This is a genomic window from Pseudomonas sp. 3B-A001-10F, assembly GCF_056313565.1.
In genome coordinates this window covers 57,672-114,269 of sequence record NZ_JBQYFW010000013.1, presented here as the reverse complement: position 1 = coordinate 114,269, position 56,598 = coordinate 57,672, and the positions used below count along the sequence as shown (strand labels likewise).

General features: G+C 58.7%; 55 protein-coding genes and 1 pseudogene (2 of these 56 running past the window's edge). 32 read left to right on the top strand and 24 right to left on the bottom strand.

Going from position 1 to position 56,598, the window contains the following annotated elements:
- Both AC0ZWN_RS14605 and AC0ZWN_RS14600 read right to left on the bottom strand, forming a co-directional pair.
- Positions 1–340 carry the 5' portion of an NAD-dependent epimerase/dehydratase family protein gene (locus AC0ZWN_RS14605; RefSeq protein WP_095048263.1) on the bottom strand. 653 nt of this gene lie to the left of the window's left edge, so only the first 340 of its 993 coding nucleotides appear in the window; the start codon lies at positions 338–340; the stop codon falls past the left edge of the window.
- A 54-nt stretch (positions 341–394) separates the two neighbouring features.
- Positions 395–1,288, bottom strand: a complete 894-nt coding sequence (locus AC0ZWN_RS14600; protein ID WP_095048264.1) for a LysR family transcriptional regulator ArgP — start codon at positions 1,286–1,288, stop codon at positions 395–397.
- Positions 1,289–1,384: 96 nt separating this feature from the next.
- Between AC0ZWN_RS14600 and AC0ZWN_RS14595 the strand changes: the two genes are divergently transcribed.
- The 10 genes from AC0ZWN_RS14595 (at position 1,385) to AC0ZWN_RS14550 (ending at position 15,558) form a co-directional block, all read left to right on the top strand.
- Positions 1,385–1,786: an ACT domain-containing protein gene (locus AC0ZWN_RS14595; protein WP_476335515.1), complete on the top strand. Its 402-nt coding sequence runs from the start codon at positions 1,385–1,387 to the stop codon at positions 1,784–1,786.
- A gap of 5 nt (positions 1,787–1,791) precedes the next feature.
- Complete coding sequence (locus AC0ZWN_RS14590) at positions 1,792–2,394, top strand: LysE/ArgO family amino acid transporter (protein WP_476335514.1); 603 nt, start codon at positions 1,792–1,794, stop codon at positions 2,392–2,394.
- Positions 2,395–2,570: 176 nt separating this feature from the next.
- Positions 2,571–3,167, top strand: a complete 597-nt coding sequence (locus AC0ZWN_RS14585) for a superoxide dismutase (RefSeq protein ID WP_007918933.1) — start codon at positions 2,571–2,573, stop codon at positions 3,165–3,167.
- Between the two features lie 433 nt (positions 3,168–3,600).
- Entirely contained in the window at positions 3,601–5,652 is a 2,052-nt protein-coding gene (locus AC0ZWN_RS14580; protein ID WP_093430550.1) for a putative bifunctional diguanylate cyclase/phosphodiesterase, read from the top strand.
- Positions 5,653–5,879: 227 nt separating this feature from the next.
- Positions 5,880–7,226, top strand: coding sequence for an imelysin family protein (locus AC0ZWN_RS14575; RefSeq protein ID WP_476335512.1), 1,347 nt, complete (start codon positions 5,880–5,882; stop codon positions 7,224–7,226).
- 319 nt (positions 7,227–7,545) lie between these two features.
- A complete protein-coding gene (locus AC0ZWN_RS14570) occupies positions 7,546–8,973 on the top strand; it encodes a di-heme oxidoreductase family protein (RefSeq protein WP_476335510.1) in 1,428 nt (475 codons plus the stop codon).
- Between the two features lie 27 nt (positions 8,974–9,000).
- Positions 9,001–10,065, top strand: coding sequence for an imelysin family protein (locus tag AC0ZWN_RS14565; RefSeq protein ID WP_099757042.1), 1,065 nt, complete (start codon positions 9,001–9,003; stop codon positions 10,063–10,065).
- Positions 10,066–10,079: 14 nt separating this feature from the next.
- Positions 10,080–11,180: a DUF1513 domain-containing protein gene (locus tag AC0ZWN_RS14560; protein ID WP_460130017.1), complete on the top strand. Its 1,101-nt coding sequence runs from the start codon at positions 10,080–10,082 to the stop codon at positions 11,178–11,180.
- A 180-nt stretch (positions 11,181–11,360) separates the two neighbouring features.
- Entirely contained in the window at positions 11,361–12,509 is a 1,149-nt protein-coding gene (locus tag AC0ZWN_RS14555) for an efflux RND transporter periplasmic adaptor subunit (protein ID WP_095048272.1), read from the top strand.
- Between the two features lie 13 nt (positions 12,510–12,522).
- Positions 12,523–15,558 (top strand): multidrug efflux RND transporter permease subunit, encoded by a 3,036-nt coding sequence (locus tag AC0ZWN_RS14550; RefSeq protein ID WP_476335508.1) that lies wholly within the window; start codon positions 12,523–12,525, stop codon positions 15,556–15,558.
- 175 nt (positions 15,559–15,733) lie between these two features.
- On the opposite strand, the gene AC0ZWN_RS14545 is transcribed toward AC0ZWN_RS14550, so the two are convergent.
- The 5 genes from AC0ZWN_RS14545 to colR all read right to left on the bottom strand — a co-directional run bounded on the left by AC0ZWN_RS14545 (position 15,734) and on the right by colR (position 19,460).
- Positions 15,734–15,961 carry a hypothetical protein gene (locus AC0ZWN_RS14545; protein WP_093430557.1) on the bottom strand — a complete coding sequence of 76 codons (228 nt, stop codon included), beginning with the start codon at positions 15,959–15,961 and terminating at the stop codon, positions 15,734–15,736.
- 2 nt (positions 15,962–15,963) lie between these two features.
- Entirely contained in the window at positions 15,964–16,680 is a 717-nt protein-coding gene (locus tag AC0ZWN_RS14540; protein WP_093430558.1) for a lipopolysaccharide kinase InaA family protein, read from the bottom strand.
- 4 nt (positions 16,681–16,684) lie between these two features.
- On the bottom strand, positions 16,685–17,353 hold the full coding sequence (locus AC0ZWN_RS14535) for a class I SAM-dependent methyltransferase (RefSeq protein ID WP_095048275.1): 669 nt from the start codon (positions 17,351–17,353) through the stop codon (positions 16,685–16,687).
- Positions 17,354–17,514: 161 nt separating this feature from the next.
- Positions 17,515–18,789 (bottom strand): sensor histidine kinase, encoded by a 1,275-nt coding sequence (locus AC0ZWN_RS14530; protein ID WP_095048276.1) that lies wholly within the window; start codon positions 18,787–18,789, stop codon positions 17,515–17,517.
- On the bottom strand, positions 18,789–19,460 hold the full coding sequence (colR, locus tag AC0ZWN_RS14525) for a two-component system response regulator ColR (RefSeq protein ID WP_095048277.1): 672 nt from the start codon (positions 19,458–19,460) through the stop codon (positions 18,789–18,791). Before colR ends, AC0ZWN_RS14530 begins: the two co-directional genes overlap by 1 nt.
- A gap of 220 nt (positions 19,461–19,680) precedes the next feature.
- On the opposite strand from colR, the gene AC0ZWN_RS14520 reads away from it, so the two are divergent.
- A complete protein-coding gene (locus AC0ZWN_RS14520) occupies positions 19,681–20,424 on the top strand; it encodes a phosphatase PAP2 family protein (RefSeq protein WP_257356012.1) in 744 nt (247 codons plus the stop codon).
- A 28-nt stretch (positions 20,425–20,452) separates the two neighbouring features.
- Here the strand turns inward: AC0ZWN_RS14520 and AC0ZWN_RS14515 are convergent.
- The 5 genes and pseudogenes from AC0ZWN_RS14515 to AC0ZWN_RS14495 form a co-directional block, all read right to left on the bottom strand.
- Positions 20,453–20,560 (bottom strand): annotated as a pseudogene (locus tag AC0ZWN_RS14515) (metal ABC transporter ATP-binding protein); the annotation flags it as partial.
- Between the two features lie 56 nt (positions 20,561–20,616).
- On the bottom strand, positions 20,617–22,263 hold the full coding sequence (groL, locus tag AC0ZWN_RS14510; RefSeq protein ID WP_093430563.1) for a chaperonin GroEL: 1,647 nt from the start codon (positions 22,261–22,263) through the stop codon (positions 20,617–20,619).
- Positions 22,264–22,313: 50 nt separating this feature from the next.
- Positions 22,314–22,607, bottom strand: a complete 294-nt coding sequence (locus tag AC0ZWN_RS14505; RefSeq protein WP_007916610.1) for a co-chaperone GroES — start codon at positions 22,605–22,607, stop codon at positions 22,314–22,316.
- A 260-nt stretch (positions 22,608–22,867) separates the two neighbouring features.
- Complete coding sequence (locus tag AC0ZWN_RS14500) at positions 22,868–23,344, bottom strand: FxsA family protein (protein ID WP_460096755.1); 477 nt, start codon at positions 23,342–23,344, stop codon at positions 22,868–22,870.
- 65 nt (positions 23,345–23,409) lie between these two features.
- The gene (locus tag AC0ZWN_RS14495; RefSeq protein ID WP_476335506.1) at positions 23,410–24,141 is read right to left on the bottom strand and encodes a HugZ family pyridoxamine 5'-phosphate oxidase; all 732 of its coding nucleotides are present in this window, start codon (positions 24,139–24,141) and stop codon (positions 23,410–23,412) included.
- Between the two features lie 163 nt (positions 24,142–24,304).
- Between AC0ZWN_RS14495 and AC0ZWN_RS14490 the strand changes: the two genes are divergently transcribed.
- Positions 24,305–25,063 carry an SDR family oxidoreductase gene (locus AC0ZWN_RS14490; protein ID WP_053123391.1) on the top strand — a complete coding sequence of 253 codons (759 nt, stop codon included), beginning with the start codon at positions 24,305–24,307 and terminating at the stop codon, positions 25,061–25,063.
- 131 nt (positions 25,064–25,194) lie between these two features.
- Here the strand turns inward: AC0ZWN_RS14490 and apbC are convergent, their stop codons facing one another.
- Positions 25,195–26,289: an iron-sulfur cluster carrier protein ApbC gene (gene apbC / locus AC0ZWN_RS14485; RefSeq protein WP_095123282.1), complete on the bottom strand. Its 1,095-nt coding sequence runs from the start codon at positions 26,287–26,289 to the stop codon at positions 25,195–25,197.
- Positions 26,290–26,514: 225 nt separating this feature from the next.
- Between apbC and metG the strand changes: the two genes are divergently transcribed.
- The 8 genes from metG (at position 26,515) to AC0ZWN_RS14445 (ending at position 33,540) form a co-directional block, all read left to right on the top strand.
- Complete coding sequence (gene metG / locus AC0ZWN_RS14480; RefSeq protein ID WP_476335503.1) at positions 26,515–28,566, top strand: methionine--tRNA ligase; 2,052 nt, start codon at positions 26,515–26,517, stop codon at positions 28,564–28,566.
- 131 nt (positions 28,567–28,697) lie between these two features.
- On the top strand, positions 28,698–29,267 hold the full coding sequence (locus AC0ZWN_RS14475; protein WP_476335501.1) for an electron transport complex protein RnfA: 570 nt from the start codon (positions 28,698–28,700) through the stop codon (positions 29,265–29,267).
- Complete coding sequence (rsxB, locus tag AC0ZWN_RS14470; protein ID WP_476335500.1) at positions 29,264–30,472, top strand: electron transport complex subunit RsxB; 1,209 nt, start codon at positions 29,264–29,266, stop codon at positions 30,470–30,472. Before AC0ZWN_RS14475 ends, rsxB begins: the two co-directional genes overlap by 4 nt.
- A complete protein-coding gene (locus tag AC0ZWN_RS14465; RefSeq protein ID WP_476335499.1) occupies positions 30,459–31,442 on the top strand; it encodes an RnfABCDGE type electron transport complex subunit D in 984 nt (327 codons plus the stop codon). Before rsxB ends, AC0ZWN_RS14465 begins: the two co-directional genes overlap by 14 nt.
- Positions 31,439–32,044, top strand: a complete 606-nt coding sequence (locus tag AC0ZWN_RS14460) for an RnfABCDGE type electron transport complex subunit G (RefSeq protein WP_476335498.1) — start codon at positions 31,439–31,441, stop codon at positions 32,042–32,044. Before AC0ZWN_RS14465 ends, AC0ZWN_RS14460 begins: the two co-directional genes overlap by 4 nt.
- The gene (locus tag AC0ZWN_RS14455; protein ID WP_476335497.1) at positions 32,041–32,622 is read left to right on the top strand and encodes an Rnf-Nqr domain containing protein; all 582 of its coding nucleotides are present in this window, start codon (positions 32,041–32,043) and stop codon (positions 32,620–32,622) included. Before AC0ZWN_RS14460 ends, AC0ZWN_RS14455 begins: the two co-directional genes overlap by 4 nt.
- Positions 32,619–33,257 (top strand): endonuclease III, encoded by a 639-nt coding sequence (gene nth, locus AC0ZWN_RS14450; RefSeq protein WP_008079405.1) that lies wholly within the window; start codon positions 32,619–32,621, stop codon positions 33,255–33,257. The genes AC0ZWN_RS14455 and nth overlap by 4 nt, the downstream gene beginning before the upstream one ends.
- A 106-nt stretch (positions 33,258–33,363) precedes the next feature.
- On the top strand, positions 33,364–33,540 hold the full coding sequence (locus AC0ZWN_RS14445) for a PA3496 family putative envelope integrity protein (RefSeq protein ID WP_093430574.1): 177 nt from the start codon (positions 33,364–33,366) through the stop codon (positions 33,538–33,540).
- An 89-nt stretch (positions 33,541–33,629) separates the two neighbouring features.
- Here the strand turns inward: AC0ZWN_RS14445 and AC0ZWN_RS14440 are convergent, their stop codons facing one another.
- On the bottom strand, positions 33,630–34,256 hold the full coding sequence (locus AC0ZWN_RS14440; protein ID WP_064119001.1) for a response regulator transcription factor: 627 nt from the start codon (positions 34,254–34,256) through the stop codon (positions 33,630–33,632).
- 511 nt (positions 34,257–34,767) lie between these two features.
- On the opposite strand from AC0ZWN_RS14440, the gene AC0ZWN_RS14435 reads away from it, so the two are divergent.
- Complete coding sequence (locus tag AC0ZWN_RS14435) at positions 34,768–35,484, top strand: hypothetical protein (protein ID WP_476335495.1); 717 nt, start codon at positions 34,768–34,770, stop codon at positions 35,482–35,484.
- A gap of 133 nt (positions 35,485–35,617) precedes the next feature.
- Here the strand turns inward: AC0ZWN_RS14435 and AC0ZWN_RS14430 are convergent, their stop codons facing one another.
- Positions 35,618–36,835 (bottom strand): argininosuccinate synthase, encoded by a 1,218-nt coding sequence (locus AC0ZWN_RS14430; RefSeq protein WP_007916658.1) that lies wholly within the window; start codon positions 36,833–36,835, stop codon positions 35,618–35,620.
- Between the two features lie 129 nt (positions 36,836–36,964).
- Positions 36,965–37,873 (bottom strand): flagellar protein MotY, encoded by a 909-nt coding sequence (locus tag AC0ZWN_RS14425; protein ID WP_186622884.1) that lies wholly within the window; start codon positions 37,871–37,873, stop codon positions 36,965–36,967.
- Between the two features lie 160 nt (positions 37,874–38,033).
- Here AC0ZWN_RS14425 and pyrC point away from each other — a divergent pair, with 160 nt between their 5' ends.
- Together pyrC and rnt are read left to right on the top strand one after the other, a co-directional pair.
- On the top strand, positions 38,034–39,080 hold the full coding sequence (gene pyrC / locus AC0ZWN_RS14420; RefSeq protein WP_476335494.1) for a dihydroorotase: 1,047 nt from the start codon (positions 38,034–38,036) through the stop codon (positions 39,078–39,080).
- Positions 39,077–39,754 carry a ribonuclease T gene (rnt, locus tag AC0ZWN_RS14415; protein WP_007916667.1) on the top strand — a complete coding sequence of 226 codons (678 nt, stop codon included), beginning with the start codon at positions 39,077–39,079 and terminating at the stop codon, positions 39,752–39,754. Before pyrC ends, rnt begins: the two co-directional genes overlap by 4 nt.
- A 63-nt stretch (positions 39,755–39,817) precedes the next feature.
- Here the strand turns inward: rnt and AC0ZWN_RS14410 are convergent, their stop codons facing one another.
- The 3 genes from AC0ZWN_RS14410 to AC0ZWN_RS14400 form a co-directional block, all read right to left on the bottom strand.
- The gene (locus AC0ZWN_RS14410) at positions 39,818–40,231 is read right to left on the bottom strand and encodes a hypothetical protein (RefSeq protein WP_476335493.1); all 414 of its coding nucleotides are present in this window, start codon (positions 40,229–40,231) and stop codon (positions 39,818–39,820) included.
- Position 40,232: 1 nt separating this feature from the next.
- The gene (locus AC0ZWN_RS14405) at positions 40,233–40,703 is read right to left on the bottom strand and encodes a Panacea domain-containing protein (RefSeq protein ID WP_093430579.1); all 471 of its coding nucleotides are present in this window, start codon (positions 40,701–40,703) and stop codon (positions 40,233–40,235) included.
- Between the two features lie 217 nt (positions 40,704–40,920).
- Positions 40,921–41,523 (bottom strand): peroxiredoxin, encoded by a 603-nt coding sequence (locus tag AC0ZWN_RS14400; RefSeq protein WP_003227723.1) that lies wholly within the window; start codon positions 41,521–41,523, stop codon positions 40,921–40,923.
- 314 nt (positions 41,524–41,837) lie between these two features.
- Between AC0ZWN_RS14400 and AC0ZWN_RS14395 the strand changes: the two genes are divergently transcribed.
- Positions 41,838–42,056, top strand: a complete 219-nt coding sequence (locus AC0ZWN_RS14395) for a bacterioferritin-associated ferredoxin (RefSeq protein WP_093430580.1) — start codon at positions 41,838–41,840, stop codon at positions 42,054–42,056.
- A gap of 201 nt (positions 42,057–42,257) precedes the next feature.
- On the top strand, positions 42,258–42,731 hold the full coding sequence (gene bfr, locus AC0ZWN_RS14390) for a bacterioferritin (protein ID WP_007916671.1): 474 nt from the start codon (positions 42,258–42,260) through the stop codon (positions 42,729–42,731).
- A gap of 187 nt (positions 42,732–42,918) precedes the next feature.
- Here bfr and grxD read toward each other — a convergent pair whose 3' ends face one another.
- From grxD to AC0ZWN_RS14375, 3 genes are all read right to left on the bottom strand, one after another.
- Positions 42,919–43,260 (bottom strand): Grx4 family monothiol glutaredoxin, encoded by a 342-nt coding sequence (grxD, locus tag AC0ZWN_RS14385; RefSeq protein WP_016773402.1) that lies wholly within the window; start codon positions 43,258–43,260, stop codon positions 42,919–42,921.
- 97 nt (positions 43,261–43,357) lie between these two features.
- Positions 43,358–45,463 (bottom strand): molybdopterin oxidoreductase family protein, encoded by a 2,106-nt coding sequence (locus AC0ZWN_RS14380; RefSeq protein WP_476335492.1) that lies wholly within the window; start codon positions 45,461–45,463, stop codon positions 43,358–43,360.
- 134 nt (positions 45,464–45,597) lie between these two features.
- On the bottom strand, positions 45,598–45,888 hold the full coding sequence (locus AC0ZWN_RS14375; protein WP_016986650.1) for a hypothetical protein: 291 nt from the start codon (positions 45,886–45,888) through the stop codon (positions 45,598–45,600).
- A 403-nt stretch (positions 45,889–46,291) separates the two neighbouring features.
- On the opposite strand from AC0ZWN_RS14375, the gene argF reads away from it, so the two are divergent.
- Together argF and AC0ZWN_RS14365 are read left to right on the top strand one after the other, a co-directional pair.
- The gene (gene argF, locus AC0ZWN_RS14370) at positions 46,292–47,212 is read left to right on the top strand and encodes an ornithine carbamoyltransferase (protein WP_093430582.1); all 921 of its coding nucleotides are present in this window, start codon (positions 46,292–46,294) and stop codon (positions 47,210–47,212) included.
- Positions 47,209–48,318 carry an ABC transporter ATP-binding protein gene (locus tag AC0ZWN_RS14365; RefSeq protein WP_476335490.1) on the top strand — a complete coding sequence of 370 codons (1,110 nt, stop codon included), beginning with the start codon at positions 47,209–47,211 and terminating at the stop codon, positions 48,316–48,318. Before argF ends, AC0ZWN_RS14365 begins: the two co-directional genes overlap by 4 nt.
- Before the next feature lie 78 nt (positions 48,319–48,396).
- Here the strand turns inward: AC0ZWN_RS14365 and AC0ZWN_RS14360 are convergent, their stop codons facing one another.
- Positions 48,397–49,179 (bottom strand): PhzF family phenazine biosynthesis protein, encoded by a 783-nt coding sequence (locus AC0ZWN_RS14360; protein ID WP_476335489.1) that lies wholly within the window; start codon positions 49,177–49,179, stop codon positions 48,397–48,399.
- Positions 49,180–49,274: 95 nt separating this feature from the next.
- Entirely contained in the window at positions 49,275–49,745 is a 471-nt protein-coding gene (ybaK, locus tag AC0ZWN_RS14355; protein ID WP_476335488.1) for a Cys-tRNA(Pro) deacylase, read from the bottom strand.
- A 362-nt stretch (positions 49,746–50,107) separates the two neighbouring features.
- Between ybaK and AC0ZWN_RS14350 the strand changes: the two genes are divergently transcribed.
- The 5 genes from AC0ZWN_RS14350 to AC0ZWN_RS14330 all read left to right on the top strand — a co-directional run.
- The gene (locus AC0ZWN_RS14350) at positions 50,108–50,959 is read left to right on the top strand and encodes an MIP/aquaporin family protein (protein WP_064118990.1); all 852 of its coding nucleotides are present in this window, start codon (positions 50,108–50,110) and stop codon (positions 50,957–50,959) included.
- Positions 50,960–51,036: 77 nt separating this feature from the next.
- Positions 51,037–52,539 carry a glycerol kinase GlpK gene (gene glpK, locus AC0ZWN_RS14345; RefSeq protein ID WP_093430586.1) on the top strand — a complete coding sequence of 501 codons (1,503 nt, stop codon included), beginning with the start codon at positions 51,037–51,039 and terminating at the stop codon, positions 52,537–52,539.
- Between the two features lie 95 nt (positions 52,540–52,634).
- Entirely contained in the window at positions 52,635–53,390 is a 756-nt protein-coding gene (locus AC0ZWN_RS14340; RefSeq protein ID WP_007916700.1) for a DeoR/GlpR family transcriptional regulator, read from the top strand.
- Positions 53,391–53,674: 284 nt separating this feature from the next.
- On the top strand, positions 53,675–55,213 hold the full coding sequence (glpD, locus tag AC0ZWN_RS14335; RefSeq protein WP_093430587.1) for a glycerol-3-phosphate dehydrogenase: 1,539 nt from the start codon (positions 53,675–53,677) through the stop codon (positions 55,211–55,213).
- Positions 55,214–55,749: 536 nt separating this feature from the next.
- On the top strand, positions 55,750–56,598 hold the 5' portion of the coding sequence (locus AC0ZWN_RS14330; protein WP_476335487.1) for a glutamate/aspartate ABC transporter substrate-binding protein. It continues 78 nt past the right edge of the window; only the first 849 of its 927 coding nucleotides appear in the window; its start codon is at positions 55,750–55,752; its stop codon lies beyond the right edge, outside the window.

Genomic DNA, 56,598 nt, shown 5'->3' with positions numbered 1-56,598 from the left:
ATGGCGACGACAGATGCACCAAACGGCGGACGCGCTGTTTCAGACAGGCTTCGACAACGTTTTCGGTGACCTGCACGTTGCCCTGATGAAAGTCCTGATAGCGGCCCCACAGCCCGACGGCGCCCGCGCAATGCACCACGGCTTCAACATCGGAACACAGCTCGCGGACCAGATCGGGATCGGTCAGGTCGCCGGGGACAAACTCGGCGCCACGGCGCACCAGATGTTCGACGCTCTCGGCCCGGCGACCGTTAACCCGCACGTCCAGGCCCTGCTCCAGGGCGAAACGCGCAAAGCGTCCGCCAATGAAGCCGCTTGCGCCGGTGACCAGAATTTTCATGTAAAGCTCCGATGTCTTTCGTTTTGCCTGATTCGAGTGTCTTGACGCTGGCCCTCAGTCCAACGGCACTAGCCATTGCGCCGAAGAACGCAGCAATTGCTCGGTCAGCAAGCCCAGCAACTGACCGCCATTACGCCAATGATGCCAGTACAACGGCACGTCGATCGGTTTATCTGGCAGCAGTTCACGCAATAACCCGCGTTGCAATTGATCGCGCACTTGCAGTTCCGGCACCAGGCCCCAGCCCAGTCCGGCTTCGATCAGGCGGATAAAACCTTCCGAGGAAGGACATAAATGGTGTTCGAATCCGCCATCGACGCCCAACGAGGCGAGGTAGCGATGCTGGAGAAAGTCGTCCGGGCCGAACACCAGCGCCGGGGTGCGTGGCAGTTGCTCGGCGCGCACGCCGTCGGGGAAATGCCGTTCGATGAACGCCGGGCTGGCCAGCGCGCGATAACGCATCGCCCCGAGCAACACACTGCGTGCGCCGGCCACCGGCCGTTCACTGGCGCAGAGGCACGCGGCCACCTCACCGGCGCGCATGCGTTTGAGGCCGACGGTCTGGTCTTCGACAATCAGATCGAGCAGCAAATGTTGTTCGGCGCAAAAATCGCCCACCGCTTCGGCCCACCACGTGGCGAGGCTGTCGGCATTAAGTGCGATGCGCAAACGTTCCGGCAACCCCTCCTCGTCCAGCGCGGGCACAAGGGTTTGCAGGTCACGCTCAAGCAGACGCACCTGCTGCACATGGTTGAGCAGACGCCGGCCTATCTCGGTCGGCGACGGCGGCGTGCCGCGAATCAACACCGGTTGGCCGACCCGCGCTTCGAGCAGTTTGATCCGCTGCGAAATCGCCGATTGCGACAAACCCAGCACCTGCGCGGCCCGTTCGAAGCCGGCCTGCTCGACCACGGCGGCCAGAGCAGAAAGCAATTTGTAGTCGAACATCAGTTTTCCTAATGAGCGATCAGCACTATTGATTTTTCTTATACAGGTTTCGCCCGGAGAATAGCCAGCAAGCACTCTTTATCAAGGATCACTGCAATGGCTGGCGAAACCTCACTCACAACCTTGTTGCGCAGCATGAGCCCGCAACTGAACGCCGGCGAATACGTATTCTGCACCCTGCCCGATGGCGTGTTACCGAGGGATCTGGAGATCGTCGGCAGCTTCCGCGAACAGGAAGGCCTGACCGTGATTCTCGAACGCTCCCAAGCTGAACAGGCCGGTTTCAGTTTCGACTACGTCGCCGCGTGGATCACCCTCGACGTGCACTCGGCGCTGGAAGCCGTGGGCCTCACCGCCGCATTCGCCACGGCACTGGGCAAGGCCGGGATCAGTTGCAACGTGATTGCCGGCTATTACCACGACCATTTGTTCGTCGGCCAGGCCGACGCCGAACGCGCCATGCAAGTGCTGCGCGATCTCGCAGCCAACGCGGAGTAATTGTTATGTGGCAAAGCTATGTGAACGGCTTGCTGGTGGCGTTCGGGCTGATCATGGCGATCGGCACGCAGAACGCTTTTGTATTGGCGCAGAGCCTGCGTCGTGAACATCACCTGCCCGTGGCGGCGTTGTGCGTGATCTGCGATGCACTGCTCGTGGCGGCCGGGGTATTCGGCCTGGCGACGATTCTGGCGCAAAACCCGACGCTGCTCGCCATTGCCCGTTGGGGCGGCGCGACGTTTCTGATCTGGTACGGCAGCCAGGCGCTACGCCGGGCCTGTTCGAAACAGAGCCTGGGTCAGGGCGAGAACCAGACCGTGCGCTCCCTGCGGGCGGTGATGCTCAGCGCTTTGGCGGTGACGCTGCTCAATCCGCACGTTTACCTGGATACGGTGTTGTTGATCGGCTCTCTTGGTGCGCAACAATCGGTGCCGGGGGCTTACGTGGTCGGTGCTGCGAGTGCTTCGCTGTTATGGTTTTTCACGTTGGCACTGGGTGCTGCGTGGTTGGCGCCATATCTGGCCCGGCCGAGTACCTGGCGGATTCTTGATCTGGTGGTGGCGTTGATGATGTTCACGGTCGCCGGGCAGTTGATATTGGCGAGCTGATTTATTCCAAACCGCTCTGGAACCTCTATCCCACACAGTTGTTGCGTGGTTATGGCGCAACCCCGGTGCTATGATCGAAACCCTGCGCCGCAAAGAGTAAAAACTCGCCGGTGCATTTCTGGCCGCCCGTGATCGGCCTTGCGCTCACCGCAACAGACCTGATTAGGAGAATCATCATGGCTTTCGAATTGCCGCCGCTGCCTTACGCACACGATGCCCTGCAGCCGCACATTTCCAAGGAAACCCTGGAATACCACCACGACAAGCACCACAACACCTATGTCGTGAACCTGAACAACCTGGTGCCAGGCACCGAGTTCGAAGGCAAGACCCTGGAAGAAATCGTCAAGACTTCCTCGGGCGGTATCTTCAACAACGCCGCTCAGGTCTGGAACCACACTTTCTACTGGAACTGCCTGGCGCCAAACGCCGGCGGTCAACCAACCGGCGCGCTGGCTGAAGCCATCAATGCTGCTTTCGGTTCGTTCGACAAGTTCAAGGAAGAGTTCAGCAAAACCTCGATCGGCACCTTCGGTTCCGGCTGGGGCTGGCTGGTGAAAAAGGCTGACGGTTCCCTGGCTCTGGCCAGCACCATCGGCGCCGGCAACCCGCTGACCAGCGGCGACACCCCGCTGCTGACTTGCGACGTCTGGGAACACGCTTACTACATCGACTACCGCAACGTTCGTCCGAAGTACGTCGAAGCGTTCTGGAACCTGGTCAACTGGAAGTTCGTTGCTGAGCAGTTCGAAGGCAAAACCTTCACCGCTTAAGCTGCGCGCCAGTCAAAAAACCCGGCTTTTGCCGGGTTTTTTTATGCCTGCATAGACCCCGTACGATGATCGTTCCCACGCTCCGCGTGGGCATGCAGCCCGTGACGCTCCGCGTCCCTGGACGCAGAGCGTCCCTGGAGGCATTCCCACGCGGAGCGTGGGAACGATCAAACAGAAAATGCAGCCTCAGGCCGCTTGCTGCCGTGCCACTGCGGGCTAACATCAAAAAGAGGAAAAAATGCTGCGAACCGCTCAAGTTGAGGGGCGAAACTACCGACATAGTACAAATTAGGGCTAATACTCCAGACAGCAGCATTTCGGCCAAGGCTATGGGCGAATCGCCCCCGGTCTGATTGTCCCTTTGACTGCCAACTCGGGATTGCCAATACTCATGGCAACTTGACGCTACCCGCACGGAACAAGGAATAACCCTTTGAAGCTGGAACTCAAGAACAGCTTGTCGGTGAAGTTGCTCCGGGTCGTGCTCCTGTCGGCATTGATCGTCGGCGTAGTCTTGAGCTGCGCACAGATCGTTTTCGATGCTTACAAAACCCGCCAGGCCGTTGCCGGCGACGCCGAACGCATCCTCGACATGTTCCGCGATCCCTCGACCCAGGCGGTTTACAGCCTCGACCGGGAAATGGGCATGCAGGTGATCGAAGGCCTGTTCCAGGACGATGCCGTGCGTCAGGCCTCTATCGGCCATCCCAACGAAGCCATGCTCGCGCAGAAGTCCCGCGAATTGCAGCAGTCCAACAGCCGCTGGCTGACCGACCTGATTCTCGGCCAGGAACGCACCTTCACCACGCAACTGGTAGGGCGTGGTCCGTACAGCGAGTACTACGGCGACCTGAGCATCACCCTCGACACCGCCACCTATGGCGAGGGCTTTATCGTCAGTTCGGTGATCATCTTTATTTCCGGGGTGTTGCGCGCACTGGCGATGGGCCTGGTGTTGTATCTGGTCTATCACTGGCTGCTGACCAAGCCGTTGTCGCGAATCATCGAACACCTCACCGAGATCAACCCCGATCGCCCCAGCGAACACAAGATTCCGCAGCTCAAGGGCCACGAAAAAAACGAGCTGGGCATCTGGATCAACACCGCCAATCAGTTGCTCGAGTCGATCGAACGCAACACTCATCTGCGTCATGAAGCGGAAAACAGTCTGCTGCGCATGGCCCAGTACGACTTCCTCACCGGCCTGCCGAATCGCCAGCAACTCCAGCAGCAACTGGACAAGATTCTGGTCGACGCCGGCAAGCTGCAACGCCGGGTCGCGGTGTTGTGCGTGGGGCTGGATGATTTCAAAGGCATCAACGAGCAATTCAGCTACCAGACCGGCGATCAATTGTTGCTGGCCCTGGCCGATCGTCTGCGCGCCCACAGCGGCCGCCTCGGCGCCCTCGCCCGCCTCGGCGGCGACCAGTTCGCACTGGTACAAGCGGATATCGAGCAACCTTACGAAGCGGCCGAACTGGCGCAGAGCATCCTTGATGATCTGGAGGCGCCGTTCGCCCTCGACCATCAGGAAATCCGCCTGCGCGCGACCATTGGCATCACCCTGTTCCCGGAGGACGGCGACAGCACCGAGAAGCTGTTGCAGAAGGCCGAGCAGACCATGACCCTGGCCAAGACCCGCTCGCGCAACCGCTATCAGTTCTACATCGCCAGTGTAGATAGCGAGATGCGCCGTCGTCGTGAATTGGAAAAAGACCTGCGCGATGCGCTGTTGCGTGATCAGTTCTATCTCGTCTATCAGCCGCAGATCAGCTATCGCGATCACCGCGTGGTCGGCGTCGAAGCGCTGATTCGCTGGCAGCATCCGGAACACGGTCTGGTGCCGCCGGACTTGTTCATCCCGCTGGCCGAGCAGAACGGCACGATCATCGCCATCGGCGAATGGGTGCTCGATCAGGCCTGCAAGCAATTGCGCGAATGGCACGATATGGGTTTCGCCGACCTGCGCATGGCAGTGAATCTATCGACCGTGCAACTGCACCACGCCGAATTGCCGCGCGTGGTCAACAACCTGCTGCAGATGTACCGCCTGCCACCGCGCAGTCTGGAACTGGAGGTCACCGAAACCGGCCTGATGGAAGACATCAGCACCGCCGCCCAGCACTTGCTCAGCCTGCGCCGCTCTGGCGCATTGATCGCCATCGATGACTTCGGCACCGGCTATTCATCCCTGAGCTATCTGAAAAGCCTGCCGCTGGACAAGATCAAGATCGACAAGAGCTTCGTTCAGGACCTGCTCGATGACGACGACGATGCGACCATCGTTCGCGCGATCATTCAACTGGGCAAGAGCCTGGGCATGCAGGTGATTGCCGAGGGCGTGGAAACCGCCGAACAGGAAAGCTACATCATTTCCGAAGGCTGCCACGAAGGTCAGGGTTACCACTACAGCAAACCGCTGCCGGCCCGGGAACTGGGCGCCTATCTCAAACAGGCGCAACGCAGTAACGCGGCCATTCTCTAGAAGATCGAAAGATCGCAGCCTGCGGCAGCTCCTACAGACGAACGCATTTCAAATGCAGGAGCTGCCGAAGGCTCGGGCCGCGATTGGACGATCTTTTGCTATCGATGCGCGAATAAGAAATATTTCCAAGTACGCCCTTTACACATAATGCGAAAGATTTGCATTATGTCGCAGTTTTGCGCACCCCCAGCGCGAGTCCACTCAACTATCGAAGCAGGATGTTCGCCATGATTCGTATGCCTCTGGCTACCGCCAGTCTGCTGGCCATCGCTATTTCCCTCGCCGGTTGCGGCGAAGGCAAAGACAAGGCAGCCGCTCCGGCCGCACCGACCCCAGCCGCCAGCACCACCGCACCTGCGGCGGCGCCTGCCACTGCCGGTAAAGTCGACGAAGCCGCCGCCAAGGCTGTGGTCGCGCACTACGCCGACATGGTCTTCGCCGTTTACAGCGATGCCGAATCCACCGCGAAAACCCTGCAGACCGCCGTCGACGCCTTCCTCGCCAAGCCGAACGCCGACACCCTGAAAGCCGCCAAGGCTGCCTGGGTCGCCGCGCGCGTTCCGTACCTGCAGAGCGAAGTGTTCCGCTTCGGCAACACCATCATCGACGATTGGGAAGGTCAGGTTAACGCCTGGCCTCTGGACGAGGGTCTGATCGACTACGTCGACAAATCCTACGAGCACGCTCTGGGTAACCCGGGCGCCACCGCCAACATCATCGCCAACACCGAAGTTCAGGTCGGCGAAGACAAGGTCGACGTCAAAGACATCACCGCGGAAAAACTCGCCAGCCTCAACGAGCTGGGCGGTTCCGAAGCCAACGTCGCCACCGGCTACCACGCGATCGAATTCCTGCTGTGGGGCCAGGACCTCAACGGCACTGGCCCTGGCGCTGGCAACCGTCCGGCCTCCGACTACCTGGAAGGCGCCGGCGCCACTGGCGGTCACAACGATCGTCGTCGTGCTTACCTGAAGTCGGTGACCCAACTGCTGGTCAGCGACCTGGAAGAAATGGTCGGCAACTGGAAGCCGAACGTGGCTGACAACTACCGCGCCACCCTGGAAGCCGAGCCTGGCGAAACCGGTCTGCGCAAAATGCTCTTCGGCATGGGCAGCCTGTCCCTGGGTGAACTGGCGGGCGAGCGTATGAAGGTTTCCCTGGAAGCCAACTCCCCTGAAGACGAGCAGGATTGCTTCAGCGACAACACCCACAACTCGCACTTCTACGATGCCAAAGGCATTCGTAACGTCTACCTGGGCGAGTACACCCGTGTTGACGGCACCAAAATGACCGGCGCCAGCCTGTCGTCGCTGGTGGCCAAGGCCGACCCGGCTGCCGACACCGCACTGAAAGCCGATCTGGCCGCTACCGAAGCGAAGATCCAGGTCATGGTCGATCACGCCAACAAGGGTGAGCACTACGACCAGCTGATCGCTGCCGGCAACACTGCGGGCAACCAGATCGTTCGCGACGCCATCGCCTCGCTGGTCAAGCAGACCGGTTCGATCGAAGCCGCTGCCGGCAAACTGGGCATCAGCGACCTGAACCCGGACAACGCTGATCACGAGTTCTGATCAACCGCGTCTGCGTCAAAAAAGGCGACCTTCGGGTCGCCTTTTTCATGCATGCCAAACACAACCCCCCTGCTTCAAGGTGTACCCAATATCAAGTGCACCACCAATCCCTGTGGGAGCGAGCTTGCTCGCGAAGGCGGCATCTGGCGCAACACCTGCAGAGCGACGAACTCCGCTTTCGCGAGCAAGCTCGCTCCCACAAGGTTTGCATTGGCCTTTAGGTTTGCTTCATATCAAGCAAACGATAATTCCTCTTATTCAAACTCCTTCGCCCTGTTAGACTTTGCGCCTTTATTTTCGCCCGTCCGCAGGATGTCTGATGCCCTCGCTGCCTCTTCGCTTGTCCGCACTGTTGCTGGCCCTGGGCCTGAGTGCCTGCGATGACGCCCCGCGTTTTACCAAAGCTGAGCCGGGTGAAGCACGTTCGGGCGGTGCAGCGACCGTGCGCAAGACCGATCAGAATGCGTTCTCGTTGCCTTCGGCGAATCTGCCACCGTCACGGCGAGTGGACTTCAGTGTCGGCAACAGCTTTTTCCGCAGCCCTTGGGTGATTGCACCGTCGACCACCACTGCGCGCGATGGTCTCGGCCCGCTGTTCAACACCAACGCCTGCCAGAACTGCCACATCAAGGACGGTCGCGGCCATCCGCCAACGCCGGATGCCGCCAACGCGGTGTCGATGCTGGTGCGCCTGTCGATCCCTGATGCGCCGCAATTCGCCAAGCTCATTGAGCAGGTCGGCGTAGTGCCGGAGCCGGTCTACGGCGGCCAGTTCCAGGACATGGCCGTGCCCGGCGTCGCCCCGGAAGGCAAAGTGCGCGTCGATTACACGCCAGTGCCCGTGCGTTTCAAGGACGGCACCGAAGTCGAATTGCGCAAGCCAGTGTTGCAGATCACCCAACTGGGCTACGGCCCGATGCACCCGGACACGCGTTTCTCGGCCCGCGTCGCGCCGCCGATGATTGGTCTGGGCCTGCTCGAAGCGATCCCCGAAGAAGCGATTCTGGCCAACGCCGCCGCGCAAGCCAAAGACAACAAAGGCATCAATGGCCGTCCCAATCAGGTCTGGGATGATGCGTTGCAGAAGACCGTCATGGGCAGATTCGGCTGGAAAGCCGGGCAACCGAACCTCAATCAACAGAACGTCCACGCGTTTTCCGGTGACATGGGCCTCACCACCAGCCTGCGCCCCTTCGATGACTGCACCGAGGCGCAAACTGCCTGCAAACAGGCACCGAATGGCAATGGCCCGGACGGCGAGCCGGAAGTCAGCGACAACATCCTGCGTCTGGTGCTGTTCTACAGCCGTAACCTCGCCGTACCCGCGCGGCGTAGCGTCAACGATGCACAAGTGCTGGCCGGCAAGAACCTGTTTTTCCAGGCCGGTTGCGATTCGTGCCACACGCCGAAATACACCACCGTCGCCAACGCGGCCGAACCTGAACTGGCCAATCAGGTGATTCGTCCGTACAGCGATCTGTTGCTGCATGACATGGGCGACGGCCTGGCCGACAACCGTACGGAATTCCAGGCCTCCGGCCGCGACTGGCGCACGCCGCCGTTGTGGGGGATCGGCCTGACGCAAGCCGTCAGCGGCCACACACAGTTTTTGCATGACGGTCGCGCGCGCAATCTGCTCGAAGCGGTGCTCTGGCATGGCGGCGAAGCGCAAGCCGCGCAGCAACAGGTTTTGTCTTTCAATGCCGAGCAGCGCGCCGCGCTGCTGGCGTTTTTGAACTCACTTTAAACACTGAAAAAGAATCGGGAGCCCGACATGTTCCGTCCCAAGCTACTGTTCACCAGCCTTGCCGCGCTCGCCCTCGGCGCCTGCTCGCCACAGGATCCGCAAGCGGTCACGTCGGCGGCCATCGCCAAATCGGTGATCCTGCCGACCTACACCCGTTGGGTCGAGGCCGACAAGCAACTGGCGGTCAGCGCCCTCGCCTACTGCCAGGGCAAGGAAACCCTGGAAACCGCCCGCGCCGATTTCCTGCACGCGCAGAAAGCCTGGGCCGAGCTGCAACCGCTGCTGATCGGCCCGTTGGCCGAGGGCAACCGTTCGTGGCAGGTACAGTTCTGGCCGGACAAGAAGAACCTCGTCGGCCGTCAGGTCGAGCAATTGGTCGTCGCGCAGCCGCAGATCGACGCCGCCGCCCTGGCCAAATCGAGCGTAGTCGTTCAAGGTCTGTCGGCGTACGAGTACATCCTGTTCGACGCCAAGCCTGACGTGGCCAACGCCGAGCAGAAAGCCAAGTACTGCCCGCTGCTGATCGCCATTGGCGAACGACAGAAGCAACTGGCCGAAGAGATTCTGCAGGGCTGGAACAACACTGACGGCATGCTCGCGCAGATGACCAAGTTCCCCAACCAGCGCTACGCCGACTCCCACGAAGCGATCGCCGATCTGCTGCGCGTGCAGGTCACTGCACTGGACACTCTGAAGAAAAAACTCGGCACGCCAATGGGCCGTCAGAGCAAAGGCGTGCCTCAACCGTTCCAGGCCGATGCCTGGCGCAGCCAGTCCTCGCTGACCGCACTGGAAGCCAGCCTCGCCGCTGCCAAAACCGTCTGGGAAGGTGTCGACAACAAAGGCCTGCGCAGCCTGCTGCCAAGCGATCAGAAGCCATTGGCCGACAAGATCGACGCAGCCTACGCCGCTTCGCTGAAACTGTTCGACAGCACTCAGCGTTCGCTCGGCGAAATGCTCGAAGACGACGCCGGTCGTCAGCAACTGAACGACATCTACGACAGCCTCAACGTCGTCCATCGCCTGCACGAAGGCGAACTGGCCAAGGCGCTGGGCATCCAACTGGGCTTCAACGCCAACGACGGTGACTGATGAGGGCAAGTGCCATGCTGCGACGTCAGGTTCTGACTTTAGGTAGTGCACTGCTCGGAGCAGTGACGCTGGGCGGCTGGACGCTGTTCAAACGCAAGGATCAGAGCCCGCTGTTGCTGTCGGCGCGCGACGACACCGACGGCAAGCACTACGCCGTCGGCTATCGGCTGGATGGCACGCGGGTGTTCGCCACCGAAGTCGGCCAACGCTGCCACGACATCATCAACCATCCGACGCAGCCGATTGCGCTGTTCGTCGCGCGGCGTCCGGGCACCGAAAGCTACCTGGTCGACCTACGCGACGGTAAGTTGCTGCAGACCGTGACCTCGCAGCCGAACCGGCACTTCTACGGCCACGCCGTGGTGCACAAGGACGGCGAATACCTGTACGCCACCGAGAACGACACCACCGATCCTGGCCGTGGCCTGCTCGGCGTCTACAAGTTCGAAGGCGCGCGACTGGTGCACACCGGCGAGATTTCTACCCACGGTCTCGGCCCGCATCAGGTGTCGTGGATGCCCGATGGCGAGACGCTGGTGGTGGCCAATGGCGGGATTCGTACCGAGGCGGAAAGCCGCGTCGACATGAACCTCAACGCCATGGAGCCAAGTCTGGTGCTGATGCAGCGCGATGGCACCCTGCTGAGCAAGGAAACCCTCGCCCAGCAGATGAACAGCGTGCGCCATCTGGGCATCGCCAGCGACGGTACCATCGTCGCCGGTCAGCAGTTCATGGGCGCCTCGCATGAGCGTTCGGAGTTGCTGGCGATCAAGCGTCCGGGGCAGCCGTTCGTGGCGTTCCCGGTGCCGGAGCATCAGTTGCAGTCGATGGGGCATTACACCGCCAGTGTTGCGGTGCACAGCGACTTGCGCCTGGTTGCGCTGACGGCGCCGCGTGGCAACCGCTTCTTTATCTGGGATCTGGACAGTGGCGAGGTGCGCCTCGATGCGCCCTTACCCGATTGCGCGGGTGTGGGTGCGGTGAAGGACGGTTTTGTCGTGACCTCCGGGCAAGGACGTTGCCGTTACTACGATTGCCGTCAGGATGAGCTGCTGGCCAAGCCACTGGAATTACCGGCGGGGCTCTGGGACAACCATCTGCATTTGATGGCGTAAAACTGCCTTAAAAGATCGCAGCCTGCGGCAGCTCCTGCATTGGAATGCACTCCTCTGCAGGAACTGCCGCAGGCTGCGGTCTTTTTGCGCCCCCCTGTAAGAACTGCCAGTTGGAATCCCCCCTGTACTCGGAGTAATGTGCCCGCCTGTCTCACCTGATTTATCCAAGGAACTGGAAATATGCTGCGTCGCCGCATGCTGATCATGTTGGGTGTTGTTTTGTTGATCGTCCTGGTGCTGGGCGGATACAAAGCCTTTTCGATCTACACAATGATCCAGGGCTTTTCCAAGCCGAAACCGCCGATCAGCGTTGCCGTGGCCAATGCCACCGAACAGCCGTGGCAGATGCGTCTGCCGACCGTCGGCACGCTCAAGGCTCTGCAAGGTGTCGAGCTGAGCCTGGAAGTCGCCGGCACCGTCACCGAACTCAAGTTCGAGTCCGGACAGAAGGTCAAGGCCGGGCAACCCTTGCTGCAACTCGACAGTGGCGTCGAAACCGCCCTGCTGGAAACCGCCAAGGCTGATCTCGGTCTGGCGCAACTGGACTTCGGCCGTGGCGCGCAACTGGTCGACAGCCGCGCAATCTCCAAAGGCGAGTACGACCGGCTCTCCGCTGTACTGCAAAAAAACAAAGCCACGGTCAATCAGCTCAACGCTTCGCTGGCGAAAAAACGCATCCTCGCACCGTTCAGCGGCACCATCGGCATCCGTCAGGTCGACGTCGGCGACTACCTCGCCAGCGGCACCAAAATCGCCACGCTGCAGGACTTGAGCAGCCTCTACGCCGACTTCTACCTGCCCGAACAATCGGTGCCGAAACTGGCCATCGGTCAGCCGGTGCAGATTGCAGTCGCCGCCTATCCCAAGCAAAACTTCGCCGGCAAGATCAGCGCGATCAACCCGATCGTCGAAAGCACTACGCGCAACATTCTGGTTCGCGCCACGCTGGCCAACCCCGACGGCAAATTGCTGCCGGGCATGTTCGCCAGCCTCGAGGTGTTGTTGCCGGATCCGCAGAAACACATCGTCGTGCCGGAGAGCGCGATCACCTACACCCTCTACGGCAACTCGATCTACGTGGTCGGGCAAAAGAAAGCCGAAGACGGCAGTCTCGAAAAGGACGACAAGGGCCAACCGGTGCTGATCGCCGAACGCCGCTTCATCGAAACCGGTGAACGCCGCGATGGCCTGGTGATGATCAACAAGGGCGTGCAGAGCGGCGAACAAGTGGTAACGGCTGGCCAGATCAAACTGGACAACGGCGCCCACATTGCCATCAGCGACGACAAGACCCTCGGCGAGCAGAACAGTCCGCCGCGCGCCGACTGATCAAGGAAATCCCATGGCTTTTACTGATCCGTTCATCCGCCGCCCGGTGCTCGCCACCGTGGTCAGCCTGTTGATTGTGCTGCTGGGCTTTCAGGCCTGGAGCAAGTTGCCGCTGCGCCAATACCCGCAAATGGAAAACGCCCTGATCACGGTGACCACCGCTTACCCCGGGGCCAACGCCGAAACCATTCAGGGCTACATCACCCAACCTATGCAGCAGAGCCTCGCCAGCGCCGAGGGCATCGACTACATGACTTCGGTCAGCCGGCAGAACTTCTCGGTGATCTCGATCTACGCGCGCATCGGCTCCAACACCGACCGTTTGTTCACCGAACTGCTGGCCAAAGCCAACGAGGTGAAAAACAAGCTGCCACAGGACGCCGAAGACCCGGTGCTGAGCAAGGAGTCCGCCGACGCCTCGGCGCTGATGTACATCAGCTTCTTCAGCAAGGATTTGAGCAACCCGCAAATCACCGACTACCTGTCACGGGTGATCCAGCCAAAACTGGCGACCTTGCCGGGCATGGCCGAGGCGGAGATTCTCGGCAATCAGGTGTTCGCCATGCGCCTGTGGCTCGACCCGGTGAAACTCGCCGGTTTCGGCCTCAGCGCCAGCGATGTGACCAACGCCGTGCGCCAGTACAACTTCCTCTCCGCTGCTGGCGAAGTGAAAGGCGAGTACGTGGTCACCAGCATCAACGCCAACACCGAACTGAAATCCGCTGAAGCCTTCGCGGCGATTCCGCTCAAGGTCAGTGGCGACAGCCGCGTGTTGCTGAGTGATGTCGCGCGGGTGGAAATGGGCGCGGAAAACTACGATTCGATCAGCTCGTTTGGCGGCACGCCGTCGGTGTACATCGGCATCAAGGCCACCCCGGGCGCCAACCCGCTGGATGTGATCAAGGAAGTGCGCAAGCTGATGCCCGAGCTGGAAGCGCAACTGCCGCCGAACCTGAAAAGCGAGATCGCCTACGACGCCACACTGTTTATCCAGGCCTCAATCGATGAAGTGGTAAAAACCCTGTTCGAGGCGGTGCTGATCGTCATCGTCGTGGTGTTCCTGTTCCTCGGCGCATTGCGCTCGGTGCTAATCCCGGTGGTGACCATTCCGCTGTCGATGATCGGCGTGATGTTCTTCATGCAGATGATGGGCTACTCGATGAACCTGCTGACGCTGCTGGCGATGGTGCTGGCCATCGGTTTGGTGGTGGACGATGCGATTGTCGTGGTGGAAAACATTCACCGGCATATCGAGGAAGGCAAGACGCCGTTTGATGCGGCGCTGGAAGGCGCACGGGAAATCGCCATGCCGGTGGTGTCGATGACCATCACCCTGGCGGCGGTGTATGCGCCGATCGGTTTCCTCACCGGGCTGACCGGAGCGTTGTTCAAGGAGTTTGCGCTGACCCTGGCCGGCGCCGTGGTGATCTCCGGGATTGTCGCCCTGACCCTGTCGCCGATGATGTGCGCGTTTTTGCTGCGCCACGAGGAAAATCCCAGCGGCCTCGCGCATCGCCTCGACCGCATTTTTGACGGCCTCAAGCGCCGCTATCAGAGCATGCTGCACGGCACGCTGAACACGCGGCCGGTGGTGCTGGTGTTCGCAGTGATCGTGTTGTGCCTGATCCCGGTGTTCCTCAAGTTCACCAAATCGGAACTGGCCCCGGACGAAGATCAGGGCATCATTTTCATGATGGCCACTGCGCCGCAGCCAACCAACCTCGATTACCTGAGCACCTACACCGACGAATTCATCAAGATCTTCAAAGAGTTCCCGGAGTACTACTCCTCGTTCCAGATCAACGGCTACAACGGTGTACAGGCGGGGATCGGCGGCTTCCTGCTCAAGCCGTGGAATGAGCGCAGTCGCACGCAGATGCAGATCCTCCCCGAGGTACAAGGCAAACTGGAAGGCATTCCGGGCTTGCAGATCTTTGGTTTCAACCTGCCCTCCCTGCCCGGCACCGGTGAAGGCCTGCCGTTCGAGTTCGTGGTCAACACCGCCAACGACTATGAACTGCTGCTGCAAGTGGCTGACCGGATCAAGAAGCGCGCGATGGAATCGGGCAAGTTCGCTTTCGTCGACCTCGATCTGGCGTTCGACAAACCCGAGGTGGTGGTCGATATCGACCGCGCCAAAGCAGCGCAGATGGGCGTGTCGATGCAGGATCTCGGCGGCACGCTGGCGACGCTGTTGGGCGAGGCGGAAATCAACCGTTTCACCATTGATGGGCGCAGCTATAAGGTCATTGCCCAGGTCGAGCGCCCCTATCGCGATAACCCGGACTGGCTGAACAACTACTACGTTAAAAACACTCAGGGCGAGTTATTGCCGCTGTCGACGCTGATCAAGGTCAGCGACCGCGCACGACCGCGCCAGCTCAATCAGTTCCAGCAACTTAACGCCGCGAAGATCTCCGGCTTCCCGTTGGTGAGCATGGGTGAAGCTATCGACACCGTGTTGCAGATTGCCCGCGAGGAAGCACCGGCCGGGTTTGCTTTCGACTACGGCGGCGCCTCACGCCAGTTCGTGCAGGAAGGCAGTGCCCTGTGGGTAACCTTCGCGCTGGCCCTGGCGATTATCTTTCTGGTGCTGGCGGCGCAGTTCGAAAGCTTCCGCGATCCGCTGGTGATTCTGGTGACGGTGCCGTTGTCGATCTGCGGCGCGCTGATACCGCTGTTCCTCGGCTGGTCGAGCATGAACATCTATACCCAGGTCGGGTTGGTGACGCTGATCGGGCTGATCAGTAAACACGGGATTCTGATCGTCGAGTTCGCCAACCAGTTACGCAAGGATAAAGGCCTGACGGCGCGTGAAGCCGTTGAGGAAGCGGCAGCGATTCGTTTACGCCCGGTGTTGATGACCACGGCGGCGATGGTGTTTGGCATGGTGCCGTTGATTCTCGCCACGGGTGCCGGCGCGGTCAGTCGGTTTGATATCGGCATGGTGATTGCCACGGGGATGTCGATTGGCACGTTGTTTACGCTGTTTGTGCTGCCGTGCGTTTACACCCTGCTGGCGAAACCCGATCCCAAACCAACCGCGTAACCCTGTGGGAGCGAGCTTGCTCGCGAAAGCGGTCTTTCAGTTAATACTTATAGTGCCTGACACACCGCCTTCGCGAGCAAGCTCGCTCCCACATTTGGTTGGCGTTTATCCATAAAATCCGCGCATAAAAAAAGGCCTCGCATCTGCGAGGCCTTTTATGTGGGCTTCAATCGGTTCAACTCTGCGGCCTCATCCCTTGAGAAAGTCCGAACATGAACAACAACAGATCATGATCGGGTTTGGTCGCCACGGAGGCTTTTGCCACCCGTGGGACTGCGCAGTGGGCGTCGTCTACGGACGAGCCCACTACCTGCATGCGGGGCTGCTCCCAGGCAGCCACCGCCAATGACGCAACTGCCAAGGCTCCAACCAAAAACAAACCTCGTGCAATTTCTAGTTTCATCGCTATAAACCTTTGATAGCGCTGCCAAACGCCGTCTCATAAAAGTAGACGAGTTTTTTCCAGTCCGTGTCGCGGAACGACGAATGGCGGCGCAATTGCTTCATGTCGTGGGAAGCGGCGCGATAGGCGGTCAGACGCTGGCGGCATTTCTCCAGATCGATCAACGCGACTTCAACCTTGGCCGACTCGCCTTCGCCCGTCACACGCACAAACACGTGTTTGATGTAGATGCAGCTGTGCTGCCAACGGCCCTTGTGCATGCGCGCCAGGTTCTCGGCGAGGTCCTTGAGCACGCGCTCATAAACCACATCACCGCACTGATCGCGACCGCCGGCAGCCGCCAGCCAATGTTCCAGTTCCTGGAAACCGTCCAGGGACTTGGTGACCAGCAGAGCGCGCCATTTGTGCTGCGGATCAGGCTGAGCGCCGCAGAAAACGATTTGCGGCACGCGCACACCGAGCTTGCTCACGCCGGTCAGCGCATCAAGTTCACGCAAAACAGTAGGACGGCCAAAAGGGTGCAACCAACTGCGATAGATGTGACCGGTCTGGCGCTTGGCATACAGCAGTTGACCATCGCGCCCCACGACCCTTTGCACGCCACTTTCCCCGCCACGTCGAACATTGGGTTCTTCCACCCACTCGCCGCGCTGGTTCCAGTAAAAGTCAAAGCGATCTTGCGGAGCGACATCCGTTTCTGCTGCAAATTGCACTGCCATCCTGTTACCTCTTGCGTAATACGTAAACCCGCCACATGGCGTAGAGCGGAATAAAGTCCAGTTGTTCCTGAATCCGAAAACCTGCTTCCTCGAACTCCTTTTCCACCGTAGCGGCCGGTAACACAAAGCGATTCTGATACTCGCGTTTGTCACGGTTGCGCTCGGCTCGCTGGCGTTTCCAGGCTTTGAAATTGCCATCAACCCACAGCGAAACGATCACACTGTCCCGGGTAACGCGCTCGAATTCGCTCAGAATTGCCCGGCGATGCTCGGCTTCACCGATGTGGTGGAGCAAACGCATGCAGAAAATGCTGTCGACGGCGTTGTCAGGCAAGGCAATGTCGAAGGCAGATGTGTGCAAGGGTTGTACCCGTTTCACTACATCCGCCGGTTGCGACTCCATGGCCGTCTTGATCATCGACTCGGAATTGTCCGCGCCGATAATCACCCGGTTGGCCTTTTCGCCCAACAACGGCCAGAAACGCCCGGCACCGCAAGGCAAATCCAGCACCAGTCCCGGCTCACCCACCAACGCCAGCGCCTTGCGGGCCAGCTGTTCGTCACGCCAATGGGAGAGACGACGTCCAAGGCTTTCTTTGTGCTTGCGCAGGTATTTCTGCGCGTGTTGATCGTCGTACTTCTCGGAAAAATCGAGTTTGATCGGACCGGCCATCACCTGGACTCCTGAATTGCTGATGTCACCACCTTAAGGAGCGGCATGTCAGCGTCAGGTCATCCATTTGTGAAAAAAATGTCCGGTAAATAGACAAATTATTACAGCGTTATACAGGATTTAGACAGGAAGGAGGGAGTAGCATCGAGCCACTGCGTGCGTCAGATTTTGCCCAGATCCACCTCGAAGCGGCAGCCATTGGGTTCCATCGTGCTCAAGCTGACGGTCCAGCCCTGGTTCTCGCAGATCCGCTGAACCAGCGACAATCCCAACCCCAAGCCTTCGCCGCGCTTTTCGCTGCCACGCACGAAAGGCTCGAACATGGCTTCACGCTTTTCTTCCGGAATGCCGACACCGGAGTCTTCCACCACAAAGCCGTTGGCCGTGAGTGTCAGGCGAATGAAGCCTTTCTCGGTGTAATGCAGCGCGTTACGCAACAGGTTACCCATCACGGCATTCAACAGGGTCGCGTTGTAACGAGCGTCCGTCGGATTGCCAGGTTCGAAGACCAGATTCAGGCCTTTGCTCTCGATCGGCCCGCGCCACAGACACAATAAGTTTTCGGCCACCTGCGAGAGATTCTGCTGCAGAGCCATCCCCGCATCTTCGTGCTGGGCGCGCGCCAGCATGAGGAAGGTCTGCACCAGCTCGCGCATTTCCTCACTAGCGCGGGCAATTCGCTCGACTTGCGAGCGGCCGCGCTGGTCGATCCCCGGGTTCTCCAACAGCAGTTCGCAGGAACTGGCCAATACCATCAACGGCGTGCGCAATTCATGGCTGACGTCGCTGGTGAACAACCTTTCACGCGTCAGCGCCTGACGAAGGCGTCCCAGCGTGGCATCGAACGCCACCGCCAGTTCACCCACCTCGTCTGCCGCATAATCCGGTGCCAGCGGCGGCGCCAGACCGAGCAACTGATCGCGATGGCGCACCTGCCGGGCCAGTCGCACCACCGGCGCCATTACCTTGCGCGCCAGCACCCACCCGAGGAATACCGCCAGGGCCAGACTGAGCACGAAGCCGACCAGCACTACGGCAAACAGCACGCGCTCGCGCTCTTCGAAATCACTTTGATCCTGCAGCAGCACATAACGCCGACCGTCGACGACCTCGACCATCGCGTGATACGACAGCTGCTCGCGGAACACTTCATGGAAACCCGAATCGAGGTGACGCAGATCCTTGGGCAGCTCAAAATCGCCCGGCCCGCCACTGAAATAGAACAACTGGTCGGGTTCCGGGCGATGGCTCCAGTCCGAAACGTTGTCCATCAGCAGAAGCCGTTGCAGATCGCCGCCCAGCCCCGCCGAAATCAATTTTTCTTCCACCAGGTGCACGGTCGCGACGATGCCCATCGCGAAGGCGCCGGCCACAAGTGCGCTCATCAAGGCAAAAGCAATGATGATCCGCTGGGAAAGACTTTGCCTGAACTCCATTACACGTCGGCCAGCCGGTAACCCACCCCGTGCACAGTGTGCAGCAGTGGTTTGGCAAAAGGTTTATCAATGACTTGTCGCAGTTGGTGAACGTGGCTGCGCAGGCTGTCGCTGTCCGGGCAATCATCACCCCACAACGCTTCTTCGAGAATTTCCCGACGCAGTACGTGTGGGCTCTTCTGCATCAACACGGCCAGAAGCTTGAGGCCTACCGGGTTGAGTTTGAGCAGTTTGCCATCGCGGGTCACTTCCAGCGTGTCGAGGTCGTAACTCAGATCTGCGACTTTCAGGGCCCGGCGGCCACCACCCTGAGCACGTCGCATCACCGCTTCGACCCGCGCCGCGAGTTCAGACAAGGCAAATGGCTTGATGAGGTAATCGTCAGCCCCGGACTTGAAGCCTTGCAAACGATCGTCCAGTTGATCGCGAGCGGTGAGCATGATCACCGGCGTGTCCCGGCGGGCATCTTCACGCAGGCGTTTGCACAGGGTGTAGCCATCGATGCCGGGCAACATGATGTCGAGCACGATCAGGTCGTAATGCTCGGTGGCGGCCAGGTGCAGGCCCGACAGACCGTCCTGGGCGCAATCGACGGTATAGCCTTTGAGGCCCAGATAATCGGCCAGATTGGCCAGGATGTCGCGGTTGTCTTCGACCAATAAAATTCGCATGGGCACCTCCTCCGTACGGGGTAACGGCCGTCTTGGCCCGCGCAGCTTACGGCCAAGTGTGGCTCAGAGCTAGGCGTGCGTCGGGTTGTTTAACGAGAAAAAGCTCATTGTGCATGCCAACGTTTTTTTCACTTTCGGTTAACAAATCGGCGACGCGCACGCGCGCAGACTCCGCGCGGTTGCGCTCTTCAGACCCTATTTACGACCAAGGAATTGCCCCATGGTGTCGACTTCTGCCCGCCCCGTTTCCAGGCCACTGAATTTTTGGTTATGCCTGGGAATACCCACCGTCGCGGCGATCATTCTGGTGCTGCTTGAATTGACTGATCTGGACATGGATCTGGCCCGACTGTTCTATGACCCGGTCGCAGGTGACTTTATCGGGCGACACAGTTTTTTCCTTGAAGACATCCTCCATGATCGCGCCAAGCAGGTGGTCATTGCGTTCTCGGTGTTTGCCATCCTCGGCTTCATCAGCTCGTTCTTCGTCGGCAGACTGAAACCGTTCAAGCGCGAACTGGGCTGTCTGGTGCTGTCGCTGGGCCTGGCGACCTCGTTCGTCACCCCGGTCAAAGCCGTAACGGCGGTGCAGTGCCCATGGAGCCTGGAGCAATTTGGCGGCCATGAAACCTACAGCAAATTGATGGAACATCGTCCACAGACCGACAAACCCGGCCGTTGCTGGCCTGGTGGTCATGCGGCGACGGGGTTCACCTTGTTTGCGCTGTTCTTTGTCCTGCGTGATCGCCGTCCGCGTCTGGCCCGTCAGGCGTTTATCTTTGCCTTTGCGCTGGGTTCGGTGTTTTCGATCAGCCGGATGATGCAGGGTGCGCACTTCTTTTCGCACAACGTGTGGACGGCGATTTTCTGCTGGCTGATTTGCCTGGGGTCGTATTACTGGGTGCTGTATCGCCCGGCGGTGAAAACCGAGGCCGTGGTCAAGGCACAACCGGTCAGCGCCTGACATATAAATCCAATTGTGGGAGCTAGCCTGCTCGCGAATGCGGTGTGTCATTCAACATTAATGTTGGCTGATCCGACGCCTTCGCGAGCAGGCTCGCTCCCACAGGGGATTGGTGTGAAGCTGAAATTTGGGCAATAAAAAACCCCGCTGGCTTGCGCCAGCGGGGTTTTGCGTTACAGGGGTAAGGCTGGCTTACATCATGCCGCCCATGCCACCCATGCCGCCCATGTCTGGCATGCCGCCGCCTGCAGCGCCGTCTTTCTTCGGCGCGTCAGCTACAGCTGCTTCGGTGGTCAGGATCAGACCGCCGATCGACGATGCCGCTTGCAGAGCGGAACGAGTCACCTTGGTTGGGTCCAGGATGCCCATTTCGATCATGTCGCCGTATTCGCCAGTCGCAGCGTTGTAACCGAAGTTACCTTTGCCGTTCTTGACTTCGTTGACGACAACGCTTGGCTCGTCGCCGCTGTTGGCAGCGATCTGACGCAGCGGTGCTTCAACAGCGCGACGCAGCACAGCGATACCCACGTCCTGATCAGCGTTGTCGCCTTTCAGGTCAACCAGGGTTTGCAGAGCGCGGATCAGCGCAACGCCACCGCCAGGTACCACGCCTTCTTCAACGGCTGCACGGGTTGCGTGCAGGGCGTCTTCAACGCGGGCCTTCTTCTCTTTCATTTCAACTTCGGAACCAGCGCCAACCTTGATCACTGCAACGCCGCCGGACAGCTTGGCCAGACGCTCTTGCAGTTTTTCACGGTCGTAGTCCGAGGAAGTTTCAGCAACCTGAGCACGGATCTGAGCGATACGCGCCTGGATGTCGGAATCTGCACCGGCACCGTCAACGATGATGGTGTTTTCCTTGGAAATGGTCACACGCTTGGCGCTGCCCAGGTTTTCCAGGGTAGCGGCTTCCAGGCTCAGGCCGATCTCTTCGGAGATAACGGTACCGCCGGTCAGAACTGCGATGTCCTGCAGCATGGCCTTGCGACGGTCGCCGAAGCCTGGCGCCTTGACGGCTGCGACTTTGACGATGCCACGCATGTTGTTCACAACCAGAGTCGCCAAGGCTTCGCCTTCAACGTCTTCGGAAACGATCAGCAGTGGACGGCCGGCTTTGGCAACGGCTTCCAGCACTGGCAGCATTTCACGGATGTTCGAGATCTTTTTGTCGACCAGCAGGATCAGCGGGCTGTCCAGCTCGGCAACCATGGTCTCTGGCTTGTTGACGAAGTACGGGGACAGGTAGCCACGGTCGAACTGCATGCCTTCAACAACCGACAGTTCGTTTTCCAGGCCAGTGCCTTCTTCAACGGTGATCACGCCTTCTTTACCGACTTTTTCCATGGCTTCGGCAATGATGTCGCCGATGGAGTTGTCGGAGTTGGCGGAGATGGTGCCTACCTGAGCGATTGCCTTGGTGTCAGCGCATGGCTTGGACAGGTTCTTCAGCTCTTTGACGATAGCGATGGTCGCCTTGTCGATACCGCGCTTCAGGTCCATCGGGTTCATGCCGGCAGCGACGGCTTTCAGGCCTTCGTTGACGATCGACTGAGCCAGAACGGTAGCGGTGGTAGTACCGTCACCAGCGTCATCGTTGGCACGGGAGGCAACGTCTTTGACCAGCTGCGCGCCCATGTTTTCGAAGCGATCTTCGAGTTCGATTTCTTTGGCGACGGAAACGCCGTCCTTGGTGATGGTCGGAGCGCCGAAGCTCTTCTCGATGATCACGTTACGGCCTTTCGGGCCCAGGGTCGCTTTTACTGCGTCAGCCAGGACGTTGACGCCCTTGAGCATTTTTTTACGGGCGGAATCGCCAAACAGAACTTCTTTAGCAGCCATGATCGATATTCCTTAAATACTTTGTAGTAGCGGGAAAATGAACGGGGTTATCAGCCTTCGATAACAGCGAGGATTTCGTTCTCGCTCATTACCAGCAGGTCTTCGCCGTCGACTTTCACTGTGTTGCTGCCGGAGTAAGGACCGAACACAACCTTGTCGCCTTCTTTCACGGACAGTGCACGCACTTCGCCGTTTTCCAGAGCTTTGCCCGGGCCTACAGCGAGAATCACACCGTGGTTGGCTTTTTCAGCAGCCGAACCTGGCAGGACGATACCGCCAGCGGTTTTCTTTTCTTCTTCGCTGCGACGGATTACGACGCGGTCATGCAGAGGACGAAGCTTCATTGTCGATCTCTCCTAATTGTGGTTTTCATCGGCCGGTGTAGTCCCGGCGGGTTTAACAAATCCGGCCTGCGCCGGTTGCGATTCGTCGAGCGAACCGCGGAAGTCTGTCCGGTTCAAATACCGGAAACCTTTCGGTGACCGATACATAAGGGCGCATAAGCTGATTACAAGGGCGAGGCGAAAAATTTTTCACCGATGTGTTGCACAAAAGCAGCCCATAAACGAACACGGCACCCGAAGGTGCCGTGTAGATAGAGCAGTTACTTGCTGTCGCGGTGTTCGAACTCGCCTTCGATCACATCACCCTCACGGCCCAAGGGCTGGCGCGGTGCAGGACCGCCACGGGGTTGCAGATCATCGGCAAACGCACGCTGGCGCATGGCCTGTTCTTCGGCGCGTTGGCGCATCTTGTTCGCCAGCAGTCGACGGCTGATTGGCAGCAGCATAACCAGACCGACCACGTCGCTGATGAAGCCCGGCAGGATCAACAGGCCACCGGCCAATGCCAGCATCAAACCTTCCAGCATGGTTTGTGCGGGCAATTCGCCGCGGTTCAGGCTTTCACGGGCACGCAATGCAGTGGCCAGACCGGCGACGCGCAGCACGAAAATGCCGAACATCGAGCCGACAATGATCAGCAGCAGGGCCGGGAAAAACCCGATAGCCCCTGCCACTTTGACGAATACGAACAGCTCCAGCACCGGAAACAGCAGAAAGAGCAACAGAAAAGGGCGCATCAAAGTTTCCTCAACGCAAGAAATGCCTTGCAGTAAGCCTTAGATGACGTCGCCCTTTCGTGAATTCAAGCACCAGCCACCTCATTTTTTGGCCAGACCTCGGCGTGAGCCAGAGAAACCAAGGCTTCGCGCACTTGTGTCGGCGTATTACAAGGTGCCGGGAAAGGCAGCCAGTACAACGCCTGACCGATGCGCAGGTGCATGCCCTCGGTGTCGATCCCGGCCAGTTGCGCCGGCACGGTTTTCGGCAGACCGGCCAGGTCGACGTAGTGCGCGATGGCTTTGGCGTGGTCACTGTTCATGTGCTCGACCATGCTGATTTCAGCCTTGCCGGCAAACGGATTGGCCAGGGTCAGTTGATCGACCCAGTGAATCGCGCCGAAACCGCCGATGTAGCGGTGACGCACCGGGTTCAGCACCCAGAAGTCAAAATCATGGGCCTTGTGATAGTTCTGCGAATCGGGGAAATAACGGTAGTAACGCTCGGCGGCGGCTTCGATCGCGGCAACGTCTTCGAGCTTTTGCGCCTCCGCCAGATAGGTCAGGCGACCAACGGCTTGCACATCATCTGCCTCGCGCTCGCCGACGAGCATCGAGCATTTCGGGTCTTTTTGCAGGTTGTGGGTGTGCTGCGCGATGCGGCTGATCAGGATCAGCGGCCGACCCTGCTCGTCCAGGCAGTACGGCACCACGGAGCCAAAAGGAAAACCGGGCATCGATTTGGAGTGGGTCGACAGCACTCCACGGTATTCCTTGAGAAGCAATTCTCGGGCATTCTTCGCCACTTCAACGCTCAATTTATGACTCCTTAAATAGAATCCGTCGAAAAAACGGACAGGCGCCCGGGATCAAGTCCCAGTCACGCCGGCGGGCAACTCTCATGTGCAACCCAGCCACGGCCGGTGCAGATCGGGAGTCGCTGAAAACAAAAACGACTCAGACTGCTATCGGGGCATGCGAATGCAACTCAACGACAAAGTAATCATTATCACCGGCGGTTGCCAGGGTTTGGGCCGTTCGATGGCCGAGTATTTCGCCGGCAAAGGCGCCAAGCTCGCGTTGGTCGACCTCAATCAGGAAAAACTCGACGACGCGGTCGCGGCCTGCAAAGCCAAGGGCGTCGAGGCGCGCAGCTATCTGTGCAACGTGGCCAATGAAGAGCAGGTCGAGCACATGGTCGCCCAGGTCGCCGCCGACTTCGGCGCGATCCACGGCCTGATCAACAACGCCGGGATCCTCCGTGATGGCTTGCTGCTCAAGGTCAAGGACGGCGAAATGACCAAGATGAGCCTGGCACAGTGGCAGGCAGTCATCGACGTTAACCTGACCGGCGTGTTCCTCTGCACCCGTGAGGTGGCGGCGAAAATGGTCGAGCTGAAGAACAGCGGCGCGATCATCAATATCTCGTCGATCTCGCGTGCAGGCAACGTTGGCCAGACCAACTATTCGGCGGCCAAGGCCGGTGTAGCGGCGGCGACGGTGACATGGGCGAAAGAACTGGCGCGATATGGCATTCGTGTGGCGGGGATTGCCCCGGGCTTCATTGAAACCGAGATGACCCTGGGCATGAAGCCGGAAGCGCTGGAGAAGATGACTTCGGGGATTCCGCTCAAGCGCATGGGCAAGCCGGAAGAGATCGCCCATTCGGCGGCGTATATTTTCGAAAACGACTACTACACCGGGCGGATTCTGGAGATGGATGGCGGGCTGCGCATCTAACTGCCAACACAAAACAAATGTAGGAGTGAGCCTGCTCGCGATTGCGGTCATTCATTCAACAAATCTGTTGAATGTTATTCCGCTATCGCGAGCAGGCTCACTCCTACAGGGTTATCGGTGTTGCGGATGTATCAATCGTCGCTGATGGTGATATTCGGCATCGCCGGCGTCGCCGCTTCCTGCAACACAATCCGCGCGCCGACATGGCGGGCCAGTTCCTGATAGACCATGGCAATCTGGCTGTCCGGCTCAGCAATCACCGTTGGCTTGCCGCCATCGGCCTGCTCGCGAATCAGCATCGACAGCGGCAGTGAAGCCAGCAGTTCGACGCCGTACTGGGTCGCCAGCTTCTCACCACCGCCCTCACCGAACAGATGCTCGGCATGCCCGCAGTTCGAGCAGATGTGCACGGCCATGTTTTCCACCACGCCCAGCACCGGAATGTTGACCTTGCGGAACATTTCCACGCCTTTGCGCGCGTCGAGCAAAGCCAGATCCTGTGGTGTGGTGACGATTACCGCGCCAGCCACCGGGACTTTCTGAGCCAGGGTCAGCTGGATATCACCGGTGCCGGGCGGCATGTCGATGACCAGATAATCCAGATCGCCCCACGCGGTTTGCGTGACCAATTGCAGCAACGCCCCGGAAACCATCGGCCCACGCCAGACCATCGGCGTGTTGTCGTCGGTCAGGAACGCCATCGACATGACTTCCACGCCGTGCGCCTTGAGCGGCACGAACCACTTCTGATCCTTGACCTCCGGGCGGGTGCGCTCGGGAATGCCGAACATGATGCCTTGGCTCGGGCCGTAGATATCGGCGTCGAGAATGCCGACCTTGGCGCCTTCACGGGCCAGGGCCAGGGCGAGGTTGGCGGCGGTGGTCGATTTGCCCACGCCGCCCTTGCCGGACGCTACGGCGACCACGTTCTTGACGTTGGCCAGCCCGGGAATCTGCGCCTGCGCCTTGTGCGCGGCGATCACGCTGTTCACCTCAACCTTGGCGATCACCACGCCATCGAGGTTTTCGATGGCCAGTTGCAGCAGTTGTGCCCAGCCGCTCTTGAACAGACCGGCGGCGTAACCGATTTCCAGCTGCACGTTGACGCGATCACCGACGATCTCGATGTGCTTCACGCAACCGGCGCTGACCGGATCCTGGTTAAGGTAGGGGTCGGTGTATTGGCTGAGGACGGCTTCCACCGCTGCGCGAGTGACGGCGCTCATGGGCAACTCCGATAACAAGACTGGGAATAGATGCCGGGTATCGTACCTGAAAAAGATCGCAGCCTTCGGCAGCTCCTGCAGGAGATCGACGTACATCTGCAGGAGCTGCCGCAGGCTGGGATTTTTTCCGTCTGCTCATCCAATGAAACAGGCGCACAGGGTGAAAAATATGCGCCAGCGCTTTATAGTGGCCGACCTCCGTTTCATCAAGTAGCGAAGCCCCACATGTCCGAACCACGCAAGATCCTCGTCACCAGCGCCCTGCCCTACGCCAACGGTTCGATTCACCTTGGCCATATGCTGGAATATATCCAGACCGATATGTGGGTGCGCTTCCAGAAGCATCGCGGCAACCAGTGCATTTATGTTTGCGCCGACGACGCCCACGGTTCGGCGATCATGCTGCGCGCGGAAAAGGAAGGCATCACCCCGGAACAACTGATCGCCAACGTACAGGCTGAACACAGCGCCGACTTTGCCGAGTTCCTGGTCGATTTCGACAACTTCCACTCCACTCACGCCGAAGAAAACCGTGAGCTGTCGAGCCAGATCTATATCAAGCTGCGTGACGCCGGGCACATTGCCCAACGCTCGATCACCCAGTATTTCGACCCGGAAAAGAAAATGTTCCTGGCCGACCGCTTCATCAAGGGCACCTGCCCGAAATGCGGCACTGAAGACCAGTACGGCGACAACTGCGAAAAATGCGGTGCAACCTACGCTCCAACCGATCTGAAGGATCCGAAGTCGGCGATCTCTGGCGCCACGCCGGTGCTCAAGGATTCCCAGCATTTCTTCTTCAAACTGCCAGACTTTCAGCAAATGCTGCAGACCTGGACCCGCAGCGGCACACTGCAAGACGCCGTGGCCAACAAGATCGCCGAATGGCTGGACGCCGGCCTGCAGCAGTGGGACATCTCCCGCGATGCGCCGTACTTCGGTTTCGAGATTCCGGGCGAGCCGGGCAAGTATTTCTACGTGTGGCTGGACGCGCCGATCGGCTACATGGCCAGCTTCAAGAACCTCTGCGACCGCACGCCGGAGCTGGACTTCGACGCGTTCTGGGGCAAGGACTCCACCGCCGAGCTGTACCATTTCATCGGCAAGGACATCGTCAACTTCCACGCGCTGTTCTGGCCAGCGATGCTCGAAGGCGCGGGCTACCGCAAGCCGACCGGCATCAACGTGCACGGCTACCTGACCGTCAACGGCCAGAAAATGTCCAAGTCGCGCGGCACCTTCATCAAGGCCCGGACGTATCTCGATCACCTGTCGCCGGAATACCTGCGCTACTACTACGCGGCCAAGCTGGGCCGTGGCGTCGATGACCTCGACCTGAACCTCGAAGATTTCGTGCAGAAGGTCAACTCCGACCTGGTCGGCAAAGTGGTCAACATTGCCAGCCGTTGCGCCGGTTTCATTCAAAAAGGCAACGCTGGCCTGCTGGTCGACCAAAACGCTGCGCCAGAGCTGACCGAGGCTTTCCTCGCCGCTGCGCCAAGCATTGCCGACGCCTATGAAGCACGCGACTTCGCCCGCGCCATGCGTGAAACCATGGCTCTGGCCGACCGCGCCAACGCCTGGATCGCCGACAAGGCGCCGTGGTCGTTGAACAAACAGGAAGGCAAACAGGATGAAGTCCAGGCGATCTGCGCCACCGCCATCAACCTGTTCCGCCAACTGGTGATCTTCCTCAAACCGGTGCTGCCGTTGCTGGCCGCCGATGCCGAGGCGTTCCTCAACGTCGCCCCGCTGACCTGGAACGACCACACCACGCTGCTGGCCAACCACCAGTTGAACGAATTCAAACCGTTGATGACCCGCATCGACCCGGTGAAAGTACAAGCCATGTCCGACGCCTCGAAAGAAGACCTGACCGCCAGCCAGACCGACACCGGTGCAACCGCTCCGGCCGGCAACGGCGAACTGGCCAAGGATCCGCTGTCGCCGGAAATCGACTTCGACGCCTTTGCCGCGATCGACCTGCGCGTCGCACTGATCGTCAAAGCCGAACACGTCGAAGGTGCTGACAAGCTGCTGCGCCTGACCCTGGACATCGGTGACGAGCAACGCAACGTGTTCTCCGGGATCAAGAGCGCGTACCCGGATCCGTCGAAACTCGACGGGCGCCTGACCATGATGATCGCCAACCTCAAGCCACGGAAAATGAAGTTCGGTATCTCCGAAGGCATGGTGATGGCCGCCGGCCCTGGCGGTGAAGAAATCTACCTGCTGAGCCCGGACAGCGGCGCCAAGCCGGGTCAACGCATCAAGTAAGGCCCGGCAACAAATCGATCCCATCGGCGTGCCCCGCATGCCGGTGGGATTTTTCATATCTGGCCCACCCTACGTGGCTGCCGGATAATGCCTAACCTTATGAGATAGCCGCCCGTTTCTCTGGCAGAACCATGACCGAACTCGTGCTTACGCTTATCAGTGCTGCGCTGCTTAACAACTTCGTGTTGCACTGGCCCCTGGGCGTCGATCCGCTGCTGGCGGGCAGTCGTCGCCAGGTGCATGCGCTGGGACTGGCGACGTTGTGCCTGATGCTGGTTGTGGGCGTAACCGCTTACGGGATCTGGCATTGGCTATTGGTGCCGCTTCATCTTGAAGCCCTGCGGCTGTTCGTGTTTCTGCCATTGAGTGTGTTGCTGATCGCACCGCTGCTGAAACTGTTGTCCGGCGGCTTTCACGGTCTGCCTTTCGACGGGCTATGGCCATTGTTGCTGGGCAATGCCGGAGTGCTCGGGCTGGCACTGATCAACGCGCAAAACGATCAAGGCCTGCCGCAGGCAATAGCGCTAAGTCTTGGCGCCGGGCTGGGTTTCTGGCTGGTGCTGAGCCTCTTCAGCGATTTGCGCGAGCGCACGGCCGACAACGATATCCCCCTGCCCTTTCGTGGCCTGCCGATTGATCTGATCGGCGCCGGACTGATCGCAGTGATTTTTCTCGGATTCAGTGGACTGATCAAAACATGAGTCTGATTCAACGCATCGATGCCCTCCTGCCGCAGACCCAATGCGGCAAGTGCGGTCATCCCGGATGCAAACCGTACGCACAAGGCATCGCCGAGGGCGAGCCGATCAACAAGTGCCCGCCGGGCGGTGACGAAACCATCGCGGCGCTGGCTGAACTGTTGAAAGTGCCGGTGCTGGAGCTGGACATCAGTCGCGGCTCGGCACCGCCGCAAGTGGCGTTTATCCGTGAAGCCGAATGCATTGGCTGCACCAAGTGCATTCAGGCCTGCCCGATCGACGCGATCGTCGGCGCGGCGAAACTGATGCACACGGTCATCGTCGACGAGTGCACCGGTTGCGATCTGTGTGTCGCACCGTGCCCGGTGGATTGCATCGAAATGCATCCATTGTCGCCGGGCACGTTGCCGGTGGTGGGCGGCCTCGCCGTCAGTCTCGACGAGCAGCGCGCGCGCGCGGCCAAACGCGATCACGCGCGTCAACGCTTCGAGCGCCGAAACGAGCGCTTGCACCGCGAAGAACAACAAAAACAGGCTGAGCGTGAAGCGCGGGCGAAACGGGCGGTGCAGCCTCAAGTGACCGCGACCGATCCGGTGCAGGCAGCATTGGAACGCGTGCGTGCGCAGAAAGCCGCCACCGTTGACGCGGCGCTGAAGAAAGCCAAAATTGATGTAGCGATGAGCCGCGCGCAATTGCACAAATCGTTGAAAGCCTTCGGTCATCCGCCGACGTTCGAGCAGCAGGCACAATTGATCGTGTTGCAGCAGCAGTTCGACGCGGCCGAGCAGGCCTTGGCGAAACTTGAAAGCAGCGCCCCGCCTGCCCCGGCAGTCACGGCCCCGGCGAAAGATGCCGACTTGAAACGGGCAAAAATCCAGTTGGCAATGCGTCGTGCCGAACTGAAAAAAGCCCAAACCGCCGAAGCGGCGCCCGAACAGATCGCCGCGCTGGAACAAGCACTGCGCGATGCCGAACAGGCCCTGCACGCCGCCGAAGCTACAAGCGATCAGCCGTTGCCTGACCTGGTGCGCGTCGAAAAACGCCCGGTCGACAGCCAGCTTCGCCAGTTGAAAACCGAATTGGCCTATGCCCGCGCCGACCTCAACAAACTCGAACGGCGCGCCGACACGCCCACCGAAATCCTCGCCAAGGCCCGCGCCCGCCTGCAAGACGCCGAGCGCCAGGTGCAAGATCATGTTGCCCCTTGAGGCACCGGACAATCGCCTGCAACAGGCAATGAAGCTGGTGCTGCTGGCCGCTTTGCCGGGGCTGCTCGGACTGTTCTGGCTGTACGGTTGGGGGGTGTTGATCAATCTGACTCTGGCGGCCACCACAGCACTGATTGTCGAAGCAGCGGTCCTGCACCTGCGTCGACAGCTCCTGCAGCCAGCGCTGAGCGACGGCAGCGCGCTGGTCAGCGCGACATTGCTGGCTGCTGCCCTGCCACCTTATTGCCCCTGGTGGCTGACGGTAACGGCCATGGCTGCGGGTCTGCTGTTCGGCAAGCACGTGTACGGCGGCGTCGGCAAAAACCCGTTCAATCCGGCAATGCTCGGGTTTGCCCTGGCCATGGTGATGTTCCCGCAACCAATGACCCATTGGCCGGCTCATGGCCTGGATCTGACGGCAACGTTTCAACAAGTGTTCGGCGCAGGTCAGGCGCCGGATGCTTGGGTCCAGGCCACCGTACTGGACAGTCTGCGCATCAATAAAAGCCTGACCATGGACGAGCTGTTCACCAGCAATCCAGGCTTCGGTCGATGGGGCGGACACGGTGTGGAATGGGTGAATCTGGCGTTCCTCGCCGGTGGGGTGTTTCTGCTGCAGCGCCGCGTTTTCAGTTGGCATGCGCCAGTGGGCATGCTCGTCAGCCTGTTTGTCATCAGTCTGCTGTGCTGGAACGGTTCCGGGTCGGACTCGCATGGGTCACCGCTGTTTCACCTGCTCAGTGGCGCGACCATGCTGGGGGCGTTCTTTATCATCACTGAACCGGTCTCTGGCGCTAAGAGTGCGCTTGCCCGTCTGCTGTTCGGAGGCAGTGTCGGGCTGCTGACTTACGTGATTCGAACCTGGGGTGGATACCCGGATGGCGTGGCGTTCGCAGTGCTGCTGATGAATCTTTGCGTGCCTGCGCTGGAGCGATTTGCCGCGAGCCGCCAGTCAGAGGTGCGCCCATGAATCGCACGGCCAGCGCGTCTATTGTGCTGCTGTTGGCGGTCATCGGCGTCGCTGTGACTTATGTTGTATACCGTAGTACTGCAGCGCAAATTGCCAGCGAGCAGCGCTTGATCGAAAGCCGCAAACTGCTGGATCTGCTTCCACTCGATGCCTACGACAATCAACCGCTCGAGCAGCCTTTGGCCTTGGCAGACTTGAACTTGAGCCATAGCACCTTGACGGGTGGCTATCGCGCGACCAAACGCGGCCAGACCGTTGCGATCTTGCTGCACAGTCAAACCCAGGGTTATGCGGGCGCCATCGAACTGTTGATCGCCATCGATGCCAGCGGCAAATTGCTCGGTGTAAAAACCCTTAAACAAAGCGAAACGCTAGGACTAGGCGGGCACTTGGGTGACTGGCCGAATACCTGGCTACAGTCGTTTATCGGCACATCGAGCAAGGAGCCGACAGATGCGGGATGGGCGCTGAAAAAGGATCAGGGACAACTTGATCAAATAGCTGGCGCGACCATCACCTCGCGCGCAGCCATCAGCGCGATCCATGATGCCCTGCGCTACTTCGATGAACATCGGGCCGCGCTGCTGGGAAACGGAACATGAACCGACCAGTAGTTCTCTCGAACACTTTGATGCTGACATTGCTGCTTGGCACCAGTGACTCACTGGCAGGTGGCGTGGGGACATTATTGATGTTCGTTACTGTCGCAGGCATGTATGGCCTGTGCATGGCTGCTTTGCGACCACGGCTCACAGAAAAAAGCGTGTTGCTCGCCAGCGTGTTGCTCGCCGCGACCCTCACCAGTTGCGCAGATCTTTTGGCGCAACGCTGGTTTCTGCCCTGGCAGCAAACCTTCGGACTCTATGTCGGCCTGATCGCCTTGCAATGCGTGGTGCTGGAGCACAACGGGTTCTGGCGGCAGTCGTGGATCGAGCGGCTCAAACTCTGCGGCATGTTCGGCGGATTGCTGCTCGGGCTCGCCGGGCTGCGTGAACTCGTCGGTCACGGCAGTCTCGGCCGGGGACTGTTCGAACACTGGCCTGGTCTTGTTGTATTTGGCGAAGGGCTGCACCTGATCACGTTGATCCCCGGTGCTTTTATTTTGTTGGCGCTGCTGCTGGCGGCGCGTCAGGCGATAGTTCGCCCGAACTCGATATCCAAGGAAACACATCGCTCATGAATGCAGCAAAACGCCTGGAGATTTTCCGCCGCCTGCACGAAGACAACCCGGAACCGAAGACCGAACTGGCCTACTCCTCGCCGTTCGAGTTGTTGATCGCGGTGATTCTTTCGGCGCAATCGACAGACGTCGGCGTCAACAAGGCCACGGCAAAGCTGTTCCCGGTTGCCAACACGCCAGCGGCGATCCACGCTTTGGGCGTCGAGGGGCTATCCGAATACATCAAGACGATCGGCCTCTACAACAGCAAGGCCAAGAACGTCATCGAAACCTGCCGCTTACTGGTCGAACGCCATGGCAGCGAAGTCCCGCAAACCCGTGAAGAGCTCGAAGCCCTGCCGGGAGTGGGCCGCAAGACCGCCAACGTCGTACTCAACACGGCTTTCCGCCAACTGACCATGGCCGTCGACACCCATATCTTTCGGGTCAGCAACCGCACCGGCATTGCACCGGGTAAAAACGTGGTCGAAGTGGAAAAGAAGCTGATGAAGTTTGTACCCAAAGAATTCCTTCTCGACTCCCATCACTGGCTGATACTTCATGGCCGTTATGTGTGTCTGGCCCGCAAGCCACGCTGCGGCAGTTGCCGGATCGAAGACCTGTGCGAGTACAAGGACAAAACTTCGGACGATTGACCGGCTATTGGAATAATTGATAAGTCGATTGAAAAAATCTTTTTTACCCGCCGCAGGAATATCGATATAAGGAGCGCCAAAGGCATTCTTAGCCGGGAGTTAGCTGATGAGTAGCGACAAAGAGCCACTTGATGTAGATGATGATATCGCTGCGGAAACTGAGGACACCGAACCTGTGGTCGAAGTCGCCAAGACCAATCTCAGCAAGCGCCGTACGATCGATAACCTGCTTGAGGAGCGCCGACTGCAAAAGCAATTGGCCGATTACGATTTTGATGACTGATATTTGAAAGCCTCCCGAAATGGAGGCTTTTCACTTTCTGCGGCTAGCTGAGTTCGACCGGCCCATCACCCTGTCAGCCATCGATACATTCAGACCAGACCATTACGCTGCGCCAACTCGATCAGATCAACCAGGGATCGCGCATTGAGCTTCAACAACAAGCGCGTCTTGTAGGTGCTTACGGTTTTGTTGCTCAAAAACATGCCATCGGCAATTTCCTTGTTTGTCTTGCCTCGCGCCAACTGCTGCAACACCATCATTTCCCGACCGGACAGACGATCCACCATGTCGGCTTCACTGGCATTGCCCAGACTGGTGCGGACTGTATGCAAAGCCTGATTGGGAAAATAACTATAGCCCGACAATACCGCCTTGATCGCACTGAGCAACTCGGTCAGGTCCTGTTGTTTACAGACATAGCCGGCCGCTCCCGACTGCATGCAGCGCATTGAAAAGTGCCCGGGAGCCTGGGAGGTCAACACCAGAACTTTAATAGGCATGGCCGTCGTAGTCAGGCGCGCGATAACTTCCAGACCATCAAGCTTTGGTATTCCAATATCCAGAATGACAATATCCGGCATTTGTTCTCGAGCAAGTTGTAACGCATCCACACCGTTATCAGTTTCTGCGATGACTTCGTAGCCATGACGTTCCATCAGCATACGTACCGCAAGACGAATGACAGGGTGATCATCCACGATCAGCACTTTATTCATGGGCAAGTCCAGTTTCGCTGTTCGAATTTTTAGAACACGCACAATAGCCCAGTCACTTGCTCTATGGCATGCCAGTGTTAACACGCACCTGCATCGAGAGACATACCCTACAGTCATTGCGGACTATTCCTACAAAAAGCCGCTACCCCCAGTAAACATCCGACGTTACTCCCTCCTCCACTCACGGAAATATTTCGCTTCTAACTTGTTACAGACTACGACTAACGACACAGAAGTCATGCCTTGTCGCTGAGTTTCACTATGCCCGAACGGCCATGACACGTGCAAATCTGCGCTCGGCCGAGAACTTTGATTATCAACCCGAAACACAATGCAACAGCCGACACACCCACCTCACTACTTCAAACCCGCTATAAACACTTGAAACAAGATATTTATACCTAACACAATACTTTTGCTATAAATACAAGTATTTGAAAGCCGATTACCAAGCTACTCAATCCACACATACTTACCACTAACGAGACAGATCAAACACAAGAGTACAAGCATGTTGAAAATAAAAAACAAAATCACTAACCCAATGACGGTAATTGCCATATTTGCAGCTATTTCGGAAACATCAGCCGCCATTTCGCTGCCTTTTCTAGACAACAAGGACAGAGAGATCTACGTATGGTTTCTGATCAGCTTTCCGTTCTACTTGCTGTTTCTATTTTTTATAACTTTAAACTTTAACTACCGTTCCCTCTACTCACCCTCGGACTTCGGCAAGGACAAAAACTTTCTTAAAGTAATCGATAACAACGATCGCGAGAACAAACGAAATACACCGCCCTTGGCGCCAGCCACGCAAGGGGCATTTGGACTATCAAGTTGTATCGTGCCCAGCGAGTCAGGCCCAACCGAATGCAAGGACGCGTGCAAAGTCCACAACGCGCCTGACCCGCCATCGGCCATCAACTCGAAACCGAACCTGATTGTTCAGCACAACATTCAGTTGCCCGCGTGGGTCAGTGACCTGCACCTCATCGACGTTCGGGGTGTCGATGCATCGAGAGAGTTAGCCACGATTCTGGAAAACATCCGGAACCTGGACCGGAAAACTCCCCGGGTGGTGGTGTTTCTTTCCAATCATGTATCGGATGTTTTACTGACGCAGCATTCATTGCTGAAGATCAGGCACGTCAGGAAAGGCTCAGGCAAAACGATTTGTATTGTTTATAACCTTTGCGCACAGGCGGTAACGCTGCTGGGACGGGCATGAAAGATGAGTCGTAGCCACAGATGCCAAGATCAGGAACAGGCTTCAATCAGACGCAAACAAACAATCATGCAAAAAGGGCGGCCATGTCTCGATGACAAGGCCGCCCTTTTCATTACGCTTCAGACCAGAACGCTTAGAACAGCTTGCGGCCCTTGTTGGCAGCAATGCGCATGCGCAGCGCGTTGAGCTTGATGAAGCCCGCGGCATCAGCCTGGTTGTAAGCACCGCCGTCTTCTTCGAAGGTCGCGATGTTGGAATCGAACAGCGAATCGTCGGACTTGCGGCCGGTAACGATCACGTTGCCTTTGTACAACTTCAGGCGCACAACGCCGTTCACGTTGACCTGCGAAGCGTCGATCATCTGCTGCAGCATCAGACGCTCTGGGCTCCACCAGTAACCGGTGTAGATCAGGCTGGCGTATTTCGGCATCAGCTCGTCTTTGAGGTGAGCGACTTCGCGGTCCAGGGTGATCGATTCGATGGCGCGGTGAGCGCGCAGCATGATGGTGCCGCCCGGGGTTTCGTAGCAGCCACGGGACTTCATGCCAACGTAACGGTTTTCGACAATGTCGAGACGGCCGATACCGTGAGCGCCACCGATCTTGTTCAGCGTCGCCAGCACGGTGGCCGGAGTCATTTCGACGCCGTCCAGTGCAACGATGTCGCCGTTGCGGTAGGTCAGTTCCAGGTATTGCGCTTTGTCAGGAGCGTTCTCCGGGGAGACGGTCCATTTCCACATGTCTTCTTCGTGCTCGGTCCAGGTGTCTTCCAGCACGCCGCCTTCATATGAGATGTGCAGCAGGTTGGCGTCCATCGAGTACGGGGACTTCTTCTTGCCGTGACGCTCGATCGGGATCGCGTGCTTCTCGGCGTAGTCCATCAGCTTCTCGCGGGACAGCAGGTCCCACTCGCGCCAAGGCGCGATCACTTTCACGCCTGGCTTGAGCGCGTAGGCACCCAGTTCGAAACGCACCTGGTCGTTACCCTTGCCGGTGGCGCCATGGGAAATGGCGTCAGCGCCGGTTTCGTTGGCGATTTCGATCAGACGTTTGGCGATCAGCGGACGCGCGATGGAAGTACCCAGCAGGTACTCGCCTTCGTAAACGGTGTTGGCGCGGAACATCGGGAACACGAAATCACGCACGAACTCTTCGCGCAGGTCGTCGATGTAGATTTCTTTGACGCCCATGGCCTGAGCCTTGGCGCGGGCCGGCTCGACCTCTTCGCCTTGACCGAGATCAGCGGTGAAGGTCACCACTTCACAGTTATAAGTATCCTGCAGCCACTTGAGGATCACCGAAGTGTCCAGGCCGCCGGAATACGCCAGAACGACCTTGTTTACGTCCGCCATGCCATCACTCCACGGGGTTCTACGGAAAGCCGAGGAGTCTACCGCCCAAACGCGATAATTTACAGAGGCGCGACAGCTTAAGACGACAAAGCGACAGAATCTGTCGAGAGCGCGACGATGACCGGCGAGTCAGGAAGTCGCCGCAGTATTGGCTGGCGTGCTCGCTTGCGGTGCCGGAGCCGCGACCGGCGCCACGCGCGCCAGTTTGACATTGACCCGACGGTTCTTCGCGCGATTGGCCGCGTTGGTGTTCGGCACAATGGGATATTGCTCGCCATGGAAACGCACGGTGATCTGCGATTCCTGAATGCCGTTGGCCTTGAAGAAGTCGACCACCGCCAGCGCGCGGCGGCGCGACAGTTCACGGTTGGTCAGGCGATTACCGCTGTTGTCGGAATGGCCGTCGAGTTCGATGTGATTGACCGTCGGATCGGCCTTCATGTATTCGAGCATCACTTGCAGCTTGGCTTTAGCGGCAGGATCCAGGTCAACGCCTTCGCCGGGGAAGCCGATCTGCGACTGTTTGATCTGGTCGAAATTCTGCGGTAGCAATTTCGCCACACATGTCTGGTAATCGTTGAAGGCTTTGCTGAACTTGACCGGCAACAGGCGTACTTCAGAGACACGGCCATCGCCTGAAGCACGCCGTACGACCGGGCTGCGCCCGTCCAGCAGGCCGCTGATCAAACCGCCGGCCTGGGACTGCGAACTGCTGAACAAGACGTTGCCGCTGCCGAGCCTTACAGAACCCAGATTGATGTCACCACGGCCCGGCTGCCAAGGCGCAGCCGCTGCCAGCAACGTTGCAGAGCCGCCGCCGAGCATGGCGTTGTAGGCGTTCAGACGGAATATCGCCTGCTCGCCGGCCTTGCGCACGAACTCACCCGAGCCGAAATCAGTGATCGGTTGGGTCAGACGACATTCGAACTTGTCGCCGGCGACCGTCCACTCAATGTTCTCCAGACGGGTCTGGTACGTGAGCGCCATCGCCGGAAGGCTGGCAAACACACTGAGCAAGGCTAAATAACGCTGGCGCACGGGAGGCTCCATTGGCTTCTGAAACACAAAGACCGATTCACACTATGTTTACGGCATACCTACGGGATATCGGAAGGTTCCGGCAAAACTTGATAGCGAGTGCCTGCAAGAGTCTTTTCCGGTAGCATTCGCCTCAGTTTGACCCGCCTGGAATCCCCTCATGTCCGACCGCCTGACCCTGCTGCGTCCCGACGACTGGCACATTCATCTTCGCGATGGTGCCGTGTTGACCAATACCGTTGCCGATGTTGCGCGCACTTTTGGCCGCGCCATCATCATGCCCAACCTGGTACCACCGGTGCGCAACGCCGCTGAAGCCGACGGCTATCGCCAGCGGATTCTTGCTGCCCGCCCGGCCGGCAGTCGCTTCGAACCGCTGATGGTGCTGTACCTCACCGACCGCACCCAGCCCGAAGAAATTCGTGAAGCCAAGGCCAGTGGTTTTGTGCACGCAGCCAAGCTGTACCCGGCCGGCGCGACCACCAACTCCGATTCCGGGGTAACCAGCATCGACAAGATCTTCCCGGCACTGGAAGCCATGGCCGAAGTCGGCATGCCGTTGCTGATCCACGGTGAAGTCACCCGTGGCGACGTCGATGTGTTCGACCGCGAAAAGATCTTCATCGACGAGCACATGCGCCGCGTGGTCGAGCGCTTCCCGACGCTGAAAGTGGTGTTTGAACACATCACCACCGGTGACGCCGTGCAGTTCGTCAACGAGGCTTCGGCCAACGTAAGCGCGACCATCACCGCGCATCACCTGCTGTACAACCGCAACCACATGCTGGTGGGCGGGATTCGGCCGCACTTCTATTGCCTGCCGATCCTCAAGCGCAATACGCACCAGGAAGCCCTGCTCGACGCCGCCACCAGTGGCAGCGCGAAGTTCTTCCTCGGCACCGACTCGGCGCCGCACGCCCAGCACGCCAAGGAAGCCGCTTGCGGCTGTGCCGGCTGCTACACCGCGTACGCCGCCATCGAGATGTACGCCGAAGCCTTCGAACAGCGTAATGCGCTGGACAAACTCGAAGCCTTCGCCAGCCTCAACGGCCCGCGTTTCTACGGCCTGCCGGCGAACACCGATCGCATCACCCTGGTTCGTGAAGAATGGACCGCCCCGACCAGCCTGCCGTTTGGCGAGCTGACCGTTATCCCGCTGCGCGCCGGTGAAAAACTGCGCTGGCGCCTGCTGGAGGAACACGCGTGAGTGAAGACCATTTCGACGACGAACTGGACGGTCAAAGTGGTGGTGGCGGTTCCCGTCACCCGATGGCAGCACGCTTTCGCGGCTACCTGCCGGTTGTCGTTGACGTAGAAACCGGCGGCTTCAACTCGGCCACCGATGCGTTGCTGGAGATTGCCGCGACCACCATCGCCATGGATGAAAAGGGTTTTGTATACCCGGATCACACCTACTTCTTCCGCGTTGAGCCGTTCGAAGGCGCCAACATCGAAGCAGCGGCGCTGGAGTTCACCGGAATCAAGCTGGACCATCCACTGCGCATGGCGGTCAGCGAAGAAACCGCGCTGACCGACATCTTCCGTGGCATTCGCAAGGCGCTGAAGGCCAATGGCTGCAAGCGCGCGATTCTGGTCGGGCACAACAGCAGCTTCGATCTTGGCTTCCTGAACGCAGCCGTTGCGCGCCTGGACATGAAACGCAACCCGTTCCACCCGTTCTCCAGCTTCGACACTGCGACGCTGGCTGGTCTGGCATACGGTCAAACCGTGCTGGCGAAAGCCTGCCAGGCCGCCGACATCGATTTCGACGGTCGTGAGGCGCACTCGGCGCGATACGACACCGAGAAAACCGCTGAGCTGTTCTGCGGCATCGTCAATCGCTGGAAACAGATGGGCGGCTGGGAAGATTTCGACGACTGATTGATGGTCGTCGGGTAAATCCCGCGCATGAAAAAACCGGCCACGTGGGTCGGTTTTTTTTGATTAATGCTTATAGAGCTTAAATTCTCGATCAATCCACACGACATAAAAAATCCGATGGCTCTTGTATCCCACCATCGCTACACGTTCAAAAGCCCGAAACACAAGCAATCTGACATCACCTGTCAAAAAAGCAGGAATTCCCACTTTCAGACTGTTTCTCTCAATTGTTTCACAGCCATATCGATGCCTATGCTCTCTGCGCAATTCTCTCCACGGCATTCTTCCCAAAATCCTCAGACGCTCAAGCATTTTCGACCGTTCGACGGCCTCGCAATCTTGAATGCACCCGCCATTCTGCAAATACTCAAATGAGAAAACCGGAGGTCGCGCTTCCGATGAATCTATTTCGATGGTGGACGTCCGTGCCGTTACTGTAATTGCCGCATCGCGTTCCCTGCGTTTGAACTTGGCCATTTCAGTTCACCAAATGCTCCCGGAAATACTCCTCCATCTCACAGGCGGGAATTTCTCGGCTGAACTCCCCTTCCTTGAAGTTTCTACGCCAAGGGGCTTCTTCATGCGTCAACTGACGTAGTTTCCACGCCGAAAACTGGCCATAAACGTCGAATACTTCGTTGAGCAGACTTTGTTGTTTGGCACTGAAAAGATCTGGATTGAAATCACTTGGAGGAGGAATGGCACTCGATCCAAATTGGCTGAATCTTCGATACAGATCCGGAACCACCGGCCCGTGCATCCACGCCTCCAGCTTTTCAGGGAAGAGAGCCTCACCAAGGACGGCCAGACTGAACCCTTGAGCGTAATAAACCATTTTTTGAATCTTGAGATTGGATATCTCGCCCTCATGCCCTTCCAGGCAGAGGAAATAATCCGCAACGTCCAAGCTACTCGGCATTTGAATCCCCTTCTGCATCATGCAATCCATTGCACCATCCTTACTGAAGTGAAGCGCGATTCAGGACAAGGCAGTCGCCTTCGTACCCCGTTATCGCTCGAGCACAACCCTATCCAGCCACTGTTCACTCATCCAGTATTTTTTCCGAACATTTGAAACAAATGATGCCGAGAGGCTGTTTCAATTAATTCTCCGCATAAAAAAACCGGCCACGTGGGCCGGTTTTTTTGTACCTCGACGTTGCGCCTTACAGGGCTGCAGCGTTCTCGGTCAGGTAAGCCGCAACGCCTTCTGGCGAAGCGTTCATGCCTTTGTCGCCTTTTTTCCAGTTGGCAGGGCAGACTTCGCCGTGCTCTTCGTGGAATTGCAAAGCGTCGACCAGACGGATCAGCTCTTCCATGTTACGGCCCAGCGGCAGGTCGTTGATGATCTGCGAACGGACAACGCCTTTGTCGTCGATCAGGAACGCGCCACGGAAAGCCACGCCGCCTTCGGATTCAACGTCGTAAGCCTTGGCGATGTCGTGCTTCATGTCGGCAGCCATGGTGTATTTCACCTGGCCGATGCCGCCATTGTTTACTGGGGTGTTGCGCCATGCGTTGTGAGTGAAGTGCGAGTCGATCGACACAGCGATCACTTCAACATTGCGAGCCTTGAAGTCGGCCATGCGGTTGTCCAGAGCGATCAGCTCGGACGGGCAGACGAAGGTGAAGTCCAGTGGGTAGAAGAACACCAGGCCGTATTTGCCTTTGATGGCCGAGGACAGGGTGAAGCTGTCAACGATCTCGCCATTGCCGAGTACGGCCGGGACGGTGAAGTCAGGGGCTTGTTTGCCTACGAGTACGCTCATTGATATCTCCTGGTGTAAAAACTTGAAGTTCAGGGTCCGCGCCAGCCTGCCACCCTCAGGCGACAGCCCTGTGACACGAACCCCCTTCGCAAGGGCCGACCATCATACACTGCGAATTTGGCCTGTCCTTAACGGTTTTTCAAAGCAGGCGCAGAACGGCGCTGCATTTACGGGGCCAGGCAAAACGCCAGCAAATACCGTTCGTCAGTCACGGCTGGGAATCAGCAAAAGCCTTCCGAAAGCACTTTGACAATCATTCTCGTTAACATTAAGATCCATCGCAATTGAGTCACAACCAGCGACGGTTCTCACTTATGTATGTTTGTCTCTGCACTGGCGTCACCGACGGACAGATCCGCGATGCGATCTATGAAGGTTGCTGCAGCTATAAAGAAGTCCGCCAGGCCACCGGCGTCGCCAGCCAATGCGGCAAATGCGCGTGCCTTGCCAAGGAAGTCGTTCGCGAAACCCTGACCAAGCTGCAAACCGCTCAGGCTGCGATCCCCTACCCCGTAGAATTTACCGCCGCTTGATTGCCCCCCATTTCAAAGAACCGGACTCATGTCCGGTTTTTTTATGCCTGTAAATCAACTGCTTAGCACCCAGACGCGGAACACAAACATTCTTATTCCGATTAATTTTCATATATTATTCAATAACTTAGGTTTGACACTTATAAGTACGAAGCTCAAACTCCGCCGTATATACAGCTAATACAGGGCAGGACTCCGATCATGAAAGGCGACATTACAGTCATCCAGCATCTCAACAAGATCCTTGCCAATGAGCTGGTCGCGATCAATCAGTACTTCCTGCATGCACGCATGTATGAAGATTGGGGCCTGAACAAGCTCGGCAAGCACGAATACAAAGAATCCATCGACGAGATGAAACACGCGGACAAGCTGATCAAGCGCATCCTGTTCCTCGAAGGCCTGCCGAACGTGCAGGACCTGGGCAAGCTGCACATCGGCGAGCACACCAAGGAAATGCTGGAGTGCGACCTGCGTATCGAAAAGACCGGTCATGCTGACCTGAAGACCGCAATCGCCCATTGCGAAACCGTTGGCGATTTCGGCAGCCGTGAACTGCTCGAAGACATTCTCGAATCCGAAGAAGAACATATCGACTGGCTGGAAACCCAACTGGGCCTGATCGACAAAGTCGGTCTTGAGAACTATCTGCAGTCGCAGATGGGCGAAGAGTAGGAGCTGCCGAAGGCTGCGATCTTTTCAGATTGCACCGGCAACTTGCAGTAACTTTTCGAACGCACTAAAAAGCCCCGCCCTCTTTCGAGTGGCGGGGCTTTTTATTGGCTGAAGATCAAAAGATCGCAGCCTCGTTTCACTCGACAGCTCCTACACAAGCAGCAGCTGTCGCATGAAACCTGGCCGATCAGGCTTCGGACTTGTTCGCCGCTGCCGCTTCAACAGCCGCCTTGATGGTGCTTTGCAGCGAACCGTCTGCAGCCATCTCGGTCATGATGTCACTACCGCCGACCAGTTCACCGCCGACCCACAGTTGCGGGAAAGTCGGCCAGTTGGCGTACTTCGGCAGGTTGGCGCGGATTTCCGGGTTCTGCAGGATGTCCACGTACGCAAACTTTTCGCCACAAGCCATCACAGCCTGCGCAGCTTTCGCAGAGAAGCCACACTGTGGGGCATTCGGCGAGCCTTTCATATAAAGCAGAATGGTGTTGTTGGCAATCTGCTCTTTAATCGTTTCGATGATATCCATGGAGCACCTCGGCTGAACTTTCCGACTCATGGGTCGGCACGGTGACGCATTGTAACGGAATCCCGAGCGCCATGCTCGGTCTCCCCGACGCTCACATTCAGGCCGCCGCCACCGTCACCGGCACACCATTAAGTGCGGCGTTACCAGACAGTTCATCTAGCTGGCATTCATCGGTCAGATCGTTTGCGCTCGACCCAGGCTGACTGCTGGCAATCGCCATTTGCACGCCCGGCCGCGCATGTCCCCAACCATGCGGCAGGCTGACCACGCCTTTCATCATGTCCAGACTGCCGAGCACCTCGACCTCGATCTGCCCCACCCGCGAACTGACGCGCACCAACTGACCATCGTTAAGCCCACGGCTGGCGAGGTCATCCGGATGCATCAGCAGTTGATGGCGCGGCTTGCCCTTCACCAGACGGTGATAGTTGTGCATCCACGAGTTATTGCTGCGCACATGACGGCGGCCAATCATCAACAGCTCATCGGCGGCCGGCGCCTGCAATGCGGCAAAGCGTGCGAGGTCAGCAAGGATCTCTGGCGGAGCAGCCTGCACGCGCTGATTCGGCGTTTTCAGGCGCGCAGCCAGGTTCGGCTTCAACGCGCCCAGATCAATCCCGTGGGGATGATCGAACAACGTTGACAACGAAAGCTTTTGCTCGGACGCGTCACCGTACAGGCCCATGCGCAGGCCCATGTCGATCATCTTCGCCGGTGGCATGGTCGGTTTCAGTTCCTTGCCAGTCTTCTCGGCAAAGGCCTTGGCCAGGCCCACGAAGATCTCCCAGTCATGCAAGGCGCCCTCGGGTTTGGCGAGGATCGCGCGATTGAAGCGGGTGACGTTGCGCACCGCGAACAGGTTGAACGTCGTGTCGTAGTGATCGTTTTCCAGCGCCGAGGTCGACGGCAGAATCAGGTCGGCATAGCGCGTGGTTTCGTTGATGTACAGGTCGACGCTGACCATGAACTCCAGGCCATCCAGCGCCTGCTCCAGTTGCCGCCCGTTCGGCGTCGACAACACCGGGTTGCCAGCGACGGTGATCAGCGCACGAATCTGGCCCTCACCTTCGGTAAGCATCTCTTCGGCCAGGGCCGAGACCGGTAGCTCGCCGCCGTACTCGGGACGCCCGGAAACGCGACTCTGCCATTTGTTGAAATGCCCGCCCGAAGTCGACGCCACCAGATCCACTGCGGGCTCAGTGCACAGTGCACCGCCGACGCGATCAAGATTACCGGTGACCAGGTTGATCAATTGCACCACCCAGTGACACAAGGTGCCGAAGACCTGCGTCGAAACGCCCATGCGTCCGTAGCACACGGCACTCGGCGCGGCGGCGAAATCCCGGGCCAGTTGGCGGATCTGCTCGGCAGGAACCGCACACAACGGGCTCATGGCTTCAGCGGTAAACGCAGCGACAGCGGCGCGCACGTCATCCAGTCCATCGACCGGCAAATGACTTTCGCTGGTCAAGCCTTCGCTAAACAGGGTGTTCAGCACACCAAACAACAACGCTGCATCGCCCCCCGGACGCACGAACAAATGCTGATCAGCCATGGCCGCCGTCTCGCTGCGCCGTGGATCGACAACCACCACTTTGCCGCCGCGCGCCTGAATCGCTTTCAAACGCTTCTCGACATCCGGCACGGTCATGATGCTGCCGTTGGACGCCAGCGGATTACCGCCGAGAATCAGCATGAAGTCGGTGTGATCGATATCTGGAATCGGCAACAGCAACCCATGGCCGTACATCAGATAACTGCTCAGGTGATGCGGCAACTGATCGACCGAGGTCGCCGAGTAGCGATTGCGCGTCTTCAGCAACCCCAGGAAATAATTGCTGTGGGTCATCAGCCCGTAGTTATGCACGCTCGGGTTGCCTTGATAGACCGCCACGGCGTTCTGGCCATGACGCTCCTGGATGGCCGCCAGCTTCTCGGCCACCAGCGCAAAAGCCTCGTCCCACTCTATCGGTAGCCATTCACTGCCCACACGGCGCATTGGCTGGCGCAGGCGATCAGGATCGTTCTGGATGTCTTGCAGGGCCACAGCCTTGGGGCAGATGTGTCCACGACTAAACGTGTCGAGCGCGTCACCCTTGATTGAAGTGATCGCGATGTTGCCATCGGTTTCGGTGGTTTCGATGGTCAGCCCGCAAATGGCTTCACACAGATGGCAGGCACGGTGATGGAGAGTCTTGGTCATGGCCAGTCTCTGTCTTGTTCTGGGCAGGCATTCACGCCCGCGGGAACAAAACTATGGCCCCGGCGCCGATCCTGCGCCAGCGACGTTCGTCCTGTGAATCGGCGGTTATCAGGCGAGCCGATAAACCGCCATGATCAGTTCGACGGCAGCTGAGGCGGTGCGGCCAGCTGAATCTCCTGAATGGTTTCAATCTGCTCGTGGGCGACATGTACGCCGGTGAGCTCGCCGATCAATCGCCAGTGTTCGTCGAGCCCGGCACTGATGGTCGCCATGCGATCGATCATGTGGCGACCGGCGCTCTTCACCACTTCGTCTTCGCTGCGCAGCAGTTCGAATGACATTGAAGTGACTGAGGCGGTGAGATGGGTCAGTGAGCGAGCCGTGTGGCCCAGCAGTTCCATTAACAGTTTTTCTTTCGATTCCATGCGGAGGCTTCCTGCGTCGCTCGAAACTTATTTATAACCCAGCACTTTGCTTTAGCAAATGTTTCAGCCTGAGCATCCGACCAAGTGATGGCATGGCGCCACGGTCGTAAACCGACCCAAGCGACGCGATCCCCGCCACGCCGCATTGCCAAGCCCTGTAAGGCCAGTGTACAAAGAGGCTCGCTGCTGTCCTGAACCCGGCTTCAAATGCGCGACTGCAACATTCAGTGCGCCCTCCGAATCCCGCAAAAACCGTAGCCTATTGGAAAAACGCGACATTTAGTGTCAATATCGCGCCCTCCCCTATTTCGTCGCCCCGTGCGGCTTACGCCGCAGGTCTCGCCCGTTGTTCCGTTAAACAAGGCTTTGAGCATCTGCGGTTTGTAGCAAAAGGTAGTCAATGATGAGCGCAAGGCACTTTCTCTCCCTGATGGATTGCACGCCCGAAGAGCTGGTCAGCGTGATCCGTCGAGGCGTTGAGCTCAAGGACCTGCGTAACCGCGGCGTACTGTTCGAGCCTCTGAAAAACCGCGTGCTGGGGATGATCTTCGAAAAATCCTCGACCCGTACCCGGATCTCGTTCGAGGCCGGCATGATCCAGCTCGGCGGCCAGGCAATCTTCCTGTCGCCGCGCGATACCCAACTGGGCCGTGGCGAGCCGATCGGCGACTGCGCCATCGTCATGTCGAGCATGCTCGATGCGGTGATGATCCGTACCTTTGCCCACAGCACCCTGACCGAATTTGCCGCCAACTCGCGCGTGCCAGTGATCAACGGCCTGTCCGATGACCTGCACCCGTGCCAGTTGCTGGCCGACATGCAGACGTTTCTTGAACACCGTGGCTCGATCCAGGGCAAAACGGTCGCCTGGATCGGCGACGGCAACAACATGTGCAACAGCTATATAGAAGCGGCGATCCAGTTCGACTTCCAGTTGCGCGTTGCCTGCCCGGAAGGCTACGAGCCAAATCCTGAATTCGTCGCCAGAGCTGGCGATCGCGTGACCATCGTCCGCGACCCGCAAGACGCCGTGCGCGGCGCGCATCTGGTGAGCACCGACGTCTGGACTTCGATGGGTCAGGAAGAGGAAACTGCCAAGCGCCTCAAGCTGTTCGCGCCGTTTCAGGTCAACCGCGCCCTGCTCGACCTCGCTGCCGAGGACGTGCTGTTCATGCATTGCCTGCCGGCGCACCGTGGCGAAGAAATCAGCCTCGACCTGCTTGATGACCCGCGCTCCGTCGCTTGGGATCAGGCAGAAAACCGTCTCCACGCACAGAAGGCCCTGCTCGAGTTCCTCGTTGAACCGGCATATCACCACGCATGAGCCATGAATTACTGCTGAACCTGCGCAACCTCGCTTGCGGCTATCAAGATCAACGTGTGGTGCAGAACCTCAATCTGCACCTCAACGCCGGTGACATCGGCTGCCTGCTCGGCTCGTCTGGCTGCGGCAAGACCACCACCCTGCGTGCCATTGCCGGATTCGAGCCAGTGCACGAAGGGGAAATCACCCTCGGTGGCGAAACCATTTCCAGCGCCGGCTTCACCCTCGCCCCGGAAAAACGCCGGATCGGCATGGTGTTCCAGGACTACGCACTGTTCCCGCACCTGAGCGTCGCCGACAACATTGCCTTTGGCATTCGCAAGCACCCGAACAAGGAACGCGTCACCGAAGAGCTGCTCGAACTGGTCAACCTGAAAAACCTCGGCAAGCGCTTCCCGCACGAGCTGTCCGGCGGCCAGCAACAGCGCGTCGCCCTCGCCCGCGCCTTGGCGCCGGAGCCGCAGTTGCTGCTGCTCGATGAGCCGTTTTCCAACCTCGATGGCGAACTGCGGCGCAAGCTCAGCCATGAAGTGCGCGATATCCTCAAACTCCGTGGCACCAGCGCAATTCTGGTGACCCACGACCAGGAAGAGGCCTTCGCGGTCAGCGATCACGTTGGCGTGTTCAAGGAAGGTCGACTGGAGCAGTGGGACACGCCATACAACCTGTATCACGAACCGGCAACGCCTTATGTGGCCAGCTTCATCGGTCAGGGTTACTTCATTCGTGGTCAGCTCGGCAGCCCGGAATCGGTGCAGACCGAACTGGGTGAACTGCGCGGCAACCGGGCATACACGTGGCCGATTGGCGGCGCGGTGGATGTGTTGCTACGTCCCGATGACATTGTTTATGCCCCGGACAGTGGGTTGAAAGCGCGGATTGTCGGCAAGACGTTCCTTGGCGCTTCGACGCTGTATCGCCTGCAACTGCCGACGGGTGCGCAGCTGGAATCGATCTTCCCTAGCCATGCCGATCATCAGGTTGGCGCGGAAGTGGGAATTCGTGTTGCCGCCGAACACCTCGTACTGTTCCAGGCATCGGGCAGCACCGCCGCACAGATCCCGGCAGTGGAAAACGGCGTCCGCCGTTACAGCACCGCGCTTTAAAGATCAAAAGATCGCAGCCTTCGGCAGCTCCTACAGAGATCAATGTAGGAGCTGCCGAAGGCTGCGATCTTTTAGCTATTAACCGAGGATCAGGGTTCCACTGGCAACCAGCGTTGCATTGCCGCCAATCTTCACCCGCTCACCTTCCAGCCGACAGAACAACTCCCCACCCCGCGCCGAACGCTGATGCGCCGTCAGGCTCGATTTGCCCAGTCGCTTCGACCAATACGGAATCAGGCTGCAATGTGTCGATCCGGTCACCGGATCTTCATTGATGCCAATCGCCGGTGCGAAATAGCGCGAGACAAAGTCGTGCTGATTGCCCCGCGCCGTGACAATAGCTCCCAGCCACGGCAGCTTGGCCAACGCCACCATGTCCGGTTTGCAATCGAGCACCGCCTGCTCCGACTCCAGCACCACAAACAGTTCGTTGGAGCCGAGCACATCCACCGCCTCGACCCCCAGCGCTCGCTCGACATCCAGCGTCACGCCAATTTCCGAGGGCACGATCGACGGGAAGTCCAGCCACAAACGGCCCTCTTCACGGCTGACACTCAACGGCCCGGACTGGCTGGTAAAGTCGATACGCTCGGCGCTCTCCTTGTAGATCTCGAACAGCACATAAGCACTGGCCAACGTGGCGTGCCCGCACAACGGCACTTCAGTGGTCGGGGTAAACCAGCGGATATGCCAGGCCTGACCTTCGCGCACCAGAAACGCAGTTTCCGCCAGATTGTGTTCGGCGGCGATCTTCTGCATCAGCTCATCCGCGAGCCACGTCTCCAGCCGATAAACCATCGCCGGATTACCACTGAACGGCCGATCACTGAACGCGTCGACCTGATGAAACTCGAGCTGCATAACTTTCTCCCTGAGCCAGTCGACAGAGGATGCTGCCACGCTGTGATCAGCGCCAGTGACAGAACCCGTCAATTTTTTGCATACAGCATTAATGACTAAGGACGGCCGATGTCGGCAAATTTGGCCTGGGTGTGTTCGGCGAGCACCGCGGGCGCCAGTTCCACTTCCAGGCCACGCCGACCGGCGCTGACATAAATAGTCGCAAAACCCAGAGCCGAGTTGTCGATAAAGGTACGCAGGCGCTTCTTCTGCCCCAACGGGCTGATGCCGCCCAACAGATACCCGGTGGAGCGCTGAGCGGCTGCCGGGTCAGCCATCTCGACTTTTTTTACGCCAGCGGCATGGGCAAGACCTTTGAGGTCGAGGCTTCCGACGACCGGCACCACCGCCACCAGCAACTCGCCTTTTTCACTGGCCGCGAGCAGGGTTTTAAACACCTGTGCCGGTTCAAGTGCCAGCTTTTCTGCGGCCTCAAGGCCATAGGACGCGGCCTTCGGGTCATGTTCGTAACTGTGCACGCGATGTTCGGCACGAACTTTTTTCAACAAGTCCAACGCAGGGGTCATGGCAGCTCCAGGCTCGGCAATGGCAAAAAAAACCTCCGCCGGATTCTAGGTGATCAGCCTTCAAAAGGCTCTATCCCAAGCCTCGATTCCCGCGGCTCGCAGACATTCAGCGCACGTTGTCGCACCTGGGCCACAAAGGATCATTCACCCAGCGAATAGTTTTATTGTGACCGACGGTTCACTTTCGACCTTTGACAGGTTTGTTTCTTGTCTATATTTTTTCGAATCTGAATAATGTAAGAATTGTCGTCACAGCGGCACTCAGCAGTAAACCGGGAACGGAATGGGGATTCCTACTCGGGGAAAATCGCGCCTTGCCCTGTTGGCAAACGCGCCAGACAACAACAAAAACGAGGTTTTCAATGACAACTGCTTTACAGCAACCATCGCTCTCGAGCCAATGCATGGCCGAGTTTCTGGGTACTGCTCTTCTGATCTTTTTCGGCACCGGCTGTGTCGCCGCGCTCAAAGTCGCGGGTGCCAGCTTCGGCCTGTGGGAAATCAGCATCATCTGGGGCGTCGGCGTGAGCATGGCGATCTACCTCACCGCCGGAGTTTCCGGCGCGCACCTGAACCCGGCCGTGAGCATCGCCCTGGCAATCTTCGCCGACTTCGAAAAGCGCAAACTGCCGTTCTATATTCTTGCCCAGATCGCCGGCGCCTTCTGCGGCGCGCTGCTGGTTTACACGCTGTACAGCAATCTTTTCTTCGATTACGAACAAACTCACCAAATGGTCCGTGGCTCGACCGCCAGCCTTGAGTTGGCCTCGGTGTTCTCGACCTTCCCGAACCCGGTGCTGTCCACCGCCCAGGCATTCCTGGTCGAGATGATCATCACGGCGATCCTGATGGGCGTGATCATGTCCCTGACCGATGACAACAACGGCCTGCCGAAAGGCCCGCTGGCGCCGCTGCTGATCGGCTTGCTGATTGCCGTTATCGGCAGTTCGATGGGGCCGTTGACCGGTTTCGCCATGAACCCGGCGCGTGACTTCGGTCCGAAACTGATGACTTTCTTCGCCGGCTGGGGTGAAATTTCCTTCACTGGCGGCCGTGATATTCCGTATTTCCTGATTCCGATTTTTGCACCGATTGTCGGTGCCTGCCTCGGCGCTGCCGGGTATCGCGGGCTCATCGCCCGTCACCTGACCGGCGCCACACCTGCTACAAAGGATGCAGAACCGGCCATTGACGGCAAACCAAGAACTTCTTGAAACAGTCGGCGCCGGCTCCTGCCCTATAGAGCCTGCGCCACGGCCCACTCTCCCTTATTTCGTCCAAGGCAATCGACATGACCGACATTCAGAATAAGAACTACATCATTGCCCTCGATCAGGGTACGACCAGCTCCCGCGCGATCATTTTCGACCGCGACGCGAACGTGGTCTGCACCGCGCAGCGCGAATTCGCCCAGCATTACCCGCAAGCCGGCTGGGTTGAACACGACCCGATGGAAATCTTCGCCACCCAGAGCGCGGTGATGGTTGAAGCCCTGGCCCAGGCTGGCCTGCATCACGATCAGGTGGCTGCCATCGGCATCACCAACCAGCGTGAAACCACCGTGGTCTGGGACAAGACCACCGGCCGGCCGGTGTACAACGCCATCGTCTGGCAGTGCCGCCGCAGCACCGAGATCTGCCAGCAGCTCAAGCGCGATGGCCACGAAGACTACATCCGCGACAACACCGGTCTGGTCACCGACCCATACTTCTCCGGCACCAAACTGAAGTGGATCCTCGACAACGTCGAAGGCAGCCGCGAACGAGCGCGCAACGGCGAACTGTTGTTCGGCACCGTCGATAGCTGGCTGATCTGGAAATTCACCGGCGGCAAGGTGCATGTCACCGACTACACCAACGCCTCGCGCACCATGCTCTTCAATATCCATTCGCTGGAATGGGATTCGAAGATGCTGGAAATCCTCGACATCCCGCGCGAGATGCTTCCGGAAGTGAAGGCTTCTTCGGAAATCTACGGTCGCACCAAGAGCGGCATTGCCATCGGCGGTATCGCCGGTGACCAGCAAGCCGCGTTGTTCGGGCAGATGTGCGTGGAGCCGGGTCAGGCGAAAAACACCTACGGCACCGGCTGCTTCCTGCTGATGAACACCGGCGACAAAGCGGTGAAATCCCAGCACGGCATGCTCACCACCATCGCTTGCGGCCCGCGTGGCGAAGTGGCTTATGCGCTGGAAGGCGCGGTGTTCAACGGCGGTTCGACCGTGCAGTGGCTGCGCGATGAACTGAAAATCATCAACGACGCCCACGACACCGAATACTTCGCCAATAAAGTGAAGGACAGCAACGGCGTGTACCTGGTGCCGGCCTTCACCGGTCTGGGCGCGCCGTACTGGGACCCATATGCCCGTGGCGCGCTGTTCGGCCTGACTCGCGGCGTGCGCGTGGATCACATCATCCGCGCCGCACTGGAGTCGATTGCTTACCAGACTCGCGACGTGCTCGACGCCATGCAGCAAGACTCCGGCGAACGCCTCAAAGCCCTGCGCGTGGACGGCGGCGCGGTGGCGAACAACTTCCTCATGCAGTTCCAGGCCGACATCCTCGGCACGCAGGTCGAGCGTCCGCAAATGCGCGAAACCACGGCACTTGGCGCCGCGTATCTGGCCGGTCTGGCGTGCGGTTTCTGGGGCAGCCTGGACGAACTGCGCGGTAAAGCGGTGATCGAGCGTGAGTTTGAACCGAGCCTGGACGAAACCGAGAAAGAGAAGCTGTACAAAGGCTGGAAAAAAGCCGTCAGCCGCACCCGTGACTGGGCGCGTGAAGACGCTGAATAAGCCAACCTTCAGATCCAGATAGGCATCTAACTGGTCGGGAGCGGATTCCTGCGGCATCATGGGCAAATTTTGCACGGCAGCCCAAAGGAAGCCCCATGAATCTGCCTCCCCGTCAGCAGCAAATCCTCGAGCTGGTCCGCGAACGCGGCTATGTGAGCATCGAGGAAATGGCCACGCTGTTCGTTGTTACCCCGCAAACCATCCGCCGCGACATCAATCAGCTCGCGGAAGCCAATCTGTTGCGTCGCTACCATGGCGGCGCAGCCTACGATTCCAGCGTCGAAAACACTGCCTATGCGATGCGCGCCGACCAGATGCGCGATGAAAAACAACGCATCGGTGAAGCCATCGCCGCCCAGATCCCCGATCACGCCTCGCTGTTCATCAACATCGGCACCACCACCGAATCGATTGCCCGCGCCCTGCTCAACCACAATCATCTGAAGATCATCACCAACAACCTGCATGTGGCGTCGATGCTCAGTGCCAAGGATGATTTCGATGTGCTGCTGACCGGCGGCAATGTGCGCCGTGATGGCGGCGTGGTCGGTCAGGCGAGCGTGGATTTCATCAATCAGTTCAAAGTTGATTTCGCCCTGGTCGGGATCAGCGGTATTGATGAAGACGGCAGCTTGCTGGATTTCGATTATCAGGAAGTGCGGGTGTCGCAGGCGATCATTGCCAATGCGCGGCAGGTGATTCTGGCGGCGGACTCCAGCAAGTTCGGGCGTAACGCGATGATTCGGTTGGGGCCGATCAGTCTGATTGATTGCCTTGTAACCGATCAGCAGCCGGTGCCGGCGCTGGCGCAGTTGTTGAGTCAGCACAAGATTCGCCTGGAAGTCGTTTAACTCCCGCAAGATTACTCGTTCCCACGCTCCGCGTGGGAATGCAGCCCGGGACGCTCTGCGTCCCACCTCAAAGCCGACGAAGAGCGTCGATGGATGCATTCCTTTGCTGCGCATGGGAACGATCTGCCCGTAAATGTTCGAAAATTTTCCTTTCCCTGCCCTTCGATGAGTTTTTTCAATCGAACGTGACTGGCTGCGCGGGTGTTTATGGGCTACCATTTTCGCAAATGAACATTCATGTTCGATTTCCAATATAGAAAATCAAAAGAACCCGAGGCCAGCCGATGTCCACCTCTACCTTGCGTACGCCCCCAATCTCCGAGATCTACGACATCGCCGTCATTGGCGGCGGGATCAATGGCGTGGGGATCGCAGCGGATGCCGCCGGTCGCGGGCTTTCGGTGTTCCTTTGCGAAAAAGACGATCTGGCCAGCCACACCTCGTCGGCCAGCAGCAAGCTGATCCACGGCGGCCTGCGCTACCTCGAACATTACGAATTCCGTCTGGTGCGTGAAGCGCTGGCTGAGCGCGAAGTGTTGCTGGCCAAGGCGCCGCATATCGTCAAACCGATGCGCTTCGTGTTGCCGCACCGTCCACACCTGCGCCCGGCATGGATGATCCGCGCTGGCCTGTTCCTGTATGACAACCTCGGCAAGCGCGAAAAACTGCCAGGTTCGAAAAGCCTCAAGTTTGGTGCCGACAGCGCACTGAAAAGCGAAATCAAGAAAGGCTTCGAATACTCCGACTGCTGGGTCGATGACGCCCGCCTCGTTGTCTTGAACGCCATGGCCGCCCGCGAAAAAGGCGCTCACGTGCACACCCAGACCCGGTGCGTCAGCGCCCGTCGCACCAAAGGTCTGTGGCACCTGCATCTGGAACGTGCCGACGGCAGTCTGTTTTCGATCACCGCCAAAGCGCTGGTGAACGCCGCCGGCCCGTGGGTTGCCAAGTTCATTCGTGACGACCTGAAGATGGAATCGCCGTACGGCATCCGTTTGATCCAGGGCAGCCACATCATCGTGCCGAAGTTGTATGAAGGCGATCACGCGCACATTCTGCAAAACGAAGATCAGCGCATCGTCTTCACCATTCCGTACTTGAACCACTTCACCCTGATCGGCACCACCGATCGTGAGTACACCGGCGATCCGGCGAAAGTGGCAATCACCGACGCCGAAACCGACTACCTGTTGAAAGTGGTCAACGCCCACTTCAAGCAGCAGATCAGCCGTGACGACATCCAGCACAGCTACTCGGGCGTACGCCCACTGTGCAACGACGAATCCGACAACCCGTCGGCCGTCACCCGTGATTACACCCTGGCCTTGTCGGGCAGCACTGAAGAGGCACCGCTGTTGTCGGTGTTCGGCGGCAAGCTGACCACCTACCGCAAGCTCGCCGAGTCGGCGATGGCGCAGTTGATGCCGTTCTTCACCCAGATGCGCCCGAGCTGGACCGCCACCGCTACCCTGCCTGGCGGCGAGGACATGACCACCCCGCAAGCCTTGTGCGCGCAGATCCGCGACAAGTTCGACTTCGTACCGACCGAGATCGCCCGCCGCTGGGCCACCACCTACGGCAGCCGGACCTGGCGCATGCTTGAAGGTGTGGAAAGCCTCGCGGACATGGGCGAACACATCGGCGGCGGGCTCTACACCCGCGAAGTCGATTACCTGTGCAGCGAAGAGTGGGCAACCACGGCGCATGACATTCTGTGGCGTCGTAGCAAGCTGGGGCTGTTTACCACTCCGGCCGAGCAGGAGAAGCTTGCGGCGTATCTGGGTAAGGTTGAGCAGAACCGTAGCAAGATCGAAGCGGCGTGATGTGAACATCGCTTAAACGAAAGCCCCAGAATTGAGAGATTCAGGGGCTTTTTTGTTTTGTGGGTTCTGTTGACCTGATTGTGTCAGTTAGATCTTTCCCCCCTCACCCCAGCCCTCTCCCCCAGGGGGTAGAGGGGGAAGGGAGGCGATCGAGGTGCTCTGTAAAGCCTGAGTTCGACTCGGTATCTCAAGTCGGTGCATCTCACCCAGTCGCCGCAGTCAGTCCCCTCTCCCTCTGGGCGGTCCGACGTTTCGGGAGGGCTAGGGTGAGGGGCTTTTGATCGTTCGGCTTTCCGAACGCGACTTCCCGGTCGATTCGGTAAACCGGATCAGTTACGCCAAAACAAACCATCACAAAACTTTAATAACGTTATAAATCATAAAGTTAAGTACATCATCCTGGTCTGGCACGAGTCATGCTCTACACTCTCTCGACGAATGCTTGTTGTGCCAACACTTCAGGAGCCGTCAGGCATTCGAAGCACAAAAGGGCCGACGAACTGGCTCCATAAAAAAAACAATTCGAGGAAAATTTGATGCGCATCGTTCCCCATATCCTGGGCGCAGCCATTGCGGCCGCTCTGATCAGCACGCCAGTTTTCGCCGCCGAACTCACCGGCACCCTGAAGAAAATCAACGATTCGGGCACCATCACGCTCGCTCACCGCGACAGCTCCATTCCGTTTTCCTACATCGCGGATGCTACCGGCAAACCAGTGGGCTACTCACACGACATTCAAGTGGCCATCGTTGAAGCCCTGAAAAAAGACCTGAACAAGCCAGACCTGCAGGTCAAATACAACCTGGTAACCTCGCAAACCCGTATCCCGCTGATCCAGAACGGCACCGCGGATATCGAGTGCGGCTCCACCACCAACAACGCCGAACGCGCCCAGCAAGTCGACTTCACCGTCAACATCTTCGAAATCGGCACCCGTCTGCTGGTCAAGAAAGACAAGGATGGCAAGCCGTCCTACGCTGACTTTGCCGACCTGAAAGGCAAAAACGTCGTGACCACCGCGGGCACCACGTCCGAGCGCATCATCAAAGCGATGAACGCCGACAAGCAGATGGGCATGAACATCATCTCCGCCAAAGACCACGGCGAATCCTTCAACATGCTGGAAAGCGGCCGCGCCGTAGCCTTCATGATGGACGACGCACTGCTGGCCGGCGAAGAAGCCAAGGCCAAGAAGCCTGCTGACTGGATCATCACCGGTACGCCGCAGTCCTTCGAAGCCTACGCGTGCATGGTTCGCAAAGATGACCCGGCCTTCAAGAAGGCTGTCGATAACGCCATCGTTGCGCTGTACAAGTCCGGCGAGATCAACAAGATCTACAGCAAGTGGTTCGAGAGCCCGATCCCGCCAAAAGGCCTGAACCTG

Bases quoted from the DNA above. Each gene is read 5' to 3' on its own strand.
- AC0ZWN_RS14600 (WP_095048264.1), bottom strand. From the start codon at position 1,288: ATGTTCGACTACAAATTGCTTTCTGCTCTGGCCGCCGTGGTCGAGCAG.
- AC0ZWN_RS14595 (WP_476335515.1), top strand. From the start codon at position 1,385: ATGGCTGGCGAAACCTCACTCACAACCTTGTTGCGCAGCATGAGCCCG.
- AC0ZWN_RS14590 (WP_476335514.1), top strand. From the start codon at position 1,792: ATGTGGCAAAGCTATGTGAACGGCTTGCTGGTGGCGTTCGGGCTGATC.
- AC0ZWN_RS14585 (WP_007918933.1), top strand. From the start codon at position 2,571: ATGGCTTTCGAATTGCCGCCGCTGCCTTACGCACACGATGCCCTGCAG.
- AC0ZWN_RS14575 (WP_476335512.1), top strand. From the start codon at position 5,880: ATGATTCGTATGCCTCTGGCTACCGCCAGTCTGCTGGCCATCGCTATT.
- AC0ZWN_RS14570 (WP_476335510.1), top strand. From the start codon at position 7,546: ATGCCCTCGCTGCCTCTTCGCTTGTCCGCACTGTTGCTGGCCCTGGGC.
- AC0ZWN_RS14565 (WP_099757042.1), top strand. From the start codon at position 9,001: ATGTTCCGTCCCAAGCTACTGTTCACCAGCCTTGCCGCGCTCGCCCTC.
- AC0ZWN_RS14560 (WP_460130017.1), top strand. From the start codon at position 10,080: ATGCTGCGACGTCAGGTTCTGACTTTAGGTAGTGCACTGCTCGGAGCA.
- AC0ZWN_RS14555 (WP_095048272.1), top strand. From the start codon at position 11,361: ATGCTGCGTCGCCGCATGCTGATCATGTTGGGTGTTGTTTTGTTGATC.
- AC0ZWN_RS14550 (WP_476335508.1), top strand. From the start codon at position 12,523: ATGGCTTTTACTGATCCGTTCATCCGCCGCCCGGTGCTCGCCACCGTG.
- AC0ZWN_RS14545 (WP_093430557.1), bottom strand. From the start codon at position 15,961: ATGAAACTAGAAATTGCACGAGGTTTGTTTTTGGTTGGAGCCTTGGCA.
- AC0ZWN_RS14540 (WP_093430558.1), bottom strand. From the start codon at position 16,680: ATGGCAGTGCAATTTGCAGCAGAAACGGATGTCGCTCCGCAAGATCGC.
- AC0ZWN_RS14535 (WP_095048275.1), bottom strand. From the start codon at position 17,353: ATGGCCGGTCCGATCAAACTCGATTTTTCCGAGAAGTACGACGATCAA.
- AC0ZWN_RS14530 (WP_095048276.1), bottom strand. From the start codon at position 18,789: ATGGAGTTCAGGCAAAGTCTTTCCCAGCGGATCATCATTGCTTTTGCC.
- colR (WP_095048277.1), bottom strand. From the start codon at position 19,460: ATGCGAATTTTATTGGTCGAAGACAACCGCGACATCCTGGCCAATCTG.
- AC0ZWN_RS14520 (WP_257356012.1), top strand. From the start codon at position 19,681: ATGGTGTCGACTTCTGCCCGCCCCGTTTCCAGGCCACTGAATTTTTGG.
- groL (WP_093430563.1), bottom strand. From the start codon at position 22,263: ATGGCTGCTAAAGAAGTTCTGTTTGGCGATTCCGCCCGTAAAAAAATG.
- AC0ZWN_RS14505 (WP_007916610.1), bottom strand. From the start codon at position 22,607: ATGAAGCTTCGTCCTCTGCATGACCGCGTCGTAATCCGTCGCAGCGAA.
- AC0ZWN_RS14500 (WP_460096755.1), bottom strand. From the start codon at position 23,344: ATGCGCCCTTTTCTGTTGCTCTTTCTGCTGTTTCCGGTGCTGGAGCTG.
- AC0ZWN_RS14490 (WP_053123391.1), top strand. From the start codon at position 24,305: ATGCAACTCAACGACAAAGTAATCATTATCACCGGCGGTTGCCAGGGT.
- apbC (WP_095123282.1), bottom strand. From the start codon at position 26,289: ATGAGCGCCGTCACTCGCGCAGCGGTGGAAGCCGTCCTCAGCCAATAC.
- metG (WP_476335503.1), top strand. From the start codon at position 26,515: ATGTCCGAACCACGCAAGATCCTCGTCACCAGCGCCCTGCCCTACGCC.
- AC0ZWN_RS14475 (WP_476335501.1), top strand. From the start codon at position 28,698: ATGACCGAACTCGTGCTTACGCTTATCAGTGCTGCGCTGCTTAACAAC.
- rsxB (WP_476335500.1), top strand. From the start codon at position 29,264: ATGAGTCTGATTCAACGCATCGATGCCCTCCTGCCGCAGACCCAATGC.
- AC0ZWN_RS14465 (WP_476335499.1), top strand. From the start codon at position 30,459: ATGTTGCCCCTTGAGGCACCGGACAATCGCCTGCAACAGGCAATGAAG.
- AC0ZWN_RS14460 (WP_476335498.1), top strand. From the start codon at position 31,439: ATGAATCGCACGGCCAGCGCGTCTATTGTGCTGCTGTTGGCGGTCATC.
- AC0ZWN_RS14455 (WP_476335497.1), top strand. From the start codon at position 32,041: ATGAACCGACCAGTAGTTCTCTCGAACACTTTGATGCTGACATTGCTG.
- nth (WP_008079405.1), top strand. From the start codon at position 32,619: ATGAATGCAGCAAAACGCCTGGAGATTTTCCGCCGCCTGCACGAAGAC.
- AC0ZWN_RS14445 (WP_093430574.1), top strand. From the start codon at position 33,364: ATGAGTAGCGACAAAGAGCCACTTGATGTAGATGATGATATCGCTGCG.
- AC0ZWN_RS14440 (WP_064119001.1), bottom strand. From the start codon at position 34,256: ATGAATAAAGTGCTGATCGTGGATGATCACCCTGTCATTCGTCTTGCG.
- AC0ZWN_RS14435 (WP_476335495.1), top strand. From the start codon at position 34,768: ATGTTGAAAATAAAAAACAAAATCACTAACCCAATGACGGTAATTGCC.
- AC0ZWN_RS14430 (WP_007916658.1), bottom strand. From the start codon at position 36,835: ATGGCGGACGTAAACAAGGTCGTTCTGGCGTATTCCGGCGGCCTGGAC.
- pyrC (WP_476335494.1), top strand. From the start codon at position 38,034: ATGTCCGACCGCCTGACCCTGCTGCGTCCCGACGACTGGCACATTCAT.
- AC0ZWN_RS14410 (WP_476335493.1), bottom strand. From the start codon at position 40,231: ATGGCCAAGTTCAAACGCAGGGAACGCGATGCGGCAATTACAGTAACG.
- AC0ZWN_RS14405 (WP_093430579.1), bottom strand. From the start codon at position 40,703: ATGGATTGCATGATGCAGAAGGGGATTCAAATGCCGAGTAGCTTGGAC.
- AC0ZWN_RS14400 (WP_003227723.1), bottom strand. From the start codon at position 41,523: ATGAGCGTACTCGTAGGCAAACAAGCCCCTGACTTCACCGTCCCGGCC.
- AC0ZWN_RS14395 (WP_093430580.1), top strand. From the start codon at position 41,838: ATGTATGTTTGTCTCTGCACTGGCGTCACCGACGGACAGATCCGCGAT.
- bfr (WP_007916671.1), top strand. From the start codon at position 42,258: ATGAAAGGCGACATTACAGTCATCCAGCATCTCAACAAGATCCTTGCC.
- grxD (WP_016773402.1), bottom strand. From the start codon at position 43,260: ATGGATATCATCGAAACGATTAAAGAGCAGATTGCCAACAACACCATT.
- AC0ZWN_RS14380 (WP_476335492.1), bottom strand. From the start codon at position 45,463: ATGACCAAGACTCTCCATCACCGTGCCTGCCATCTGTGTGAAGCCATT.
- AC0ZWN_RS14375 (WP_016986650.1), bottom strand. From the start codon at position 45,888: ATGGAATCGAAAGAAAAACTGTTAATGGAACTGCTGGGCCACACGGCT.
- argF (WP_093430582.1), top strand. From the start codon at position 46,292: ATGAGCGCAAGGCACTTTCTCTCCCTGATGGATTGCACGCCCGAAGAG.
- AC0ZWN_RS14365 (WP_476335490.1), top strand. From the start codon at position 47,209: ATGAGCCATGAATTACTGCTGAACCTGCGCAACCTCGCTTGCGGCTAT.
- AC0ZWN_RS14360 (WP_476335489.1), bottom strand. From the start codon at position 49,179: ATGCAGCTCGAGTTTCATCAGGTCGACGCGTTCAGTGATCGGCCGTTC.
- ybaK (WP_476335488.1), bottom strand. From the start codon at position 49,745: ATGACCCCTGCGTTGGACTTGTTGAAAAAAGTTCGTGCCGAACATCGC.
- AC0ZWN_RS14350 (WP_064118990.1), top strand. From the start codon at position 50,108: ATGACAACTGCTTTACAGCAACCATCGCTCTCGAGCCAATGCATGGCC.
- glpK (WP_093430586.1), top strand. From the start codon at position 51,037: ATGACCGACATTCAGAATAAGAACTACATCATTGCCCTCGATCAGGGT.
- AC0ZWN_RS14340 (WP_007916700.1), top strand. From the start codon at position 52,635: ATGAATCTGCCTCCCCGTCAGCAGCAAATCCTCGAGCTGGTCCGCGAA.
- glpD (WP_093430587.1), top strand. From the start codon at position 53,675: ATGTCCACCTCTACCTTGCGTACGCCCCCAATCTCCGAGATCTACGAC.